This is a genomic window from Micromonospora sp. CB01531 (genome assembly GCF_001905095.1).
Lineage (GTDB): Bacteria > Actinomycetota > Actinomycetes > Mycobacteriales > Micromonosporaceae > Micromonospora.
Genome location: NZ_LWLS01000035.1, coordinates 91,423 through 147,293, shown reverse-complemented (window position 1 = coordinate 147,293; position 55,871 = coordinate 91,423). Strand labels below are relative to the sequence as shown.

General features: G+C 73.3%; 54 protein-coding genes, 1 tRNA gene, 1 other RNA gene and 1 pseudogene (1 of these 57 running past the window's edge). 36 read left to right on the top strand and 21 right to left on the bottom strand.

Annotation, left to right across the window (positions count from 1 at the left end; genetic code table 11):
• Positions 1 to 284: the 5' end (the start) of a PucR family transcriptional regulator gene (locus A6A27_RS07145; RefSeq protein WP_073833734.1), read on the bottom strand. The gene continues 982 nt to the left of window position 1, outside the view; 284 of the gene's 1,266 nt are visible here — the first part of the coding sequence; the start codon lies at positions 282 to 284; its stop codon lies off the left edge, out of view.
• A gap of 284 nt (positions 285 to 568) precedes the next feature.
• Between A6A27_RS07145 and A6A27_RS07140 the strand changes: the two genes are divergently transcribed.
• Together A6A27_RS07140 and A6A27_RS07135 are read left to right on the top strand one after the other, a co-directional pair.
• Positions 569 to 904, top strand: coding sequence for a hypothetical protein (locus A6A27_RS07140; RefSeq protein ID WP_073833778.1), 336 nt, complete (start codon positions 569 to 571; stop codon positions 902 to 904).
• A gap of 190 nt (positions 905 to 1,094) precedes the next feature.
• Complete coding sequence (locus A6A27_RS07135; protein WP_073833777.1) at positions 1,095 to 2,021, top strand: NADP-dependent oxidoreductase; 927 nt, start codon at positions 1,095 to 1,097, stop codon at positions 2,019 to 2,021.
• Between the two features lie 27 nt (positions 2,022 to 2,048).
• Here A6A27_RS07135 and A6A27_RS07130 read toward each other — a convergent pair whose 3' ends face one another.
• Positions 2,049 to 2,714, bottom strand: coding sequence for a hypothetical protein (locus A6A27_RS07130; protein ID WP_073833733.1), 666 nt, complete (start codon positions 2,712 to 2,714; stop codon positions 2,049 to 2,051).
• 225 nt (positions 2,715 to 2,939) lie between these two features.
• Here A6A27_RS07130 and A6A27_RS07125 point away from each other — a divergent pair, with 225 nt between their 5' ends.
• The gene (locus A6A27_RS07125) at positions 2,940 to 3,536 is read left to right on the top strand and encodes a copper resistance CopC family protein (protein WP_073833732.1); all 597 of its coding nucleotides are present in this window, start codon (positions 2,940 to 2,942) and stop codon (positions 3,534 to 3,536) included.
• Positions 3,537 to 3,612: 76 nt separating this feature from the next.
• On the opposite strand, the gene gltX is transcribed toward A6A27_RS07125, so the two are convergent.
• The 3 genes from gltX to A6A27_RS07110 are packed head-to-tail and all read right to left on the bottom strand — an operon-like array spanning position 3,613 to position 7,675.
• A complete protein-coding gene (gltX, locus tag A6A27_RS07120) occupies positions 3,613 to 5,022 on the bottom strand; it encodes a glutamate--tRNA ligase (RefSeq protein WP_073833731.1) in 1,410 nt (469 codons plus the stop codon).
• 47 nt (positions 5,023 to 5,069) lie between these two features.
• On the bottom strand, positions 5,070 to 6,347 hold the full coding sequence (locus A6A27_RS07115; RefSeq protein WP_073833730.1) for an MFS transporter: 1,278 nt from the start codon (positions 6,345 to 6,347) through the stop codon (positions 5,070 to 5,072).
• Positions 6,344 to 7,675 carry a GH1 family beta-glucosidase gene (locus A6A27_RS07110; RefSeq protein WP_073833729.1) on the bottom strand — a complete coding sequence of 444 codons (1,332 nt, stop codon included), beginning with the start codon at positions 7,673 to 7,675 and terminating at the stop codon, positions 6,344 to 6,346. Before A6A27_RS07110 ends, A6A27_RS07115 begins: the two co-directional genes overlap by 4 nt.
• 184 nt (positions 7,676 to 7,859) lie before the next feature.
• On the opposite strand from A6A27_RS07110, the gene A6A27_RS07105 reads away from it, so the two are divergent.
• Positions 7,860 to 8,306 carry an SRPBCC family protein gene (locus A6A27_RS07105; protein WP_073833776.1) on the top strand — a complete coding sequence of 149 codons (447 nt, stop codon included), beginning with the start codon at positions 7,860 to 7,862 and terminating at the stop codon, positions 8,304 to 8,306.
• Between the two features lie 278 nt (positions 8,307 to 8,584).
• On the opposite strand, the gene aceE is transcribed toward A6A27_RS07105, so the two are convergent.
• Entirely contained in the window at positions 8,585 to 11,329 is a 2,745-nt protein-coding gene (gene aceE / locus A6A27_RS07100) for a pyruvate dehydrogenase (acetyl-transferring), homodimeric type (protein ID WP_073833728.1), read from the bottom strand.
• Between the two features lie 208 nt (positions 11,330 to 11,537).
• Between aceE and A6A27_RS07095 the strand changes: the two genes are divergently transcribed.
• Entirely contained in the window at positions 11,538 to 11,942 is a 405-nt protein-coding gene (locus tag A6A27_RS07095; RefSeq protein ID WP_073833727.1) for a YjbQ family protein, read from the top strand.
• A gap of 120 nt (positions 11,943 to 12,062) precedes the next feature.
• Here the strand turns inward: A6A27_RS07095 and A6A27_RS47385 are convergent, their stop codons facing one another.
• Both A6A27_RS47385 and A6A27_RS07090 read right to left on the bottom strand, forming a co-directional pair.
• Entirely contained in the window at positions 12,063 to 12,281 is a 219-nt protein-coding gene (locus A6A27_RS47385) for a hypothetical protein (protein WP_443189953.1), read from the bottom strand.
• Positions 12,194 to 12,649 carry an NADPH-dependent FMN reductase gene (locus A6A27_RS07090; protein WP_198940216.1) on the bottom strand — a complete coding sequence of 152 codons (456 nt, stop codon included), beginning with the start codon at positions 12,647 to 12,649 and terminating at the stop codon, positions 12,194 to 12,196. Before A6A27_RS07090 ends, A6A27_RS47385 begins: the two co-directional genes overlap by 88 nt.
• 92 nt (positions 12,650 to 12,741) lie before the next feature.
• On the opposite strand from A6A27_RS07090, the gene A6A27_RS07085 reads away from it, so the two are divergent.
• From A6A27_RS07085 to A6A27_RS07065, 5 genes and pseudogenes are all read left to right on the top strand, one after another.
• Positions 12,742 to 13,224 (top strand): MarR family winged helix-turn-helix transcriptional regulator, encoded by a 483-nt coding sequence (locus A6A27_RS07085; RefSeq protein WP_073833726.1) that lies wholly within the window; start codon positions 12,742 to 12,744, stop codon positions 13,222 to 13,224.
• Positions 13,225 to 13,536: 312 nt separating this feature from the next.
• Positions 13,537 to 16,002 (top strand): annotated as a pseudogene (locus A6A27_RS07080) (thiamine pyrophosphate-dependent enzyme); the annotation flags it as partial.
• Positions 16,003 to 16,113: 111 nt separating this feature from the next.
• The gene (locus A6A27_RS07075; protein ID WP_073833724.1) at positions 16,114 to 16,551 is read left to right on the top strand and encodes a DUF3052 domain-containing protein; all 438 of its coding nucleotides are present in this window, start codon (positions 16,114 to 16,116) and stop codon (positions 16,549 to 16,551) included.
• Positions 16,552 to 16,629: 78 nt separating this feature from the next.
• The gene (locus A6A27_RS07070) at positions 16,630 to 17,097 is read left to right on the top strand and encodes a peroxiredoxin (protein WP_073833723.1); all 468 of its coding nucleotides are present in this window, start codon (positions 16,630 to 16,632) and stop codon (positions 17,095 to 17,097) included.
• Positions 17,098 to 17,177: 80 nt separating this feature from the next.
• Positions 17,178 to 17,252 (top strand) — tRNA-Val (locus A6A27_RS07065).
• Positions 17,253 to 17,276: 24 nt separating this feature from the next.
• On the opposite strand, the gene A6A27_RS07060 is transcribed toward A6A27_RS07065, so the two are convergent.
• Both A6A27_RS07060 and A6A27_RS07055 read right to left on the bottom strand, forming a co-directional pair.
• The gene (locus A6A27_RS07060; protein ID WP_143193925.1) at positions 17,277 to 17,915 is read right to left on the bottom strand and encodes a hypothetical protein; all 639 of its coding nucleotides are present in this window, start codon (positions 17,913 to 17,915) and stop codon (positions 17,277 to 17,279) included.
• 72 nt (positions 17,916 to 17,987) lie between these two features.
• The gene (locus A6A27_RS07055) at positions 17,988 to 18,491 is read right to left on the bottom strand and encodes a hypothetical protein (RefSeq protein ID WP_073833722.1); all 504 of its coding nucleotides are present in this window, start codon (positions 18,489 to 18,491) and stop codon (positions 17,988 to 17,990) included.
• 313 nt (positions 18,492 to 18,804) lie between these two features.
• Here A6A27_RS07055 and A6A27_RS07050 point away from each other — a divergent pair, with 313 nt between their 5' ends.
• Positions 18,805 to 20,295 carry an NCS2 family permease gene (locus A6A27_RS07050; protein ID WP_083672475.1) on the top strand — a complete coding sequence of 497 codons (1,491 nt, stop codon included), beginning with the start codon at positions 18,805 to 18,807 and terminating at the stop codon, positions 20,293 to 20,295.
• A gap of 183 nt (positions 20,296 to 20,478) precedes the next feature.
• Positions 20,479 to 21,276, top strand: coding sequence for an alpha/beta fold hydrolase (locus tag A6A27_RS07045; protein WP_073833721.1), 798 nt, complete (start codon positions 20,479 to 20,481; stop codon positions 21,274 to 21,276).
• Between the two features lie 12 nt (positions 21,277 to 21,288).
• Here A6A27_RS07045 and A6A27_RS07040 read toward each other — a convergent pair whose 3' ends face one another.
• On the bottom strand, positions 21,289 to 22,224 hold the full coding sequence (locus tag A6A27_RS07040) for a phosphotransferase family protein (RefSeq protein ID WP_073833720.1): 936 nt from the start codon (positions 22,222 to 22,224) through the stop codon (positions 21,289 to 21,291).
• Between the two features lie 40 nt (positions 22,225 to 22,264).
• The gene (locus A6A27_RS07035; protein ID WP_073833719.1) at positions 22,265 to 22,849 is read right to left on the bottom strand and encodes a dihydrofolate reductase family protein; all 585 of its coding nucleotides are present in this window, start codon (positions 22,847 to 22,849) and stop codon (positions 22,265 to 22,267) included.
• A gap of 90 nt (positions 22,850 to 22,939) precedes the next feature.
• Here A6A27_RS07035 and A6A27_RS07030 point away from each other — a divergent pair, with 90 nt between their 5' ends.
• Positions 22,940 to 23,515, top strand: coding sequence for a TetR/AcrR family transcriptional regulator (locus tag A6A27_RS07030; protein ID WP_073833718.1), 576 nt, complete (start codon positions 22,940 to 22,942; stop codon positions 23,513 to 23,515).
• Positions 23,516 to 23,585: 70 nt separating this feature from the next.
• Positions 23,586 to 24,737 (top strand): polysaccharide pyruvyl transferase family protein, encoded by a 1,152-nt coding sequence (locus A6A27_RS07025; protein WP_073833717.1) that lies wholly within the window; start codon positions 23,586 to 23,588, stop codon positions 24,735 to 24,737.
• Positions 24,738 to 24,813: 76 nt separating this feature from the next.
• Here A6A27_RS07025 and A6A27_RS07020 read toward each other — a convergent pair whose 3' ends face one another.
• On the bottom strand, positions 24,814 to 25,020 hold the full coding sequence (locus A6A27_RS07020; protein WP_073833716.1) for a hypothetical protein: 207 nt from the start codon (positions 25,018 to 25,020) through the stop codon (positions 24,814 to 24,816).
• A gap of 81 nt (positions 25,021 to 25,101) precedes the next feature.
• Between A6A27_RS07020 and A6A27_RS07015 the strand changes: the two genes are divergently transcribed.
• On the top strand, positions 25,102 to 25,623 hold the full coding sequence (locus tag A6A27_RS07015; protein ID WP_073833715.1) for a DinB family protein: 522 nt from the start codon (positions 25,102 to 25,104) through the stop codon (positions 25,621 to 25,623).
• 7 nt (positions 25,624 to 25,630) lie between these two features.
• On the opposite strand, the gene A6A27_RS07010 is transcribed toward A6A27_RS07015, so the two are convergent.
• Complete coding sequence (locus A6A27_RS07010; protein ID WP_073833714.1) at positions 25,631 to 26,500, bottom strand: carbohydrate kinase family protein; 870 nt, start codon at positions 26,498 to 26,500, stop codon at positions 25,631 to 25,633.
• 63 nt (positions 26,501 to 26,563) lie between these two features.
• Here A6A27_RS07010 and A6A27_RS07005 point away from each other — a divergent pair, with 63 nt between their 5' ends.
• Positions 26,564 to 29,722 (top strand): DEAD/DEAH box helicase, encoded by a 3,159-nt coding sequence (locus tag A6A27_RS07005; RefSeq protein WP_073833713.1) that lies wholly within the window; start codon positions 26,564 to 26,566, stop codon positions 29,720 to 29,722.
• A complete protein-coding gene (locus A6A27_RS07000) occupies positions 29,719 to 30,687 on the top strand; it encodes an SWIM zinc finger family protein (RefSeq protein ID WP_073833712.1) in 969 nt (322 codons plus the stop codon). The genes A6A27_RS07005 and A6A27_RS07000 overlap by 4 nt, the downstream gene beginning before the upstream one ends.
• 44 nt (positions 30,688 to 30,731) lie before the next feature.
• Here A6A27_RS07000 and A6A27_RS06995 read toward each other — a convergent pair whose 3' ends face one another.
• Both A6A27_RS06995 and A6A27_RS06990 read right to left on the bottom strand, forming a co-directional pair.
• The gene (locus tag A6A27_RS06995) at positions 30,732 to 30,989 is read right to left on the bottom strand and encodes a DUF3040 domain-containing protein (protein WP_073833711.1); all 258 of its coding nucleotides are present in this window, start codon (positions 30,987 to 30,989) and stop codon (positions 30,732 to 30,734) included.
• A 527-nt stretch (positions 30,990 to 31,516) separates the two neighbouring features.
• Complete coding sequence (locus A6A27_RS06990; protein WP_073833710.1) at positions 31,517 to 32,188, bottom strand: bifunctional DNA primase/polymerase; 672 nt, start codon at positions 32,186 to 32,188, stop codon at positions 31,517 to 31,519.
• A gap of 243 nt (positions 32,189 to 32,431) precedes the next feature.
• Here A6A27_RS06990 and A6A27_RS06985 point away from each other — a divergent pair, with 243 nt between their 5' ends.
• The 7 genes from A6A27_RS06985 (at position 32,432) to mctP (ending at position 39,328) form a co-directional block, all read left to right on the top strand.
• Entirely contained in the window at positions 32,432 to 33,655 is a 1,224-nt protein-coding gene (locus A6A27_RS06985; protein ID WP_073833709.1) for a helix-turn-helix domain-containing protein, read from the top strand.
• A gap of 4 nt (positions 33,656 to 33,659) precedes the next feature.
• Positions 33,660 to 34,241 carry a flavoprotein gene (locus tag A6A27_RS06980; RefSeq protein WP_073833708.1) on the top strand — a complete coding sequence of 194 codons (582 nt, stop codon included), beginning with the start codon at positions 33,660 to 33,662 and terminating at the stop codon, positions 34,239 to 34,241.
• Positions 34,242 to 34,402: 161 nt separating this feature from the next.
• On the top strand, positions 34,403 to 35,275 hold the full coding sequence (locus tag A6A27_RS06975) for a Nif3-like dinuclear metal center hexameric protein (protein WP_073833773.1): 873 nt from the start codon (positions 34,403 to 34,405) through the stop codon (positions 35,273 to 35,275).
• The gene (locus tag A6A27_RS06970; RefSeq protein ID WP_073833707.1) at positions 35,265 to 36,002 is read left to right on the top strand and encodes a zinc ribbon domain-containing protein; all 738 of its coding nucleotides are present in this window, start codon (positions 35,265 to 35,267) and stop codon (positions 36,000 to 36,002) included. The genes A6A27_RS06975 and A6A27_RS06970 overlap by 11 nt, the downstream gene beginning before the upstream one ends.
• Before the next feature lie 5 nt (positions 36,003 to 36,007).
• Entirely contained in the window at positions 36,008 to 37,228 is a 1,221-nt protein-coding gene (locus A6A27_RS06965) for a bifunctional RNase H/acid phosphatase (protein ID WP_073833772.1), read from the top strand.
• A gap of 199 nt (positions 37,229 to 37,427) precedes the next feature.
• Positions 37,428 to 37,673 carry a DUF3311 domain-containing protein gene (locus A6A27_RS06960; protein ID WP_073833706.1) on the top strand — a complete coding sequence of 82 codons (246 nt, stop codon included), beginning with the start codon at positions 37,428 to 37,430 and terminating at the stop codon, positions 37,671 to 37,673.
• Complete coding sequence (gene mctP / locus A6A27_RS06955; RefSeq protein WP_073833705.1) at positions 37,673 to 39,328, top strand: monocarboxylate uptake permease MctP; 1,656 nt, start codon at positions 37,673 to 37,675, stop codon at positions 39,326 to 39,328. Before A6A27_RS06960 ends, mctP begins: the two co-directional genes overlap by 1 nt.
• Before the next feature lie 54 nt (positions 39,329 to 39,382).
• On the opposite strand, the gene A6A27_RS06950 is transcribed toward mctP, so the two are convergent.
• Positions 39,383 to 39,862: a MarR family winged helix-turn-helix transcriptional regulator gene (locus A6A27_RS06950; protein ID WP_073833704.1), complete on the bottom strand. Its 480-nt coding sequence runs from the start codon at positions 39,860 to 39,862 to the stop codon at positions 39,383 to 39,385.
• 53 nt (positions 39,863 to 39,915) lie between these two features.
• On the opposite strand from A6A27_RS06950, the gene A6A27_RS06945 reads away from it, so the two are divergent.
• Entirely contained in the window at positions 39,916 to 41,148 is a 1,233-nt protein-coding gene (locus A6A27_RS06945; RefSeq protein WP_083672474.1) for an MFS transporter, read from the top strand.
• Between the two features lie 70 nt (positions 41,149 to 41,218).
• Here A6A27_RS06945 and A6A27_RS06940 read toward each other — a convergent pair whose 3' ends face one another.
• Positions 41,219 to 41,980: a sulfite exporter TauE/SafE family protein gene (locus A6A27_RS06940; protein WP_073833703.1), complete on the bottom strand. Its 762-nt coding sequence runs from the start codon at positions 41,978 to 41,980 to the stop codon at positions 41,219 to 41,221.
• 170 nt (positions 41,981 to 42,150) lie between these two features.
• On the opposite strand from A6A27_RS06940, the gene A6A27_RS06935 reads away from it, so the two are divergent.
• The 5 genes from A6A27_RS06935 (at position 42,151) to A6A27_RS06915 (ending at position 45,732) form a co-directional block, all read left to right on the top strand.
• Positions 42,151 to 42,537: a hypothetical protein gene (locus A6A27_RS06935; protein ID WP_083672473.1), complete on the top strand. Its 387-nt coding sequence runs from the start codon at positions 42,151 to 42,153 to the stop codon at positions 42,535 to 42,537.
• A gap of 58 nt (positions 42,538 to 42,595) precedes the next feature.
• Positions 42,596 to 43,007, top strand: an RNA gene (rnpB, locus tag A6A27_RS06930) — RNase P RNA component class A.
• A 119-nt stretch (positions 43,008 to 43,126) separates the two neighbouring features.
• Positions 43,127 to 44,341: a PP2C family protein-serine/threonine phosphatase gene (locus A6A27_RS06925; protein WP_073833770.1), complete on the top strand. Its 1,215-nt coding sequence runs from the start codon at positions 43,127 to 43,129 to the stop codon at positions 44,339 to 44,341.
• Positions 44,342 to 44,443: 102 nt separating this feature from the next.
• Positions 44,444 to 44,773 carry a PadR family transcriptional regulator gene (locus A6A27_RS06920; protein WP_073833702.1) on the top strand — a complete coding sequence of 110 codons (330 nt, stop codon included), beginning with the start codon at positions 44,444 to 44,446 and terminating at the stop codon, positions 44,771 to 44,773.
• On the top strand, positions 44,767 to 45,732 hold the full coding sequence (locus A6A27_RS06915; RefSeq protein ID WP_241825108.1) for a hypothetical protein: 966 nt from the start codon (positions 44,767 to 44,769) through the stop codon (positions 45,730 to 45,732). The genes A6A27_RS06920 and A6A27_RS06915 overlap by 7 nt, the downstream gene beginning before the upstream one ends.
• A gap of 81 nt (positions 45,733 to 45,813) precedes the next feature.
• Here the strand turns inward: A6A27_RS06915 and A6A27_RS06910 are convergent, their stop codons facing one another.
• Complete coding sequence (locus tag A6A27_RS06910; RefSeq protein WP_073833701.1) at positions 45,814 to 47,088, bottom strand: M48 family metallopeptidase; 1,275 nt, start codon at positions 47,086 to 47,088, stop codon at positions 45,814 to 45,816.
• Between the two features lie 173 nt (positions 47,089 to 47,261).
• Here A6A27_RS06910 and A6A27_RS06905 point away from each other — a divergent pair, with 173 nt between their 5' ends.
• From A6A27_RS06905 to npdG, 4 genes are all read left to right on the top strand, one after another.
• Complete coding sequence (locus tag A6A27_RS06905; RefSeq protein ID WP_073833768.1) at positions 47,262 to 47,465, top strand: hypothetical protein; 204 nt, start codon at positions 47,262 to 47,264, stop codon at positions 47,463 to 47,465.
• Positions 47,466 to 47,541: 76 nt separating this feature from the next.
• Positions 47,542 to 48,255 carry a histone gene (locus A6A27_RS06900; protein ID WP_073833700.1) on the top strand — a complete coding sequence of 238 codons (714 nt, stop codon included), beginning with the start codon at positions 47,542 to 47,544 and terminating at the stop codon, positions 48,253 to 48,255.
• 184 nt (positions 48,256 to 48,439) lie between these two features.
• Positions 48,440 to 49,897 carry an RNB domain-containing ribonuclease gene (locus A6A27_RS06895; RefSeq protein ID WP_073833699.1) on the top strand — a complete coding sequence of 486 codons (1,458 nt, stop codon included), beginning with the start codon at positions 48,440 to 48,442 and terminating at the stop codon, positions 49,895 to 49,897.
• Positions 49,898 to 49,979: 82 nt separating this feature from the next.
• Complete coding sequence (gene npdG, locus A6A27_RS06890) at positions 49,980 to 50,678, top strand: NADPH-dependent F420 reductase (RefSeq protein ID WP_073833698.1); 699 nt, start codon at positions 49,980 to 49,982, stop codon at positions 50,676 to 50,678.
• A 63-nt stretch (positions 50,679 to 50,741) separates the two neighbouring features.
• On the opposite strand, the gene panB is transcribed toward npdG, so the two are convergent.
• Complete coding sequence (gene panB, locus A6A27_RS06885; RefSeq protein ID WP_073833697.1) at positions 50,742 to 51,587, bottom strand: 3-methyl-2-oxobutanoate hydroxymethyltransferase; 846 nt, start codon at positions 51,585 to 51,587, stop codon at positions 50,742 to 50,744.
• 177 nt (positions 51,588 to 51,764) lie between these two features.
• Positions 51,765 to 53,525 (bottom strand): NAD+ synthase, encoded by a 1,761-nt coding sequence (locus tag A6A27_RS06880; protein WP_073833696.1) that lies wholly within the window; start codon positions 53,523 to 53,525, stop codon positions 51,765 to 51,767.
• A gap of 210 nt (positions 53,526 to 53,735) precedes the next feature.
• Between A6A27_RS06880 and glnA the strand changes: the two genes are divergently transcribed.
• Positions 53,736 to 55,085, top strand: a complete 1,350-nt coding sequence (glnA, locus tag A6A27_RS06875) for a type I glutamate--ammonia ligase (RefSeq protein WP_073833695.1) — start codon at positions 53,736 to 53,738, stop codon at positions 55,083 to 55,085.
• Positions 55,086 to 55,121: 36 nt separating this feature from the next.
• Positions 55,122 to 55,814, top strand: a complete 693-nt coding sequence (locus A6A27_RS06870) for a helix-turn-helix transcriptional regulator (protein ID WP_073833694.1) — start codon at positions 55,122 to 55,124, stop codon at positions 55,812 to 55,814.
• Positions 55,815 to 55,871: the final 57 nt, after the last annotated feature.

Below are 55,871 nucleotides of genomic sequence, written 5' to 3'. Positions count from 1 at the left end.
AGGCTGATCGAGCGGGCCAGGGCCTGGGGTGCGGCGGCGAAGACCTCGTCCGACACCTCCTGGGTGCTGTCGGTCGCGCCGCCGCCCTGGCGCAGCCACTGCACCAGTGACCGGACGCCGGCCTGGGCGACCAGCATGACCCAGGACCGCTGGTCCGCCGGCAGTTCCCGGAACCAGGGCAGCGCCTCGTCCATCCGGGCCACGCTGACGGTGGCCAGGGCCCCCGCCGCCCGTTCGATCCGGCGCAGCGTGGCCGGCAGTTCGGTGCCGCCCGGTTCGCTCACCGGTCCAGCCTGACATGCCCTGACCAGGGCCGGCACATCGAGGGTGGGCGGCGGCCGGGCTGGCCCGGTCGGCCCCGCCCGGCACCGAGGTGCTGGCCGGCCTGGAACTGGGCGGCATCCCGTGGCCACCGCCCCGGCCTGGACGCCGCCCGCTCCGGCCGATCCCGGTCGCAGCGGATCTCCACGGGTACGCGCTGTTCAGTCCGTCGGGCCCGGCCAGTACCGTGTCAGGGCACGCCCGGGGTGACCGCCGGGCGGGCGATGGCGAACGTGAGGAGACCGGGATGGCGCACGGGGAGGCCGAAAACGGCTGCGCCCAGGGTGAGCCCTGCCGGCCGGGGCCCCACGACCAGCCGGTGTCCGCCAAGCACCCGCGCCGGGCCGGCCTGACCCATCCGGCGGAGACGCCCGCCGGCTGGGGGCCGGAGCGCGGGGACGACGACCCGTCCGCGCCACGGCAGCGGGCCGCCGAGCCGGTGTTGCCGGCCCTGCCCGAGCCGGTGCCGAGCCAGGGCTGCTGCAGCGACCTGCCCGGCTGGGCTGGGGCGCACCAGCACGGCGCGGTGCGGCCCCGCAACCGTACGGTCCGCCGGGAGCGGCCACCGCGCCGCTGGTGCTGACCGCTTGCCGACTCGCCTTGCCGGGGCCGGCCGCCGGTTCACGGGTGACGGCATGGCGTCGTAGCGGTTCAGGAGTTACCTCTCGCGCACCGGGCTCCGGCCGGCGTGGGCCGGCAGAGCCGACGGCCACCGCTACGACAATTTCGCCGCCCGGCAAGCCCGGCGATCGTTCAGCACTAGCGTGGGCAGCGTGAAGGCGATTGCGATCGACGCGTACGGCTCGGCGGACCAGCTCACCCTGCGCGAGCTGCCCACCCCGCCGGTCGGGCCGGACACGGTCCTGGTCCGGGTGCGCGTCGCCGGGGTGAACCCGGTCGACTGGAAGGTCCGCGAGGGCCACCTGGCCGGCGGCATGCCGGCGCACTTCCCGCTGGTGCCCGGCTGGGACGCGGCCGGGGTGGTCGAGGCGGTCGGCCCGGCGGTGACCGGTTTCGCGGTGGGCGACGAGGTGATCGGGTACGTCCGCCGCGACGACGTCCAGCACGGCACGTACGCGGAGCTGGTGCCCGCCCCGGAACGGTGCCTCGCCGACAAGCCGGTCCAGGCGTCCTGGCCGGAGGCGGGTGGCCTGCCGCTGGCCGGGCTGACCGCGTACCAGGCGTTGCAGCTGGCCCGGACGGGCGCCAACGACACGGTCCTGGTGCACGGCGCGTCCGGCGGGGTGGGGCACCTGGCGGTGCAGCTGGCCCGGGCGCTCGGCGCCGGCAAGGTGATCGGCACGACCAGCGAGGCCAACCACGACTTCGTCCGGTCGTTGGGCGCCGAACCGGTCAGCTACGGCGCCGGCCTGCTGGACCGGATCCGCGCGGTCGCGCCCGACGGGGTGGACGTGGCGCTGGACCTCTTCGGCGGCGAGGCGCTGGACGTCTCGGCCGAGCTGCTCGCCCGGCCGGCCCGGCTGGTCTCCACCGCCGACCCGGAGCATGTCACCCGGCTCGGCGGCAGCTACCTCTTCGTGAAGCCGTCCACCGCGGACCTGAGTGTGCTGGCCGGGCTGGTCGACGCCGACCGGCTCACCGTGCACGTGGCCCGGACCTTCCCGCTGGCCGAGGCCGCCGAGGCGCAGCGGCTGGTGGCGGCGGGGCACGTTCGGGGCAAGGTGGTGCTGGAGGTCTGACACGCCGGCGCCGCCGGGGCGACCGGCTCAGCGGGTGCGGCGGCGGACCAGCAGCGCGATCCCGGCGAGCCCGGCGGTGATGACCACCACCACCCCGACGTTGAGCAGCAGCAGTCGCTGGAGTTCGGTCATCGCCGCGTCGATGTCCTGCACCGGGTTCAGCGTGTCCTCCGGCAGGACCCGCTCGCCGCCGCCGAGGCCGCCGCTGAGCGTGTCGAACTGCCGCTCCAGCGGCACACCGACGGAGCGCAGCGTCTCGGACATGTTCAGCCGGCCGAAGAACCAGCCGGCCCGGGCCTTGCTCAGGTCGGGCTGCTTGGCCGGCCGGTAGATCCGGGGCCCGCCCTTGGCGAGCGGGTAGAGGTCGTAGGTCTTCACCGGCACTCCGGCGGTCAGCACCACGACGGTGTACTTCGGACCGAGGTCCTGCGCGGCCGGGCCGCGCTGCTGCCCGGTCCGGGCCAGCCAGCTCACCTGGTCGATGACGGCGTTCACCTGGGCGGGTTGGGTGTCGGCGCGCAGCTGCAGCGGCTGGTCCAGTTGGTCGCCGGTGATGTCCACCCCGGCCGGTGCGAGCTTGGGCCCGGGCCCGGCCGCCCGGGCCGCCGGCGGGCCGCTCAGGAGCAGCGTGCACGTGGTCGCGAGCACCGCGCCGGTCACGGCCACCAGCAGTCGCGACACCCTCCGGATCATCGCCGCCTCCTCGCCCCGTTCGATGGCTGGCTTCCGCTGCAGGTCACGTTGTATCGGCCGACGGTGGTGGTCGCCCGGCGAGAACCGGTGCCCACCTCAAAGACTCCGCAGAACGTCATTCGGTTGCAGCTGCTGGAAGAGTATTTGGAACTATCTGCGATCTGCGGCCGACTAATGTGAGCGGCCGTTGATCAGCGGCCGGATAGTACCCGGACGGAGGGGCTCATGGGGGGCACGATTGCCCGTGCGGCGCGTACCTGGCTGGTGGTTCTCGGGGTGGCGGTGGGAGCCGTGCTGCTGCCGGCCAGCCCCGCCGCCGCGCACAACTCGTTGACCGGCAGCGATCCGAAAAACGGGGCCCAGGTGGCGACCGCGCCGAAGCGGATCGAGCTCCGCTTCCTGGCCACCCTGTCGCCAGGCACGACGAAGATCACAGTGACCGGGCCGGATGACGCCCCCGCCTCCGGCGGCGATCCGACCTTCTCCGGCAAGCGGGTGAGCGTGCCGTTCACCCCCGGGCCGGCCGGCGTCTACACGGTCGCCTACCAGGTCGGCTCGACCGACGGGCACCCGATCAAGGGGCAGGTCAGCTTCACCCTGACCACCGGCGTGGCCCCGGCCACCCCCTCGGCCAGCGCGTCGCCGACCACCCTGGCGCCCCCGACCCCGGTGGCCGAGGCGACCTCGGCGAACCCCGCCCCGGTTTCGTCGCGTTCCGACGACGGCGGCGGTACCGGCCTGTGGTGGGCGCTCGCGGCGGTGGTGGCGCTGGTCGCGCTGGGCGGCGGGCTGCTGCTGCGTCGGCGCTCCGCCCGCCGCTGAGCCGCCCGGCAGCTCTCCACCGCCGTACGACGAAGGGGCCCGCCGGACGACCGGCGGGCCCCTTCGCGATGCGAGGTCAGACCAGGCGCACCCGGGCGGCGCGCAGCCGGGTCAGGGCGCGGTCGCGGCCCAGCACCTCGAGGGACTCGAAGAGCGGCAGGCCGACCGTACGGCCGGTGATCGCCACTCGGACCGGCGCCTGCGCCTTGCCCAGCTTCAGGCCCCGCTCCGCGCCGACCGCCTCCAGCGTGGACTTCAGCGACTCGGCGTCCCAGGACTCCAGCGCCTCGAACGCGGCGATCGCCGCCTCCAGCAGCGCGGCCGCGCCCTCCTTCATCGCCTTCGCCCAGGCCGCCTCGTCGATCAGCGGGTCGGCCAGGAAGAGGAAGTCGACGTTCGGCACGATCTCGCTGAGCACCGCGATCCGGGTCTGCGCCAGCGGCGCCACCGCGGCGAACGCGGCCGGGTCGAACTCCTCCGGCTGCCATGGGGGCGGGGCGATGGTTCCGGTGCCGGTCAGCCACGGCTGGCAGGCGCCGATGAAGTCCTCCACCGGCAGCGCGCGGATGTACTCGCCGTTGAACGCGCGCAGCTTCTTCTCGTCGAAGAACGCCGGGGAGGGGTTCACCTCATCCAGCCGGAACTCCTCCTCGATCACCGACCAGGGCACGATCTCCCGGTCGCCGGAGGGAGCCCAGCCGAGCAGCATCAGGTAGTTGCGCATCGCCTCGGCGAGGTAGCCCTCGTCCCGGTACGCCTCCAGGGCGACCTTGTCCCGCCGCTTGGACAGCTTCTGCCGCTTCTCGTTCACCACCACGGGCACGTGCGCCCAGACCGGCGGCTTGACCCCGAGGGCGTCCCAGAGCAGCTGCTGCTTCGGGGTGTTGGGCAGGTGCTCCTCGGCCCGGATCACGTGGGTGATCCCCATGGTCATGTCGTCGACCACGTTGGCGAGCAGGAAGACCGGCGAGCCGTCCCCGCGGGCGATGACGAAGTCCTCGATCAGCTTGTTCTCGAAGGTCGGCTCGCCGCGGATCAGGTCGACCACCACGGTCTCGCCCTCGTCCGGGGTACGGAAGCGCAGGGCCCGCCCCGCGCCGGGCCCGAGCCCGCGGTCCCGGCAGAAGCCGTCGTACCCGGCGTACTGGGAGCCGGTGCGCGCCTGCACGTCCTCGCGGGTGCAGTCGCAGTAGTACGCCCGGCCGCTCTCGTACAGCCGCTGTGCCGCGGCGCGGTGCTCACCGGCGTACGACGACTGGAAGTACGGGCCCTCGTAGCTGCCCCGCTCGATGCCGATCCAGTCGAGCGCCGACAGGATGCCCTCGGTCCACTCGGGCTTGTTGCGGGCCGCGTCGGTGTCCTCGATGCGGAGCACGAACACCCCGCCCTGCTGCTTGGCGTAGATCCAGTTCTGCAGGGCCGAGCGGGCGCCGCCGACGTGGAACATACCGGTCGGGGAAGGGGCGAAGCGTACACGTACCGTCACGTCCCCAGCCTACGGCGGCCGGCGAGCCGATTTGAGCGAGGGGGCGGTCAGGGTACCGATCTGATCTTCAGCACCAGGGCGCTGCCGAGCAGGGTGACCGCCGCGGTGACCGCGTACAGGGTGGGGTAGCCGCCCAGGTGGACGACGATCGGGGCGGAGAGGGCCGGGCCGAGCACCTGCGGCGCGGAGTTGGCGATGTTGATCACTCCGAGGTCCTTGGCCCGGTCGGTGGCGGCCGGCAGCACCTGGGTGATCAGCGCCGCGTCCACCGCCAGGTAGACGCCGTAGCCGGCGCCGAGCAGCAGCGCGGCGGTGACCGCCATCGGCCAGACCGGCGCCACGGCCAGCAGCAGGGCCGCCACCGCCATGATCAGCCCGGAGACGATCACGAAGACCTTGCGCCGGCCGGACCGGTCCGACAGCCGCCCGGCCACCACCGCGGTCAGCATCATGCCGAGCGTGTAGAGCAGGATCAGCACCAGCAGCGCGCCCTCGGGGTCGGGCACGCGCACCCCGTCGGCGAGGAAGTACAGCAGGTAGAGCGTGCCCAGCGCGTTGCCGGTCTGGACCAGGAACCGGGTGAACCAGGCCCAGGCGAAGTCGGGGTGCCGGCGCGGGCTGATCCACATCGAGGCGAGCAGCCCGCGCAACCGCAGCGCCGGGCGGTGCTCCCGGGGCAGCGGGTCGTCCTCGGTGAGCAGCGCGAACGGCAGCGACAGCAGCAGCACGGCGAGCGCGACGGCCGCGTACCCGGCGGCGTTGCCGGTGACCACGGCGGTGACCAGCACCGCCCCGAGCACCAGGCCGAGCGCCTGCGGGATGCCCACCCAGCCGGAGACGCCGCCGCGCTGGGCGACCGGCACCCGGTCCGGGATGGCGGCGGTGAGGCTGGCCAGCATCGCGTTGAAGCACACCTGCGCGGCCACCCAGCCGATCGCCACCCCGGCGATGCTGTCCTGCCGGGCTAGCAGCACCAGGGCGAGCGCGCCGACCACCGCGCCGGACGCGGTCCACACGTGCCGCCGACCGAAGTGCCGGCCCGCCAGCCGGAGCACGGTCCGGTCGGACAGCGCCCCGGCGAGCGGGTTGGCCAGCACCGCGGCGAGCGCGCCGAGTCCGGTGACCACCGCGAGCATGGCCTCCTTGTCGCCCGGCGCGATCCGCTCCACCTGCTGCGGCAGCAGCACCTGGATCGGGGTGAAGAAGGCCATCCAGACGCCGAGATTGGCCGCGAAGATCAGCGCGATCCAGCCCCGCCGCACCGGCACGGTCGGCTCGGCCAGCGCCGCCGGCAGTGCCGCCGGCGTCGGGTCGACCGTGGTCACGGCCGCACGACCTGGTCGCGGAACCAGGCGTACGAGGACTTCGGGGTACGCCGTTGGGTGGCGTAGTCGACGTGCACCAGGCCGAACCGCTTGGTGAAGCCCTCCGCCCACTCCCAGTTGTCCAGCAGCGACCAGACGAAGTACCCGGTCACCTCGACCCCGGCGTCGATCGCCTCGCGGACCGCCCGCACGTGCCCGGCCAGGTACGCGATCCGTTCCGGGTCGTGCACCCGGCCGTCGGCGTCCGGCCCGTCGTCGTACGCGCAGCCGCTCTCGGTGACCTGGATCGGCGGCAGCCGGTCCCCGTACCGGTCGCGGAGCTGGAGCAGCAGGTCGCGGAGCCCGTCCGGGGCCACCGGCCAGTCGAACGCGGTCCGGGGGTAGCCGGTCAGCGGCACGATCTCGAACGGCAGCGGCGAGCCCTCCTCGGCGGCCCGGATGCTGGTCGGGTTGTAGTAGTTCACCCCGAGCACGTCGACCGGGGCGGCGATCACGTCGAGGTCCCCGGCGCGGATCAGCGCGGAGTCGAGGCCTGGCACCTCCGGATAACCCTGGCCGAGCAGCGGGTCGGTGAAGAGTCGGTTGTGCAGCGCGTCGTACGCCACCCCGGCGGCCCGGTCGGCGTCGGTGTCCCCGGCCAGCCGCACGGGGGAGTAGTTGTTCGCGATGGCGACCGGGCTGGTGCTGCGGGCGCGCAGCGCGGCGACCGCGAGGCCGTGCCCGAGGAGCTGGTGGTGGGCCACCGGAAAGGCGTCGAAGAGCAGCATCCGGCCGGGGGCGTGCACGCCCATGCCGTGCCCGAGGCTCATGTGGATGAACGGCTCGTTGAGGGTGATCCAGAGCTTCACCCGATCGCCGAGGCGGGCGGCGACCAGGTCGGCGTACTCGGCGAAGCGGTCGGCGGTGCCGCGGTTGAGCCAGCCGCCGGCGTCCTCCAGGGCCTGCGGCAGGTCCCAGTGGAAGAGGGTGGCCACCGGGTCCACGCCCCGGTCGAGCAGCCCGTCCACCAGCCGCTCGTAGAAGCCCAGCCCGGCCGGGTTGGCCGCGCCCGTGCCGGTGGGCTGCACCCGGGGCCAGGCGATGGAGAACCGGTAGGCGGACACCCCGAGCCCGGCGAGCAGGGCGACGTCCTCGGCGTACCGGTGGTAGTGGTCGCAGGCCTCGTCGCCGGTGCTGCCGTCGACGATCCGGCCCGGCGAGTGGGCGAAGGTGTCCCAGATGGACGGTCCCCGGCCGTCGGCGCCGGCCGCGCCCTCGATCTGGTACGCGGAGGTGGACACTCCCCATCGGAAACCGCTGGGGAAGTCGGGCATCGGCGCGGTCGTCATTCGCCCTCCCGGAAACGCGAATCGTGTTCGGGACTCTAGGACGCGGACCGGTGATGCGCCATAGGTCGGGGAGGCCGGCTGGTGCAAGGGTTTTCGGCGTGTCTTTTCCGAACCCGTCCGGGTAAGTCCGTTTTTGCGCATACAGTGCGTAATATCGCGGATGTCCTTAGTGGGGGAAGACGACATGATCCTCGTGGAACGCAGTGCGCACGTGATGGCGCCGGTGGAAGCGGTCTGGGGCGTCGTGCAGCGGGCCGAGCAGTTGCCGGCCTGGCTGGCGGGGGTCCGCGCGGCCGAGGTCCTCTCGGGGGAGGGCTTCGGCCGGCGACAACTGGTCCAGGCCGGGCGCGGCGCGGCGCACGAGGCCGAGGTGATCGCCTACCAGGAGCCGACCCTGATCGGGTGGCGCGAACGGGCCAGGGGCGCCGGCGCCCGGGCCGAGGCGCGCACCGAGATCTACGTGCAGCTGACCCCGGACGAGGAGGAGGGCGGGACGGTCGTACGGCTCATCGTCGTACGGTGGCCCGCCGGGCCGGTCAAGGCCGCCCTGCTCCGGCTCGGCCTGCGTCGGGTCGGCGCCGACCTGGAGGACTCGCTGGCCCGGCTGACCGACCTGGCCGCCGTCGGCTGACCCAGCCGGTCCCGGCGTCGCCCGCGATGGTGATGGTCCGGCGTCCCCGCCAGGGACGCCGGACCATCGGCCACTGTGCCGCCGGTCGGTCGGCGCTCGGTTCCGGCGCCGAGGCGGCGACCGCCGCCCAGGGTCGTGCTGCGTCCTGGATCCAGTGGCATCCAGGCCACGCCGAGGCCACTACATCCTCGATCGTGCACGTCACCGGCGGCCGGGAGCACCACCAGAGACGACGAAGGGCCCGGCGCGGGTGCGCCGGGCCCTTCGTACCGGATGGGTCAGCTGTCGCCGCCGGTCTCGCCGACCGGGGCGGCGTTGACGTCCTCCAGCGCGTACTTCCGGGCGGCCTCGGCCGGCACGTGGGCCGGCACCGCGCCGCGGAGGGCGAGCTGGCGCAGCGTCGCGACGGTCACCGACTCGGCGTCCACGTGGAAGTGGCGGCGCAGCGCGTGCCGGGTGTCCGACATGCCGAAGCCGTCGGTGCCGAGCGAGGTGTAGTCGCCGGGTACCCAGCGGGCGATCAGGTCCGGTACCGCGCGCATCCAGTCGCTGACCGCGACCTTCGGCCCCTCGGCGTCGGCCAGCTTCCGCTGGATGTACGGCACCCGCTGCTCGGCGCCCGGGTTGAGCAGGTTGTGCTCCTCGCACTCCACCGCGTCCCGGCGCAGTTCGGTCCAGGAGGTCACCGACCAGACGTCGGCGGCCACGCCCCAGTCCTCGGCGAGCAGCTGCTGCGCCTTGAGCGCCCACTGCATGCCGGTGCCGGAGGCGAGGACGTTCGCCTTCGGCGCGTCCGCGCCGACCTGCGGCGCGGGGGAGTAGCGGTAGATGCCCTTGAGGATGCCCTCGACGTCCACGCCCTGCGGCTCGGCCGGCTGGAAGATCGGCTCGTTGTAGATGGTGAGGTAGTAGAAGATGTTCTCCTGCGCCTCGCCGTACATCCGGTGCAGGCCGTTCTCCATGATGTGCGCGATCTCGTACGCGAACGCCGGGTCGTAGGCGACCACCGCCGGGTTGGTGGCGGCGATCAGCAGCGAGTGACCGTCCTCGTGCTGGAGGCCCTCACCGTTGAGCGTGGTCCGGCCGGCGGTCGCGCCGAGCAGGAAGCCCCGCGCCATCTGGTCGGCCGCGGCCCACAGCCCGTCGGCGGTCCGCTGGAACCCGAACATCGAGTAGAAGATGTACATCGGGATCATCGGCTCGCCGTGGGTGGCGTACGAGCTGCCGGCCGCGGTGAACGAGGCGACCGAGCCGGCCTCGTTGATCCCCTCGTGCAGGATCTGGCCGCCGATGGCCTCCTTGTAGGACAGGAACAGGTCCCGGTCCACCGAGGTGTACCGCTGGCCGTGCGGCGAGTAGATCTTCGCGGTCGGGAAGAGCGAGTCCATGCCGAAGGTGCGCGCCTCGTCCGGGATGATCGGCACCCACCGCTTGCCGAACTCCTTGTCCTTCATCACGTCCTTGAGCAGGCGGACGAAGGCCATGGTGGTGGCCACCTTCTGCTTGCCCGAGCCCCGCTTGACGTCGGAGAAGCGCTCGCTGCCCGGGATCTGGAGGACCTTGCCGGTGGTACGCCGGGTCGGTAGGTAGCCGCCGAGCTGCTTCCGGCGCTCGTGCAGGTACTCGATCTCCTCGGACTTCTCACCCGGGTGGTAGTACGGCGGGAGGTACGGGTTCTCCTCCAGCTGCTTGTCCGGGATGTCCAGGTAGAGCCGGTCGCGGAAGAGCTTCAAGTCCTCCAGCGTCAGCTTCTTCATCTGGTGGGTGGCGTTGCGGGCCTCGAAGTGCGAACCGAGCGTCCAGCCCTTGATGGTCTTGGCCAGGATCACCGTCGGCTGGCCGGTGTGCTCCATCGCCGCCTTGTAGGCCGCGTAGAGCTTGTGGTAGTCGTGGCCACCCCGCTTGAGGTTCCAGATCTCGTCGTCGCTGAGGTGCTCGACCATCTTGCGGGTGCGCGGGTCGCGGCCGAAGAAGTGCTCCCGGACGTACGCCCCGGACTCCGCCTTGTAGGTCTGGTAGTCGCCGTCGGGCGTGGTGTTCATCAGGTTGACCAGGGCGCCGTCGGTGTCCGCCGCGAGCAGCGGGTCCCACTCCCGGCCCCAGACCACCTTGATCACGTTCCAGCCGGCGCCCCGGAAGAACGCCTCCAGCTCCTGCATGACCTTGCCGTTGCCCCGGACCGGGCCGTCCAGCCGCTGCAGGTTGCAGTTGATCACGAAGGTGAGGTTGTCCAGCTCCTCGCGGGCGGCCACGCCGATCGCGCCGAGCGACTCCACCTCGTCCATCTCACCGTCGCCGAGGAACGCCCAGACGTGCTGCTGCGAGGTGTCCTTGATGCCCCGGTGGTGCAGGTAGCGGTTGAACCGCGCCTGGTAGACCGCGTTGATCGGCCCGAGGCCCATCGAGACGGTGGGGAACTCCCAGAAGTCCGGCATCAGCCGCGGGTGCGGGTACGACGGCAGCCCACCGCCCGGGTGCGACAGCTCCTGGCGGAAGCCGTCGAGCTGGTCCTCGCTGAGCCGGCCCTCCATGAAGGCCCGCGCGTACATGCCGGGGGAGGCGTGGCCCTGGTAGAAGATGTGGTCGCCGCCGCCCGGATGGTCCTTGCCCCGGAAGAAGTGGTTGAAGCCGACCTCATAGAGCGACGCCGAGCTGGCGAAGGTGGAGATGTGGCCGCCCACGCCGATCTCGGGGCGCTGCGCCCGGTGCACCAGCATGGCGGCGTTCCACCGGATGTACGCCCGGATCCGCCGCTCGATGTGCTCGTCACCCGGGAACCACGGCTCGCGCTCCGGCGGGATGGTGTTGATGTAGTCGGTGGTGGTCAGGGACGGCACTCCGACCTGGCGCTCGCGGGCCCGCTCCAGCAGGCGCAGCATGACGTAGCGGGCGCGCTTTGTCCCGCGCTCGTCGATGACACCGTCGAGCGACTCGACCCATTCGCTGGTCTCTTCAGGGTCGATGTCCGGAAGCTGGCTCGGCAGACCAGCGGTGATCACCGGGCGCTTGCGTTCCGTAGCCACAGGCGTTCCCTCGGTTCTGTGTGGGATAGGTCTCTAGCGCCATCCTGCCCCCTCGTGGCGCATGCCGTCACGTCTCCCTGCCCCAGACGCGACGCTGAACACACGTACCCGCCGGTAACTTAGCGCGATCCAGGGATGCGCTAGCACCGCGTCCGCCGCCGCGCCCGGTTCGCGGCGCGCTCTGGCCGGCTGCGGCAGAATGCGCCCTATGCGTAGTGAGGAGATCAGCGTCCAGACCGGGTCCCGGCCGGCCGTCCGGGACATCACCGCCGAGGCCGAGCAGTTCGTCTCCGGGCAGGGCGACGGCCTGCTGCACGTGTTCGTGCCGCACGCCACCGCCGGGCTCGCCCTCATCGAGACGGGCTCCGGCTCCGACGACGACCTGCTGCGCGCGCTCGATGACCTGCTCCCCACCGACGACCGCTGGCGGCACCGGCACGGCTCGCGCGGGCACGGCCGGGACCACGTGCTGCCCGCCTTCGTCCCCCCGTACGCGACGCTGCCCGTGCTGGGTGGGCGGCTGGCGCTGGGCACCTGGCAGTCCCTCTGCCTGGTCGACACCAACGGCGACAACCCCACCCGCAAGGTCCGCTTCTCCTTCCTCCCTGGCTGACCGGCCGCGCGACGCCACCGCCGCGCCCCCTCTCGGTGGGCCCCCCTTTCCCGGACGGAGTGGCCATCCCGCGCGGAACGGCCACTCCTCCCCGGAATCTGCGCCCTCGCCGAGTCGACGTCAGGCGGCGGTGGCCGCCAGGTCGGTGACGCGGATCTTGGTGGCCAGGGCGTCGAGGAGGGTGCGGAGGAGGGTTTCGGTCGTCTCGTCCTTGACCGTGCCGTCCTGGCCGAGCTTCTCGTGGGCGTTGGTCACGATGATCTCCGGCTTGGTGACCACGGCGGAGTCGGTCCAGAGGAAGAGCTGGCGGAGCTGGAGCTGCGCCCGGACGGTGCCCATCCCGGTCGGGGCGGCGCCGACGATGGCGATCGGCTTGTGGGCGAGCGGGAGACCCACGAGGTGATCGGGAAGCTCGGCCGGGAGGCCCAGTCGAGGGCGTTCTTGAGTACGCCGGGAACCCCGTAGTTGTACTCCGGAGTGGCGATGAGCAGGGCGTCCGCGGCGGCGATCCGCTCCCGCAGGTCCACCACGGCGGCCGGCGGCGCCGGCTCGACGTCCTCGTTGAAGGGCGGGACGGCGCCGAGGTCGCGGTACCGCTCGATGGTCATGCCCGCCGGCGCGAGTCGCTGCGCCGCCCGGATGAGAGCGGAGTTGAACGACGCCTCGCGCAGGCTGCCGGAGAGGGCCAGGACGGAGAATTCGGACATGGTGCGCCTCCAGTGACGATGCTCGACGCATTTGCGTGAGCTCGTCAACAGTTGAGCAGGTCAACCATTGGTTGGCAAGTACGATGTGAGGTATGGCGCAACCCTTTGTCTCCACCGCCGGCCCGGTCGCGGCCGACCGCTCCGGCCTGGCCGGGGACACCGTGCGCCGGATCTTGCACATCGCCTCGGCGATCCGGCACTACCAGGACGAGGAGATCGCCGCGCTGGGGCTCACTCCGGCCGCCGCCCGGGCCCTGCACGAGCTCGACCCCGACCGGCCGCTGCCCGGCCGGGACCTGGCCGAGCAGTTGCGCTGCGACCGGTCCAACGTCACCGCGCTGGTCGACAAGCTGGAGCAGGCCGGGCTGGTGGAGCGCCGGGTCGACCCGGCCGACCGGCGGCAGAAGACGCTGGTGGTGACCGAGGCCGGCCGGCGCGTCCGGGACCGGGTGCGTCAGGTGATGTCGGACTCCCGACTCCTCGGCGGGCTCAGCACCGAGGAGTTGGCCACCCTGCGTGAGCTGGTCTGGAAGGTGTCCGACGGCGGCTGCCCGGAGCAGTGCGGCGAGGCCTGATCCGCGGTAGGCGGAACGTGTCCGGGTGGGCGACCTGACCCTTCGTCGGTAATGCTGTCCGACGTGACCACCCCGCAAGATCTCGACGACCGGTTCCGGGCGGCCCTGGCCGCGCTCGAGGCGCCCGCCCAGCGGCGTGACCTGGGTGAACCGCTGCCCGACGGCGCGTCGTTGACCGGAGCGCAGGCGCTGGCCCTCTTCGACGCCCAGCTGACCAGCCGCCTGCTCGACCTCGCCGGGCGGTGGCTGCGCAGCTTCGGCGAGGGCTACTACACCATCGGCTCGGCCGGCCACGAGGGCAACGCCGCGGTGGCCGCCGCCCTGCGGCCGACCGATCCCGCCCTGCTGCACTACCGGTCCGGGGCCTTCTACTGCCTGCGCGCCGCCCAGGCGGCGGGCGGTTTCCCGGTCGCCCCCGCCGACGCCGAGCCGGCCGGCGACGACGACCCCGAGGACGCCGAACCCGGTGCGCGGGCCACCGCCACGGCGCGGATACCCGATCCCCGACGCGACGTCGAGAGCCTGCCCTCCGGACCGCCGGATGCGGCGCCCGGCGGGAACGCGTTCGCGACGCCGGGCGGCGACTCCGCCGAGTCCACGGCCGGCGGCGCCGAGACGTCCGCGGCGTCGACCGCGGATGGCGTGCCGGCCGAGCGGCCGGAGACCCCGCCCGTCGCCGTCCGGCCGGAGCCGGCCACCAGCCCACCCACCCGATCGGGTGACCACCCGGACCGTCACCCGGCGCTGGCCGAGGCCGGGGTGGCCGTGGCCGCCGCCCGGCCGGCGCTGCCCGCGCCGGACCCTGCGGACGCGTACGCGGAGGCTGCTCGGGACGTGCTGCGCGGGATGGTCGCCTCGGCGCAGGAACCGATCGCCGGGGGCCGGCACAAGGTGTTCGGCCGGGCGGACCTCGCGGTCATCCCGACCACCTCGACGATCGCGTCCCACCTCCCGCGGGCGGTCGGCATGGGGCTCGCCCTCGAGCGGCTGCGCCGGGTCGGCAGCCGGCGGGTGCCGGGGACGACGGCCGAGGCCGGCGGGGACGCCGCCACCGGCTCGCCGTGGCCGCCGGACGCGATCGTGGTCTGCTCGTTCGGCGACGCCTCGGTCAACCACGCCACCGCGACGGCCGCGTTCAACACCGCCGGCTGGTACGACCACACCGGACTGCGCATCCCGGTGCTCTTCGTCTGCGAGGACAACGGGCTGGGCATCAGCGTCCGCTCCCCGGAGGGCTGGGTGGCCGCCACGCTGCGCGCCAAGCCGGGGATCCGCTACTTCGCCGCCGACGGCAGCGATCCGGCCGAGGCGTACCGGGTGGCGGGGGAGGCGGCGGCCTGGGTGCGCCGGCACCGGCGGCCGGCGGTGCTGCATCTGACCACCGTACGGCTGATGGGGCACGCCGGGGCCGACGCGGAGACCGCGTACCGCAGCCCGGCCGAGATCGCCGCGGACGTCGCGCGGGACCCCCTGCTCGCCACCGCCCGGCTGCTGGTGGCGGCGGGCTACGCCACCAGCGAGGAACTGCTGGCCCGGTACGACGAGCGCGGCTGGCAGATCCGCCGGATCGCCGAGGAGGTGCTCGACGAGCCGAAGTTGGCGTCCCCGGTCGAGGTGGTGGCGGAGCTGGCCCCGCGTCGGCCGGTACGGATCTTCCGCGCGGTGGCCGACGCGGCGGACCGGGCGGCCGGGCCGAACGCGGGCGCCCGGGCCGAGGCGTTCGGCGGCAGGCCGCCGGAGTTGGCCGGACCGCTCACCCTCGCGCAGAGCATCAACGCGGCGCTCGCCGACGGGATGCTGGACCACCCGGGGATGGCCGTCTTCGGCGAGGACGTCGCCGCCAAGGGCGGGGTGTACGGGGTGACCAAGGGACTGCGGGACCGGTTCGGTGGGGCCCGGGTCTTCGACACGCTGCTCGACGAGACCTCGATCCTCGGGCTCGGGCTGGGCGCCGGCGTCGCCGGGATGCTGCCGGTGCCGGAGATCCAGTACCTGGCGTACCTGCACAACGCCGAGGACCAGCTGCGGGGCGAGGCGGCCACCATGCGGTTCTTCTCCCGGGGGGCGTTCCGCAACCCGTTGGTGGTCCGGGTGGCCGGGCTGGCCTACCAGGAGGGGTTCGGCGGGCACTTCCACAACGACAACTCGGTGGCCGTACTCCGGGACGTGCCGGGGCTGGTGGTCGCGGTGCCGGCACGGCCGGACGACGCCGCGCCCATGCTCCGGACCTGCCTGGCCGCGGCGGCGGTGGACGGCAGCGTCTGCGCCTTCCTGGAGCCGATCGCGCTCTACCACACCCGCGACCTCTACGCCGACGGCGACGGCGAATGGCTGGCCGAGTACGCCCCGCCGGGTGCCTGGGCCGCCGGGCACGTGCCGATCGGCCGGGCCCGGGTGTATGGGGTCGGCTCCGCCGAGGACATCACGATCATCACCTTCGGCAACGGCGTACGGATGTCGCTGCGGGCGGCGGCCGCCCTGGCCGACGAGGGGGTCGGGATCCGGGTGGTGGACCTGCGGTGGCTCGCCCCGCTGCCGGTGGCGGACATCGTCCGGGAGGCGTCGGCCACCGGCCGGGTGCTGGTGGTCGACGAGACGCGCCGGTCGGGCGGGGTGGGCGAGGGCGTGCTCGCCGCCCTGGTGGACGGCGGATACGTAGGTGCGGCGCGACGAGTTGCCGGACTTGACTCGTTTGTACCATTGGGTCCGGCAGCACGTCAGGTTCTGGTCTCTACGGAAGCCATTACCCAGGGTGCCCGTACGCTGCTGGCACGGTAAATTCCGTTCCACCCGGTGCGCCACTTGCGCGGCGAGCCACAACTGTGTGGACTGGGCGGAACGGCGTCGGACGACGCCGCGAGCAGGGATGAGATGAGGAGGCACGCGACAGTGAGCGCGACCGCTGGTCAGGCCGCCGACGGGGTACGCAGCCTGGCGGACCGGTTCGGGATCGAGCCGGGGATGGTCGTCATGGAGATCGGCTACGACGACGACGTCGACCAGGATCTCCGAGACGCCCTGACCGACCGCTGTGGGGATCTGGTCGACGAGGACACCGACGAGGTGGTCGACTCGGTTCTCGTCTGGTACCGCGACGGCGATGGTGACCTCTTCGAGCTCCTCGTCGACGCCCTCGGGCCGCTGGCCGACAACGGCGTGGTCTGGCTCCTGACGCCCAAGGCCGGCCGGGACGGTCACGTCGAGCCGAGCGAGGTGGCCGAGAGCGCCCAGACCGCCGGCCTCCAGCAGACCTCCACGATCAACGCGGGTCGGGACTGGAGCGGTGCCCGCCTCGTGCTCCGACGCGGGTCCAAGGGCAAGAAGTAGGCGACCGTACACACCCGGCGGCCGGCGCCGCCGGGTGTGGCAGGCTGACCATCTCCAGACTCGACCCAAGGAGCTCGCATGCCCATCGAGGTTGGCGCCGAGGCGCCGGACTTCGTGCTCAAGGACCAGAACAACCAGGAGGTCCGGCTCTCCGACTTCCGTGGCAGGCGCACAGTGCTGCTGGTCTTCTACCCGCTCGCCTTCACCGGCATCTGCCAGGGTGAGCTCTGCGAGGTGCGGGACAACCTCGACGAGTACGTCAACGACGACGTCCAGGTGCTGACCGTCAGCGTCGACTCCGTTTACAGCCACAAGATCTGGGCCGACCGGGAGGGCTACCAGTTCCCGATGCTGGCCGACTTCTGGCCGCACGGCGCGGTGGCTCAGGCGTACGGCGTCTTCAACGACGTCGCGGGCATCGCCAACCGCGGCACGTTCGTGATCGACAAGGCCGGCGTGGTCCGGTTCGCCGAGATGAACATGCCGGGGGAGGCCCGTGACCAGCAGGGCTGGCGCAAGGCCCTGGCCGAGGCCGTCGCCGCCTGATCCCACCCAGGTACGCCGTCGACCGGGTCGGAGGCCGGCAGGTAAGCTTGCCGAACTCCGGCCCGCCGTACGGGCGTTCCGGGCGCGTAGCTCAGTGGGAGAGCACTCGCCTTACAAGCGAGGGGTCGCAGGTTCGAAACCTGCCGCGCCCACCACGTACCACCAGCGCCAACGCTGCCTCACGCCGGCAGCGGCAGCGGTTCGCTGATCGCCAGGCCCGCGTCGAGCGCCGCGACGACCTGATCAGCCTGCTGCGGCGCGACCTCGTTGGCCCAGGCGCGCGTCACGTCGAGGAATCCGACTAGGTCGCGCTGTGCCGATCGCAGCAGGTCGGGCAAGGTCGCCCGGTCGACATCGACACAGGCGCGGTCCGCCGGGGGTGTTGCCTCGTCCCCGCCCTCGGCCCACACGCGTACCACGTCGCCGTGATACTCCACTTCGGGAGCCGGGCTGTGCCCGAGGTCGACCGACAGTCCGCGCAGGGTGCCCAGCCAGTCGCGCCATTCGAAGAGATCGCAGCAGCAACCGGGCTCCACCAGTACGCCGGCCGAATCCACGAGCAGCAGTCCGCCCGGAGCGTAGAGGGTGTCGAACCCGGCCAGCAGGCGGAGCGCTTCGGTGGGGGTGTCCGGAACTGCGAGTGCGTCGCCGATCGGGCCGCTGTGGAACAGGAGCGACCACACCGCCGTGCCGAGCTCTGTGGCCCGCATCGCCCCGTGCAGCCGCAGCCACCCGGCGTCACCTGCGGTGACCGGCCAGAGGTCGAACGGCGCAACGTCCGCACCCACTCGACTCACCACCGGTTCCAGGGTTGGCACCACGCCACGATAGCGGCGATGACCCGACGCCGGACGTGACGCGACGGGCGGCCCGGAGCTGAGCGGACCACGTCAGGCGAACGGGCCGTCCGGGAACAGTAACCGGTAGATCACGAGCGGCCCCATGCACAGCAGGAAGAGCAGCGCGAGCAGCGCCACGATGCCGGCCAGTACGGAGATCAGGGCAGTCACGTGGGCGCGGACGGGCCCGGGAGGAGCGGGTGCCCGGCGGCCGGTCTCGCGGACCAACCAGTCCACCGCCGACGCGGCGGCGGGGACCGGCTCGACGTGATCGAGCCGCAGCCCGTGACGGGAAGCCGAGTCGAGCAGGTCGTCCGGGGCGGCCTCACCCTCCCAGGCCGGCGCGATGGCGCTCCACCCGCCGCGGAGTCGCCGTCCGTCGTACGTCAGCACGAGGTGGGTCCCGGCCCGGTCGCCGTCGCCAGGAAGGTACGTGACCGTGACCCGGGGAGCCCCGTCAGCATCCTGCCCGAACCAGAGGTCGAACCCGTCGACCCGCTGGCACAGCTCATCGACGAAGAGGCGCTCGGCGGCGGTCGGCTCCCGGTCGGTCACGGCGTGATCATGCCAGTGGCGATCAGGCGGGCCGCAGACCGGCGAGCGGAGCAGCCGGCCGCCGGTCGGGAGTGACCTTGCCCACCCTCTCGACGGGGTCACGCGTAGGGGCAGGTCATCCGCCGTTACCCGGAAGTTAAGGTGGAGGTGCGAAGTCGCTCCCCGACCGGGTGCGGCTTCGTAGTGCTTCACGGGGATCCGTGGAGCCCAGCCGTCCCGACGTTCTCCGGGCCAACCGAATCGGGACGACTGCACCCCCACCGCCCGACCGGCGCGTCCGGCGGGCCAACCCGGAACGGAGTAAGGCCACGCCATGAGCGTGACTACGCAGGATCCTGCTGCCCCGGTCGAGTCGGCGGAACCCGCCGAGCGCGGCCGCCTCGACCGCTTCTTCGAGATCACCCGCCGTGGCTCGACTGTCAAGCGCGAGGTGCTCGCCGGGATCACCACCTTCGCGACGATGGCCTACATCGTCGTGCTCAACCCGCTGATCATCGGTACCGCCCCGGACAAGGACGGCAACCTGCTCGGCATCGCGCCGGTCGCCGGGGTCACCTGCCTCGTCGCGGCGGTCATGACGATCATGATGGGCGTCGTCGGCCGGGTGCCGTTCGCCGTGGCGACCGGCCTGGGCTTGAACGCGTTCGTCGCGTACGCCGTCGCCTCCCAGATGACCTGGGCCGAGGCGATGGGCCTGGTGGTGATCGAGGGTCTGATCATCACCGTGCTGGTGCTGACCGGCTTCCGGAAGGCCGTCTTCCGGGCCATCCCGGCCTCGCTGAAGGCGGCCATCGCCGCCGGTATCGGTCTGTTCATCGCCATGATCGGCTTCGTCGACGGCGGTCTGGTCCGGCGGGTGCCGGACGCGGCCGGCACCACCGTCCCGGTGCAGCTCGGCGGCGACGGCACGCTGCGCGGCTGGACCACGGTCGTCTTCCTGGTCGGCCTGCTGGTCACCGGCATCCTGGTGGCCCGCAAGGTGAAGGCCGGCGTCCTGATCGGCATCGTGGCGACCACCGTCGTCGCGGTGATCGTCAACGCCCTCGCCAAGCCCGGCCCGGCGTTCGTCGACGGCAAGCCCAACCCGGCGGGCTGGCGGCTCAACGTGCCGACCCTGCCCGATCCGCTGATCAAGGCACCCGACCTGCACCTGGTCGGCAACGTGTCGTTCAGCTCGTTCGCCCACGTCGGCGTGATGACCGCGCTGCTGCTGGTGTTCACCCTGGTGCTCGCCGACTTCTTCGACGTGATGGGCACGACCGTGGGCCTGGCCAAGCAGGCCGGCCTGACCACCAAGGACGGCACCGACATGCCCCGACTGGGCAAGGTGCTCTTCGTCGACGGCGTCGCCGCGGTCGCCGGTGGCGCGGGTAGCGCCTCCTCGGCCACCACGTACGTCGAGTCCTCCTCGGGCATCGCGGACGGTGGGCGTACCGGTCTGACCAGCGTGGTCACCGGCGTGCTCTTCCTCGGCGCGCTGCTGCTCACCCCGCTGGTGTCGCTGGTGCCGAGCGAGGCCGCCGGCCCGGCGCTGGTGATCGTCGGTGCGCTGATGATCCGCCAGGTCAAGGAGATCGACTTCACCGACGTGGGCGTCGCGGTCCCGGCCTTCCTCACTATGACCCTGATGCCGTTCACCTACTCGATCACCAACGGCATCGGCGCCGGCTTCGTGAGCTGGGTGGCGATCCGGGTGGCCCAGGGCAAGGCACGCCAGATCCACCCGCTGATGTGGGCGGTCTCCGCCGCGTTCGTGGTCTATTTCGGCATCAACCTGGTCAAGGCCGTCACCGGCGTCAGCTGACCGGTCCACGCCGCGCCCCCGTCGCCCCCGGCCCGAGGCGGCGGGGGCGCGGCGTATCCGGATCATGGGTTGAGTGCATCGCCGCCGGGCGGGCGTCCCAGGTTTGCCGGGGGACGCCGCCCGTCCCGACGCCGGGACGCGACGCTCGTTGTACCGGTACAGGGACGACGGGGGAGCACGGTCATGAGCTACGCGGACGTCAACGGGGTGCGGCTCTGGTACGAGGTCCACGGGACCGGCCAGCCGCTGGTGCTGCTGCACGGTGGCTACGGCGCGGTGGAGATGTTCCAGCCGATCCTGCCCGCCCTCGCCGGTCGCCGCCGGGTGATCGCCGTCGACCTGCAGGGGCACGGCCGCACCGCCGACGTGGACCGGCCGCTGCGGCACGAGTCGATGGCCGACGACATCGCCGCGCTGCTGCGGCACCTCGACCTGCCGCAGGCCGACCTGATGGGCTACTCGCTCGGCGGCGGGGTGGCCCTGCGTACCGCGATCCAGCACCCCGGCCTGGTCCGCCGCCTGGTGCTGGTCTCCACGCCGTGCCGGCGGCGCGGCTGGTACCCGGAGGTGCTAGCGGCAATGGCGGCCCAGGACGAGCGGGTCGCCGAGCAGATGCGCGGCACCCCTCCGCACGAGCTCTACCTGCGTCTGGCGCCGCGCCCGCAGGACTGGCCGACGCTCTGGGCCAAGACCGGTGACCTGCTGCGCCGCGACTACGACTGGTCCGCCGAGGTGGCCGCGCTCGCCCTGCCGGTGCTCCTGGTCTTCGCCGACGCCGACTCGGTCCCGGTCAGCCACATGGCGGAGTTCTTCGGGCTGCTCGGCGGCGGGCACCGGGACGCCGGCTGGGACGGCACCGACCGCCCGGCGTCCCGGCTGGCCGTGCTGCCCGGCCTGACCCACTACGACATCGTCGGGTCACCGGCGCTGCCCGAGGCCGCTCTGCCGTTCCTCACCCACGAGGTCCGCGCGCCCGCCTGACCGCCCAACCGGTCAGGGGAGCCGGCGGGTGAGCCAGCGCAGCAGGGCGTCGCCCTGGGCACGCTGGAACGCCCGTACCGTGGGGATGCCGGGCGGCGGCGGCAGCCGGGCCCCGTCGAGGAAGAACCCGGTGAACCCGGCCAGTACGCCGGTCAGGTCGGCCGGATCCACTCCGGCGGCGAGTGGCAGGTCGCGCAGCAACGCCTCGGGGTCGTGCCCGCCGTAGACCTGCACATTGACCAGGATCATCAGCCTGTCCAGCCACGCCGGCCCCCGGCAGGCCCACGGCCAGTCCACCACGCTGACCCTGCCGTCGGGGCCGATCAGCAGGTTGTCGGCGCGGATGTCGAGGTGGCACAGCGTCTCGCCGGCCAGCGCCGCCAGCCCCCGGTCGGCGGCGGCGCACAGTTCCGGCAGCCGGGCCCGGGCCCACGGGTCCAGGTCGGCCGGCGGGTCCGCGGCGATCCGCCGCCAGCCAGCGAAGTCCGGCGCGAGTTGCGCGGCGGCGGTGGGTGCCACCGCGACCGACGCCGGCGTGAGCGCAGCGGCCATGGCCTCCAGGGTGGACAGCACCGCGTTCAGCTCGCCGGCTGCCCAGGGCGTCACCGGGTGCCGCCCCGCCACGTCGGTGAAGACCAGCGCCACCCAGTCGCCGTCGTCGTAGCTGCCGAGCAGCCGGGGTGCGGGCGCGGTCGGCGGCAGTGCGGCGGCGATCAGCGCCTCCGTCCGGTGCAGCCCGGGACTGCGGTCGTTCTGCGCCGGGCTGACCGCCTTGACGAAGGCGCGCCGGCCGCCGGCGGTACGCACCCGGTCGGCGGTGCCGGGGGAGAAGCCGCCTGACTGGGAGAGGGCCTCCACCACCCGGTCACCGAGGATCTCCTCCACCGCGGCCCGGACCCGGTCGGGCAGGTCCGCCCAGTGGATCCGGCGGTTCGTCGCGCGTGTCACCGGTCCACCGTGCCGCCCGGCACCGGCCTGGGCAATCCGATTACCGCGCGGGCGCGGCGTAGCGGAGGATGACCACACCACTGTCGAACGGGCGTGCCTCGACCAGGGTGAACCGGTGCGGCTCGAAGCCCCGGTCGGCCAGCGGGATCCCGCTGCCCGCCACGATCGGGTTCTGCTTGACCACCAGCTCGTCCACCTCGCCGAGGAGTTGGCCGGCGAGCTGCCCGCCGCCGCAGAGCCAGATGTCCCGGCCGGGCTGCCGCTTCAGCTCGCGGGCGAAGGTCACCGGATCACTGTCGACGATCTTCACCTGCGGGTCGTCGGACGGGGGCAGCGAGCGGGAGAAGACGTACTGCTTCAGGTGGGCGTACGGGCTGGTGACGCCCATCTTCAGCCCGGGGTCGTAGGTGCCCCGCCCCATCACCAGCGCGTCGAAGCGGCCCGTGGGCGGCGACTCGATGCCGAGCTGGGCGTGGGTGAACGTGGGGAAGGTCTGGGGCCATTCGGCGGCCAGGTGGGCCAGCAAGTCCGGCTCCGGCATCAGCGGAAAGAAGTCGAACGACCCGTCGGGGCCGGCGATGAAGCCGTCGAGGGTGCTGGCGATGTAGTACACGAGCTTGCGCAAACCTGCTCCGATGTCCGGCTCAACCACGACGGCTGTCGTGGTTGACGCAGAATCTACTACACCTGTCGTGGTTGTTGCTAGGGTGTCGTCGTGGCCAGGAATCCGGAACGCCGTGTCCTCCTCGCCGACGCCGGGCTGCGCGTGCTCGCCGCGGCCGGCGCCCGCGGGCTGACCCACCGCGCGGTCGATGCCGAGGCGGGTGTGCCGACCGGCACCGCCTCCAACTACTTCCCGTCCCGTGGCGCGCTGCTCGCCGGGCTCGCCGAGCGGATCTTCGAACGGATGGCACCCGACCCGGCGGTGCTGGCCGACCTCGGCCGGCGCGAACCGTCCCTCGCCCTGGCGACCGACTACCTGCGGTACATCGTCGAGCGCACCACCCGCGAGCCCGACCTCACCCGAGCCCTGTTCGAGCTGCGGCTGGAGGCGTCGCGCCGCCCGGAGTTGCGGCACGCGCTCGGCGACGTGCTCCGCCGGGGGTACGCCGACGACGTGGCCTTCCACGTCGCGGCCGGCCTGCCCGGCGGGGCCTTCGAGGTGGCCCTGCTGCACTACGCGGTGGACGGGCTCCTGCTCGACCTGCTCACGACGTCGATCGACGCCGGTTTCGACGTCGACCAGGTGGTGTCCGCCCTGGTCTTCCGTCTGGTGGGCGCCGCCGGCTGACCGCCGTCCCAGGTGTGTCCACCGGCCCAGCGGGAAACCCCGGCAGGACGCCCCTGGGGAGGAGCGACGGATGACGGATGCCCCGGCACTGACCATCGGCGTGCTCGGCTCGTACGGCGGCCGCAACCTCGGCGACGAGGCGATTCTCACCGGCCTCCTGTCCGACCTGCGGCAGCTTGAGCCGGACGCCCGAATCATCGTGTTCTCCCGGAACCCGGCGCACACCGCGCTGGCCCATCCCGACGTGGAGGCGGTGCCCTGGGAGGGGGTCAGCCGGGCCGACTCGTCCATGCTGCTGGCCGAGCTCGACCTGCTCATCCTCGGCGGTGGCGGGATCCTCTACAACCGCGAGGCCCGCCGCTACCTCCGGGTGGTCCGGGTGGCCCAGGAGCGGGGCCTGCCGCTGCTCACCTACGCGGTGGGGGTCGGTCCGCTCAGCGACGGCATCGACACCGGGATGGTGCGCGAGACCCTGGCCGGGGCCGCCGAGGTGACCGTGCGGGACCAGGAGTCCCGGATGGTGCTGGAGGAGGCCGGGCTGCTCAACCCGATCACGGTCACCGCCGACCCGGCGTTCCTGCTGGAGCCGGAGGACTTCCCGGAGAGCTGGTTGCGCGAGGAGGGCGTCCCCGGCGGCAAGCGGCTGGTCGGGCTGAGCGTTCGCGAGCCGGGCCGGGCCGCCGAACGCCTCGACGTCGACGGCTACCACCGGCTGCTCGCCCAGATCGCCGACTTCCTGGTGCACCGGATCGACGCGTACGTGCTCTTCGTACCGATGGAACGCGACGACATCCGGCACTCGCACGGGGTGATGTCGCACATGACCGCGTCGGAGCGGGGCCGGATCCTGCACGGTGACTACTCGCCGAGGCAGATCCTGGGCATGATGCGCCACCTGGACCTCGCGGTCGGCATGCGGCTGCACTTCCTGATCTTCGCCGCCATGATCGGCACGCCGTTCCTGCCCCTGCCGTACGCCGGAAAGGTCTTCGACCTGGCCCAGCGGCTCGGGGTGCCGGCGCTGCGCGGCGTGGAACGCGAGGTGGAGGGCCCGCTGCTGGCGGAGGTGGACCAGCTGTGGGACGAGCGGGAGGCGCGGGCCGACGAGACCGCCCGCCGGGTGGCCGAGGTGTGCGAGCAGGCCCGCGGCACCTCCCAGGTCACCCGGGGGGTGCTGGAGAGCATCCGGTCGCGCACCCTGAGCCGGACCGGTGCCCGCTGAGCCGGCTCGTCGGGCCGGCGGACCTCGCCCACCCCGGTGCTGGCCGCCGGCCGTCGGGAGATCGACCGGAGCGGGGTCAGAGCGCCGGGCCGCGCCAGGCGTAGACCCACGGGCGGCCGCGGTGGTCGTCCGACTCCAGCTCGTAGATCTCCGCCTCGGCCAGTCCCTCGGGGCCGAGGCGGTGGTGGGTCAGCGGCGGCCGGCCGTTGTCGTCCAGCTCGACGGTGACGGTCTCGCCGTCGGCCACGCCACCCACCAGGGGGATCTGCACCGTTCCTGCCATGCGCCCATCCTGCCCCGGAGGCCGCCGCGCCGCAGCGATAGCGGGCAGCGGGCCGGGCCGCTCCAGGACTAGGGTCCGAGGATGGCGGACACGACGATCGACCCCACGCTCGGTCCGGTCCTCGCCCGTACGGGCGACGAGCGAGCCGTGCTCGAATCGTTCCTCGACTTCCACCGGGCCATCGTGCTGCGCAAGGCGCGGGGCCTCTCCGACGCCGATGCGAGCCAACGCCTGGTGCCGTCCCTCACCACCCTCGCCGGCCTGCTCAAACACCTGGCCCTGGTGGAGCGGAACTGGCTCCCCTGCCTGTTCGCGCCTGAGCCGGGGGACGTCTACCTCACCACGGAGGAGGAAGCGGCGGCGAGCTTCACCCTCGAGCCCGGCGAGACCGTCGAGACCCTCGCGGCGGGGTACGAGGCGGCCTGCGCCCGGTCCCGGGCGATCGCCGCCCGGTTCGACCTGGACCACGTGGTGCCGCACCCGCAGCTCGGTGAGGTCTCGTTGCGCTGGGTGCTGGTTCACCTGATCGAGGAGACCGCCCGGCACGCCGGGCACGCCGACATCCTGCGCGAGCTGACCGACGGCGAGACCGGGGCGATCTAGGGACGGTTCAGTCCCGGGGCAGCAGGCCGGGCGGATATTCCATCCCGTCGTGGGTGCAGGCGGCGGCGGCCACCCGGGCGGCGTACCGGGCCGCGTCGAGCGGGGACGCGCCGCCCAGCCGGGCGGCGACAAGTCCGGCCGCGAAGGCGTCTCCGGCGCCGTTGGTGTCCACCACCGCGGCGGGCGGGGTCGCCGCGGGCACCCGCACCGGCGTGTCCGGGCCGTGCAGGGTCGCGCCGGCTGCGCCGCCGGTCACCAGCACGGTCCGGGGCGCCAGCCCCGCCGCCACTTTTCCGGCCCGCTCGCCGAGCCGTACGTCGCTCAGGAAGACCAGGTCGGCGACCTCGGCGAAGGGGCGGTGGTAGTCGTTCTCGCCGTCCCAGTCGTGCAGGTCGGTGGAGAGCGTCACGCCGGCCCCCAGGCTCGCGCGCAACCCCGGCAGAGCGTCCCGCGCCCAGTCCATGATCGACACGTGCACGTGCCGCGCCTCGCCGGCCAGCGCGGCGAGCTCCGCCGGGGCGAACGGTGCCGGGCCGGACCACGGGCGCGGGTCGTAGAGGGACATCCGGCGGCCGGCCGGGTCGACCAGGTTGACCGATCGGCGGGTGCCGGCGGGCGCCTCGGCCAGCACGGCCCGTACCGAGGTGCGGGCCAGCGCGGCCCGGACCACGTCGCCGGCCGGGTCGGCGCCCAGCACGTCCACCAGCGTCACCCGCAGGCCCAGGGCGTGCGCGGCGAGCGCCACCCCGGCCCCGGTGTTGCCGATCCGCAGCTCGATCGGGGGTACCGTCAGCGAGTCGGCGGCCGGCAGCGGGAGCGCGGGCACCTGGGCACGGATGTCGACTCCCAGGCCACCGATCACGAGCAGATCGACCATGGCGGCGAGAGTAGTCGGTCCCGGCCGCCTATCCTGGCCTCGGGCGTCGTCGAGGGGGAGTGCGTGCTGGTCATCCACGGGCTGTGGCTGTCCGGCGTCGGGCTCGCCGTCTGGGGCGAGGACAGCACCCGCCCGGCCCGGGCCCCGCGCCGGCCCGGCCGGGCGCCGCGGGAGCGTCCGCACCCCTTCGCCGTCGACCACGCCACCCTCGCCGCCGCGCTCAGCGACCCGCCGGGCGAACCGGCGTCGGTGCTGCTCACCCTGCCCACCCGGGCCGGCTCGCCGATGGACTCCCCGGAGCTGGTCCGGACCACCGCCGGGGAACCGGTCCGTGGTCCGGTCACCCTCGCCGGGTGGCGGGTTCCCGCCCTGGCGTACGCCCCGGACGCCGCGCTCGCCCTGCTCCGCGCCCTCGAGGTGGGGGACGTGGTGCCGGGGGCGACCCTTCGCCACCTGGCCGAGCTGGCCGACTTCGCCGCCGACCTCGTCAGCCGCGGCCGGCTGCTGCCCGGTGTGGCCGACGTCGTCGCCGTGCCACCCGCCGACTCCGCGACGCGGACCCGGACCGGGCGGGGCGCGGTGGAGGACGCACGGCCCCGGCGGCACCTGCGTCCGGTGGACCACTCCGACGTGGTCACCGCCCGGGCGGTCTGGCGGCCGCTGCTCACCGGCACGGACGCGGCCTGGGCGCGCTCGCTGGCCCTCGCGCTGCCCCCGGCCGCCCGCGCCGCCGTCGAATGGGAGTACACGCGGCCCGGCGCCGCGGCCGGCGCCGTCGGACCAGGGGAGCTGGTCGCCGAGGCGCTGGACGCGTTGACCGACGCCGCCGCCCGGGCAGCCCTGACCGACACCCTGCTGCACCGGGGCATGCGCCCGGTCGGGCCGGTGCCCCGCTGGCTGGCCGCGCTCACCGGGCCGGAGCGCGCGTTCCACGCCGAGCCGGCCGCCCTGGACACCCTGCGGACCGAGCTGGACGCCTGGCAGCGCGACGCCGCCGGCGGCCGGGTACGGGCCGCCTTCCGGCTGGTCGAGCCGCCCGTCGACCCGGTGGCCGAGCTGGTCGAAGGGGGATCCTGGCGACTCGAGTTCGGCCTGCACCCCACCGACGAGCCGGGCCTGGTGGTCGACGCGGCGCAGATCTGGCGCGGGTCCGCGCCCGCTCTCGTTGACCACCGGATCGAGCCGCAGGAAACCCTCCTCGCCGAGCTGGGCCGGGCCAGCCGGCTCTGGCCGGACCTGGACGACGCGCTGCGGACCGCCGCGCCGGAGGGGATGGAGCTGGACGCGGACGGCGCGCACCGGTTCCTCCGGGAGGGTGCGCCGGTGCTGCACGCGGCCGGCTTCGGGGTGCTGCTGCCGTCCTGGTGGCGGCGGCCCTCGTCCCGCCTCGGCGCCCGACTGCGGGCGCGCAGCCGCAGCGCCCCCGCCACGGTCGCCGCCGCCGCGGCGGGCCTCGGGCTGGACGCCCTGGTCGACTACCGCTGGGAGGTGGCCCTCGGCGACCAGCCGCTGACCGCCGAGGAACTGGCCGCCCTGGCCGAGCTGAAGTCCCCGCTGGTCCGGCTGCGGGGCCGCTGGGTCGAACTGGACCCGGACCGGCTCGCCGCCGGGCTGCGGCTGCTCCGCTCGGCCGGCGAGCTGACCGTGGCCGACCTGCTGCGGATGGGTCTGGCCGGCGCCGACCGCCCCGACGCGCTGCCGGTGCTGGAGGTGACCGCGGACGGGCCGTTGGGTGAGCTGCTGGCCGGGGAGGCGGAGCGGCGGCTCACCCCGGCCGACCCGCCACCGGGGTTCGCCGGGACGCTGCGGCCGTACCAGCGGCGCGGGCTGGCCTGGCTGGCGTTCCTCCAGTCGCTCGGGTTGGGCGGGATCCTCGCCGACGACATGGGGCTGGGCAAGACCGTGCAGCTGCTCGCGCTGCTCGCCGGGGACCCGCCGGAGGTCGGGCCCACGCTGCTGGTCTGTCCGATGTCGCTGGTCGGCAACTGGCAGCGGGAGGCGGCCCGGTTCACGCCCGGGTTGCGGGTCCACGTGCACCACGGGGCCGAGCGCGCCCGGGGTGAGGCGTTCGCCGCGGCGGTGCACGCCGCCGACCTGGTCCTCACCACCTACTCGGTGGCAGCCCGCGACGCGTACGACCTGGCCGGGATCGACTGGCACCGGGTCGTGGTGGACGAGGCGCAGGCGATCAAGAACGCCGCGACCCGCCAGGCCGAGGCGGTTCGGTCGCTGCCCGCGCGGCACCGGGTCGCGGTCACCGGTACGCCGGTGGAGAACCGACTCGCCGATCTCTGGTCGATCATGCAGTTCGCCAACCCCGGCCTGCTCGGCCCGGCCGCCACCTTCCGGAAGAAGTTCGCCGAGCCGATCGAGCGGCACGGCGACGCCGAGGTGGCCGGGCGGCTGCGCCGGATCACCGGACCGTTCGTGCTGCGCCGGCTCAAGACCGACGCGTCGATCATCTCCGACCTGCCCGAGAAGCTGGAGATGGAGGTGCTCTGCAACCTCACCGCCGAGCAGGCCGCCCTGTACCGGGCGGTGGTCGACGACATGATGGCGAAGATCGAGTCCAGCGACGGGATGGAACGCCGCGGCCTGGTGCTGGCCACCATGACCCGGCTCAAGCAGGTCTGCAACCACCCCGCCCAGCTGCTGCACGACGGCTCGGCCCTGCCCGGCCGCTCCGGCAAGCTGGAACGGCTCGAGGAGATCGTCGACGAGGTGCTCGCGGCGGGGGAGAAGGCCCTGCTCTTCACCCAGTACGCCGAGTTCGGCGGGATGCTGCGCGGGCACCTGTCCGCCCGTACCGGCCGGGAGGTGCTGTACCTGCACGGCGGCGTCGGCAAGGCCGAGCGGGACGGCATGGTGACCCGGTTCCAGTCCTCGGACGGTCCGCCGCTGTTCGTCCTGTCGCTCAAGGCCGGCGGCACCGGGCTGACCCTGACCGCGGCGAACCACGTGGTGCACGTGGACCGCTGGTGGAACCCGGCCGTCGAGGACCAGGCCACCGACCGGGCGTTCCGCATCGGCCAACGCCGCCGGGTGCAGGTGCGCAAGTTCGTGTGCGCCGGCACGGTCGAGGAGAAGGTGGCCGCGATGATCGCGGACAAGCGCAGCCTGGCCCAGCGGGTGGTGGGCAGTGGCGAGCAGTGGGTCACCGAGCTGTCCACCGACACCCTGCGTGAGCTGTTCGCGCTGGACGCCGGGGCGGTGGTGGAGTGACCACTCCGGACCGAGGTTCGCGGTTCGCCGAGTTCGGGCCGCCGCGCCGGGTCGAGGGCGGCCTGAAGGCGCGCAGCACCCGGGGCGCGATCGGCCGCTCCTGGTGGTCCCGGCGCTTCCTGGAGGTGCTGGAGTCCTTCGCGCTCGGCACCCGGCTCACCCGGGGCCGGGCGTACGCGCGCCGGGGCCAGGTGCTCCGGCTCGACGTCGCCCCCGGGCTGGTGACCGCCAGCGTGCAGGGGTCGCGGCCCAAGCCGTACCCGGTGCGGATCGGGTTGGCGGCGTACCCGGACGAGGTCTGGGAGCGGGTCGAGGCGGACCTGGCCGGGCAGGCGTTCTTCAGCGCCCGGCTACTCGCCGGTGACCTGCCGTCCGAGTTGGAGGAGCTGTTCTCCGAGGCGGAGGCGCCCCTCTTCCCAGCCGGCGTGGCCGAGCTGGAGCAGCACTGCGGCTGCCCTGACTTCGCCGTCCCGTGCAAGCACCTGGCGGCCACCTTCTACCTGCTGGCCGAGGCGTTCGACGCCGACCCGTTCCGGCTCCTGCACTGGCGCGGCCGGAGCCGGGCCGAGCTGCTCGACCGGCTGCGTACCCTGCGGGGCGTCGCCGCGAGCGCGGACGGCGCACCGGCCGAGCAGGCGGCGGTGCCGGGCGCACCGGCCGGCCCGGCGGACGCCGGTGCCGGGCCCGCGGCGGCGGCGGAACGAGCCGTGGCCGGCGCGGGGCGGGTGCTCGGCGGCCTGCCGGCGGCCGAGCTGGCCGACGCGCTGGACCGGTTCTGGCTGCCTCCGGCGCCGTTGCCCGACCGGCCACCCACCCTGGCGACCGGACCGGAGCTGCTGCTGCGCCAGCTTGCCCCGCCGGGGGCCGCGATCGGCGGCCCCGGCCTGGTCGAGCGGCTACGGCGGGCCTACCGGGAGTTCGGCCGGCCGCGACCGGCGACGGACCCGGACACCTCGGCGCGCTGATCCCCGGCGTCCGGTCTCCCGGCCGCAGGGTGCGATCGGCGCGGTCATAGCCAGCGTCGCCGGAAGTGCCACATGAGCCCGGCGTTGGCCAGCAGCACCACGGCGCAGATCGCGCCGGCCAGCCGCCCGGCCAGTACGGTCATCGCCGGCAGCGAGGCCCACAGCACGATCGTCAACAGCATCAGATAGCGGCCTCGGCGGCCCCGGGCCCGGTGGTCGAGCCGGGCGAAGAACTGCGGGTCGCTCTCCCGCAGCTGGCGGGTGATCTGTTCGAACCTGCGCTGATCCTCTTTGCTGAGCATGGCGGTGCCTTCCCCTCACGGCTTCAGCGGTCCCGCGGCATACCCGCAACGGAGGCGGGTCACGCGCTGCTCCTGCCGCCACTTCGATCAAAGTCGGGCGGGTGGGCATCTTCCGGTCGGACGGCCTCAGCGCAGGCCTGTCCCGCGGGGTTTCGCGGTGCCTTCGAACGGCCCCAACAGCGTCGCCGCGGGCGAAAACGTGAGGTCCCGGCCGCCGCGGCGACAACATTCGTGAGCAACGGGCGGCGGGGCACGGCGGGCGGCCGGGTCGGCCGGGCGGGGGTAGGTCAGCGGAGGGGGCGGTGGGTGGTGTTGGGGCGGGAGCCGGTGGGGCGGGGTCGGCCGGGGCGGGAGCCCCAGGGCCGGGTGCCGGCCCAGCGGCGCGGGCGGCGGTGGTGTGGTGCTGGTTCGGTGCCGCCGGTGTGGCGGGCCGCGTCATCACTGGACATGGTCAACCCCCGCTCTGGCGCGAGCGCGCCGTCATCCGGGTCCAACGAGTCCGGCACCGGGGAGGACGCTGCCCGCCGTCAGCAGCCGCGGCGGGGAAGGGGGAGTTGGCCCGGGAGCAGATCGGAGGTGAGCGTGACGCCGGCCGCCCGTAACGCCTCGATCAGCGCGTTCTGCACCAGATAGGAGTCGGGAAGCTGCCAGCGCGCCTGCTCGGGGGCGACCGCCCAGCGCACCGTCCCCTCGGGCAGCCGGGTCGGCGGTGCCGGGATCCAAGAGCCGCCACCGTGCCGGATCACGTGGAAGCAGTGCTCGAGTTCCGGCCGGAGCGGGTCGCCGCAGCGGACCAGGAACATCCAGCGGCCGGTGGGGGTGACCAGGACCGGCCCGCGTACGCCGAAGCCGGCCGGGTGGGTCGCGAGCGTGTCCAGGACCCGCCGGCCGAGGTGGGCCGCGACCTCGAGTACGTCGAACGCGCGGCCGGTGGGCAGCAGCACCCCGTGCGGGCGGCTGCGCCACCAGGTGGCCACCCGCGCCGGGTCGGCGCTCGCCGCGTGCTCCCAGTTCTCCAGGGCCGGGTGGCAGCCGCTGGTGGGGCAGCCGGCCCGGCCGCAGACGAAGCGGCTGTTGGCCAGGCAGGCGCCGGGCGTCACCTCCCAGCCGTGGACGGCGTAGCGGACGGCGACCCGGCGCAGCCGGACCCGTTCCAGGGGCGACAGGTGAGCCACGCGTGGTCCGACATTCCCCCACATGTGTGCCACATCCCCTCTCGTCCGCACTGGATGGTCCACATCGCACGTCGAACGCCGTCACTGCCGTAACCCGCGGTCGTTGAGTTGACGAACGGCTGATGCAACTTGCACGGAAATTACGAGGACTGGCCGTATGGCTGACGTACAGACTGTGCGACCAGCGAAAACCTAGAGACCGACGGATCGTCGCGACCGTCGACCGGGGTGGCTCAGCCGGACGTGAGTAGGGGGAGGAATGGCGATATGGACGAACTTCCCATAGGCCGCCGGGTGGCGTACTGGCGGGGGCGGCGCAAGATGTCCCAACAGGTCTTCGCCGACCGGCTCGGCAAGTCCAAGAGTTGGGTGGACAAGGTGGAGCGCGGAGTCCGGCGGCTGGACAAGTTCTCCGTCCTCTACGAGATCGCCGACATTCTCCAGGTCGACGTCCAACTGCTCCTCGGCAAGGACCCGGAGCGGCGCACCGACACCCTCAACTGCATCGACCAGGTCGAGGTCGAGGAGATCCGGGCCGCGCTGGAGCGGTACGACTCGATGACCGCCTACTTCGACGCGGCGCCGTACCCGCCCCCGCTGACGGACATACGCAAGGCGGTCAACCACGCCTGGCTCACCTACCAGTACGGCCGCTACGGGATGCTCACCCGCGCCCTGCCGAAGCTGCTGCGCGACGCCCAGGCCGCCGACGCCGGCTACGCCGACGAGCAGGCCCGGGACGCCGCCCACCTGCTCGGACAGGTCTACCAGATCGCCTCCTCGGTGCTCCGCAAGCTCGGCGAGTGCGACCTGGCCTGGCTGGCCGCCGACCGCTCGATGGCGGTCGCCCAGCGTGCCGACGACCAGTTGCTGGCCGGTATCGCCACCACCCGGGTCTGCAACGCGCTGGCGGCCATGGGCCGGTCCCGGCCGGCCCTGGAACTCAACGTCAACATCGCCAACCGGCTGGCCCCCGGCACCGGCGACGCCAGCCCGGAGCAGCTCTCCGTCTACGGCATGCTGCTGCTCCAGGGCGCGATGGCCGCCGCCCGCATCGGCGACTCCGCGACGGTGGACGACCTGCTCAACGGGGCCCAGGAAGCGGCCACCCTGCTGGGCAGCGACCAGAACCACTACTGGACCTCGTTCGGCCCGACCAACCTCGAACTGCACCGGGCCGCCGCCGCCGTCGAACTCGGCGACGGGGGCCGGGCGGTGGAGATCCATCAGCGGATCCCGGAGCCGGCGTTCAACGCGCTGCTGCCCGAGCGGCGCGCGCACCACCTGCTCGACATCGCCCGCGGCTACGCCCAGATCGGTGACGTCGCCAACGCGGGTGAGATGCTGCTGCTCGGTGACCGGCTCGCCCCGTCCGAGATCCGCTGCCGGCCGATCGCCCACGAGGTGATGTCCGACGTGCTCCGTCGCACACGGGGTACGCCGCCTCCGCCGATCGGGGAGTTGGCTGAGCACATGGGAGTCGGAGTATGAGCGGATGAACAGTCCGCATCTCAGCCACCGGCGCCGTCGAGTGCTCTACGTGATCGCCTGCGGCTCGCCGCTGGCCCGCAACGTCGGCCGGTTGGTCGACCTCGCCCAGCAGGACAGCTGGGACGTCTGCGTGGTCACCACCCCGGACGGTGCCAAGTTCGTCGACCGCGCGTCGCTGGCCCGGCAGACCGGGCACCCGGTACGCACCCACTACAAGAACCCGGGCGACCCGGACGTGCTCCCTCCGGCGGACGCGATGCTGGTCTGCCCGGCGACGGTCAACACCGTCAACAAGTGGGCGGCCGGCATCGCCGACACGCTCGCCCTGGGGCTGCTGATCGAGGCGCAGGGGCTCGCGGTGCCGATCGCGGCCGTCCCGTACACCAACTCGGCGATGGCCGCGCACCCGGCGTTCCGGGCCAGCCTGGACCGGCTGCGTGAGTGGGGGGTGCGGATGGTCTTCGGCGACCACGTCGTACCGCTGCATCCGCCGGGTACCGGTGAGCGGCACGTGGACGCTTTCCCCTGGGAGGTCGGCCTCGCGGCGCTGCGCGGCACGCCACGCCCGGCCGCCCCGGTCGGCTGAGCCGGCCCCGACATGCCGAGGGGTCAGCGCGCGCTGGCCCGTCCGGCCGCACCGACCCCGGGTGGCGCCCGGCCACCGGCGACCGGATGAGGGGCGACCCGTGGGGCCGCTGGTTCCGTCTGCCGCCGGACCGGGCCCGGACGCCGGTAAGCTGGCCGGCCGTGAGCACAACCGGATCTCCGCCCACCGTCGCCGACGTGGTGGCCGTGCTGGACCGCCGCTACCCGCCCGCGTGGGCCGAGGAGTGGGACCGGGTCGGCCTGGTGCTCGGCGAGCCCGGCACCCCGGTACGCCGGATCGCCTGCGTGGTCGACGTGGTCCCGGAGACGGTGGAGCAGGCGCTCGCCGCCGGGGCCGACCTGATCGTCGCGCACCACCCGTTGCTGCTGCGCGGGGTGTCCTCGGTCGCCGCCACCACGTACAAGGGGCGCATCGTCCACCGGATGATCAAGGCGGACGTGGCGCTGTACGTGGCGCACACCAACGCCGACGTGGCCGACCCGGGCGTCTCCGACGCGCTCGCCGCCCGGTTCGGGCTGACCGGGCTGCGCCCGCTGCACCGGCCCCGGCCGGGGTCACCCGCCGACGGCCCGGGGCGGGGCATCGGCCGGATCGGCGAGATGCCCGCCCCGATGACCCTGGCCGAGCTGACCCGGCACGCGGCCGCCGTGCTCCCTGCCACCGCCTGGGGAGTTCGCGCCGCCGGGGATCCCGGGCGTATGGTTCGTACCCTTGCCGTCAGCGGAGGCTCGGGGGACAGCTTCCTCGCCGAGGCGACCGCCGCCGGGGCGGACGCGTTCCTCACCGCGGACCTGCGCCACCACCCCGCTGGCGAGCACCTCGCCGCCGGCGGCCCGGCCCTGCTGGACGCCGCCCATTGGGCGACCGAACGACCCTGGCTGGACGACCTGGCCGCCCACCTGCGGGACGAGCTGGGCGTCGAGACCGTGGTGTCCGACCTGGACACCGACCCGTGGACCGTGCACGCCGCCGCACCCGACCGGACGACAAGGAGTCCCGACCGTGAAGGCTGATCCGAAGGTGCAGCGCCGGCTGCTCGACCTGCAGGCGATCGACACCGCCCTCGCCCAGCTCGCCCACCGCCGCCGGTCGCTGCCCGAGCGGGCCGAGCTGGAGGCCCTCGCCCGGGAGCTCTCCGCGCTGGAGGACGAGCGGGTCCGGGCGCAGGTTGCCGTCGACGACCTGGACCGGGACATCGCCCGGCTGGAGAAGGACGTCGACCAGGTACGCGCCCGCAAGAGCAAGGACGAGGCGCGGCTCGCGTCCGGCAGCGGGCCGGCCCGGGAGTTGGAGGCGATCCAGCACGAACTGGCCTCGCTGAACCGCCGGCAGAGCGACCTGGAGGACGCCGAGCTGGAGCTGATGGAGCAGCGGGAGACCGCGCAGGGGGTGCTCGACGGCGTCGAGCGGCGGATCGCCGAGGCCCGGGACCGGCGGGCCGCCGCCGAGCAGCGGCGCGACGAGAGCCTGGCCGAGATCGCCAAGGAGGAGGAGTTCAAGCGCGGCGCCCGCCAGCCGCTCGCCGGCGACCTCCCGGCCGACCTGGTCGCCCTCTACGACCGGATCCGCGAGGACACCGGGCTCGGGGCCGCGTTGCTCACCGCCGGCCGCTGCGGCGGCTGCCGGCTGGAGCTCTCCGGCGCCGACCTGGCCCGGATCCGCAAGGCCGACCCGGACGAGGTGGTGCGCTGCGAGGAGTGCCGGCGGATCATGGTCCGGACCGCCGAGTCGGGTCTCTGACCGCCGTGGCGGTGCGTGCGGTCGTCGTCGAGGCCGATGGCGGGTCCCGGGGCAACCCGGGGCCGGCCGGCTACGGCGCGGTGGTCCGGGACCCGGCGACCGGCGAGGTGCTGGCCGAGCGGTCCGAGGCGATCGGCACCGCCACCAACAACGTCGCCGAGTACCGGGGCCTGATCGCCGGGCTGGAGGCCGCCGCCGAACTGGGCGCGGCCGAGGTCGAGGCCCGGATGGACTCGAAGCTCGTGGTCGAGCAGATGTGCGGCCGCTGGCAGATCAAGAACCCGGGGTTGCGGCCGCTCGCCGCGCAGGCCGCCGGCTTGGTCGCCCGGTTCGCCGCCGTCCGGTTCACCTGGGTGCCCCGGGAGCGTAACCAGCACGCCGACGCGCTGGCCAACGCGGCGATGGACGCCGCCGCCGGGATGGCGCGGGCCCGGCCGGTCGTCGCCACGCCCCGCATCGTGGAGCCGCCGCGCGAGGTCGCCGGCCCCGATGCGGCCGCCCGGGCCGCGGCCCGCGAGGTCGCCGCCCGCGCCGCCATCGGCCGGGCCACTGGCACCGACCCGGCCACCACGCCGGCCTCCTGGGAACCGCGCCCGACCGAGAGCGCCACCCGGCTGATCCTGGTCAGGCACGGCGAGACCGAGCGCACCGTGCAGAAGCAGTACTCCGGTCGCGGTGACGTCCCGCTGACCGATCGGGGTCGGGCCCAGGCCGGGGCCACCGCCGCTCGGGTCGCCGCCCTTGCGCCGTCCGTCGCGGCCGTGGTCAGCTCGCCCCTGTCCCGCTGTACGGCCACCGCCGAGGCGATCGCCGCCGTGGTCGGGAACCCACCGGTACGTATCGACGACGACCTCGTCGAGTGCGACTTCGGGGTCTGGGAGGGGCGGACCTTCGCCGAGGTGCGCGCTGACTGGTCGGGGGAGCTGGACGCCTGGCTCGCCTCCACCCGGGTCGCCCCGCCCGAGGGCGAGTCGTTCGCCGCGGTCGCCGAGCGGACCGGCCGGGCGGTCGAGCGGCTGCGTACGGCGTACCCCGGGGAGACGGTCGTGGTGGTCTCCCACGTCTCGCCGATCAAGCTGGTGCTGCGCGACGCCCTCGCGGCCGGCGACGCCTTCCTGCACCGGCTCTACCTGGACACCGCGGGCGTCTCGGTGCTCGACCTGTACCCGGACGGCGGCGTCGCGGTCCGGTCGGTCAACGACACCGCCCACCTGACCGCCCACTGACCACGGCGGCTCCGGTTCGGCGCGTCGGGCGCCGGTGGCTGGAGCCGCCGCCGGCCGTCCGTCCGATCGGCTCCGCCGTTCGGCGCATCCGGGTGTCCGCTCGGCGCATCGCCCGTGTCCGGCTGAACGTGACCGGGCTCACAGGGTCGTAGCCTCCGGCCGTCACATGGCGAGTTACGACTTCCCGGAGGTGTGTCACATGGCTGCACCCGAGCCGGAGGCGCCGACGACGGCGCGATCCAGGGCGAAGGACCACAGTCCCTGGAACTGGTTGCTCTTCGTACCGATCGTGGTGCCGCTCATCCCGGCCTTCTTCAACGCCGACTCACCCCGGATCTTCGGGTTCCCGCGCTTCTACTGGCTGCAGCTGGCCTGGATCCTGCTCGGCGTCGGCACCACCACGCTCGTCTACCAGATGACGAAGAAGCGGGGAGGTGAACGGTGATGTGGCGGGACCACCTGACCGAGATCATCGTCTTCACCGTCCTCTTCCTGCTGGTCAGCGCGATGGGCTTCGTGGCGGCCCGGTGGCGGGCGCCGCGCGACATGGCGCACCTGGACGAGTGGGGGCTGGGCGGGCGCAGCTTCGGCGGCTGGATCACCTGGTTCCTGGTCGGCGGTGACCTCTACACCGCGTACACCTTCGTGGCGGTGCCGGCGCTGATCTTCGGGGCCGGCGCGGCCGGGTTCTTCGCGGTGCCGTACACGATCGTCATCTACCCGATGGTGTTCCTGGTGCTCTGCCGGCTCTGGTCGGTGTCGCACCGGCACGGCTTCGTCACCCCGGCCGACTTCGTCCGCAGCCGGTTCGACTCGCCGGTCCTGGCGCTGCTGGTCGCGATCACCGGCATCGTGGCGACCATGCCGTACATCGCGCTGCAGCTGGTCGGCATCGAGGCGGTGCTGAAGACGATGGGGGTCACCGGGGAGAGCGCACTGGCCCGGCACCTGCCGATCATCATCGCGTTCGCCATCCTGGCGGCCTACACCTACCAGTCGGGGCTGCGCGCGCCGGCGCTGATCGCCTTCGTCAAGGACTCGCTGATCTACATCGTGATCCTGGTGGCGGTCTTCTACCTGCCGTACAAGCTCGGCGGCTGGGGCAGCATCTTCGACGCGGCGGACGCGAAGTTCCAGGCTTCCCCGGCACCGGGTGACGGCATTCTGCTCAACGCCAACAACCAGCTCCAGTACGTCACCCTGGCGTTCGGCTCGGCGCTGGCGCTCTTCCTCTATCCACACAGCATCACCGGCGTGCTGGCCAGCCGGAACCGGGACGTGATCAAGCGGAACATGTCCGCGCTGCCGGCGTACAGCCTGCTGCTCGGGCTGATCGCGCTGCTCGGCTACATGGCCATCGCGGCGAAGGTGACGCCGCTGGCGGGGACCAAGGAGGGCAGCTTCGACACCAACACCATCGTGCCGCGGCTCTTCGACGCGCAGTTCCCGGACTGGTTCGCCGGGGTGGCGTACGCGGCCATCGGCATCGGCGCGCTGGTGCCGGCGGCGATCATGTCGATCGCGGCGGCGAACCTGTTCACCCGCAACATCTACAAGGAGTACTTCAAGCGGGACGCGACCCCGGCGCAGGAGGCGAACGTCTCGAAGATCACCTCGCTGGTGGTGAAGGTCGGCGCGGTCGCCTGCATCGTCTTCCTCGACCCGCAGTTCTCCATCGACCTGCAGCTCATCGGCGGCGTGATCATCCTCCAGACGCTGCCGGCGGTGGCGCTGGGCCTCTACACCCGCTGGTTCCACCGTGGGGCGCTGATCGCCGGCTGGGCGGCCGGCATGGCGCTCGGCATGTGGATGCTCTACCAGATCGGGAACCCGGCGACCGGGAAGAAGCACTTCGCCGGTTCGGCCTTCCCGCTCTCCGAGTTCGGCTTCGACACCAAGAAGACGATCTACGTCGGGATCGTCGCGGTGCTGGTCAACCTGGTCGTCGCCGCGCTGCTAACGCTGGTGCTGCGGGCCGGCAAGGTGGCCGACGGGGTGGACGGCACCACCCCGGACGACTACTTCGCCGACGAGGGCGACGCCCGGGTCACCCCCGGCGCCACCCGCGACGCCGACTCCGCCCCGGAGCCGGTCGCCTGAGGTCCCCGAGGACCCCGGTCGCCCCTGCCGGCGGCCGGGGGCCTCGCCGTGTGGTCAGCGGCGTCGGTTGCGCGACTCCAACGCCTCGTTGAGGCGGTGCAGCATCTCCGCGAGGGTGTCCCGGTCGCCGGCGGCCCAACCGGCGAGGATGTCGCCGTAGAGCCGGGTGCGGGCCGCTTGGACAGCGGCCATCCGCTGCAGCCCGGCCTGGGTGGGGGAGATCACCGTGCCCCGCCCGTCGGCCGGGTCCGGCGTACGGACGATCAGGCCGTCCCGCTGCATGGCGGAGACCTGCCGGGTGACCGTGGAGCCGTCCAGGTTGAGCCGCGCGGCCAGCGCCGAGACGTTCTGCGGGCCGGCGCTGTCCAGGTGCCGCAGGATCACGTACGCCGCCCGGTCCAGCACCCGGTGCTCGGCCGTGCCGGTGGCCCGGCGGGTCGCCTCGCCCAACCGCATCAGCAGCGCGATCTCGGTCTCGATCCGGCCGAGGGTGGCCTCGTCCTGAGCCGGTCCGGTCGTGTGGTCGTCCCTCATAGCTGTATGATACAACCGAATTACCTGTACGATACAGCTATCTGGGAGGCGGAGTGGATCGGCGATCCGAGCCCAACCGCAGTGCCATCTACGCCACCACGCTGGTGGCCTTCCTCGCCATCGCCGGCATCGCCGTGGTGGACCCGATCCTGCCGGCCATCGGCGAGGCGATCGGGGTCACCGCCTGGCAGGTCGAACTGCTGTTCACCGCGTACATCGCGGTGATGGCCGTCGGCATGATCCCGGCGACCCTGGCCAGCGGGAAGTTCGGTTTCAAACCGGTGCTCATCACCGGCGTCTCGGTGGTCGGCCTGGCCGCGATCCTCGCGTCGTTCAGCAACGACATCGTGCAGCTCTCCGCGCTGCGCGGCGTGTGGGGCCTGGGCAACGCCATGTTCTTCGCCACCGCGATGGTGGTGCTGGTCAACCTCGCCAACGACCGGGAATGGGTGGTGGGCCTCTTCGAGACCGCGCTCGGCCTCGGCTTCGCCGTCGGCCCGCTGATCGGCGGCCTGCTCGGCGAGGTGAGCTGGCGGCTGCCGTTCTTCGTCTGCGGCGTGTTCATGGTGCTCGCGCTGGGCGTGGCGGCGCGCAAGCTCCGCGAGCCGGCCCGCCGGCAGGCCCCGGTACGCCTCGGCCAGATCTTCTCGACCTACCGCAAGCCGGCGTTCATCACCCTCTGCGTGGTCACCGCCGCGTACAACTTCGTCTTCTTCGTGGTGCTCGGCTACACGCCGCTCTTCCTGCACCTCGACGTCATCCCGCTGGGGCTGGCCTTCACCGGCTGGGGCCTCGGCCTGGCCGCCGGCATCCTGCTGATCGGCCACCGGCTGGCGCACCGGATCGGCGCGGTGCAGACCGTCGGCGTGGCCATCGCCGGCCTGCTGATCTGCATGGTCCTCTTCGCCACCTCGTCGGGCACCACCGAGTCGCTGGTGGTGCTGGTGCTGTCCGGCCTGTTCATGGGCCTGGCCAACGCCAACCTCACCGACCTGGCGCTCGGCCTCGGCTCCGCCGACCGGCGGGTCGCCACCGGCGCGTTCAACCTGGTCCGCTGGGGCGCCGCCGCGCCGGCCCCGATCATCTCCGGCAAGCTCGCCGAGCACGGGCTGGCCCTGCCGTTCTGGGTCGGCTTCGGGGTGCTCGCCGTCGGCGTGCTGGTCTACCTCGCCTTCGCGCACGTGATGGCCGCCGGCTACGGCGAGCGCGTGCTCTGGTCCCGGTGGAACCGGGCCGCGCGCGGCGCCGAGCACTCGCCGGAGGAGCCGGTCGGCGAGGCGTACTGAGCCACTGTCCCTCCTGGTCGAACCGCCCCGGCGCAGCCTTACGTCCGGGGCGGTTCGGTGTCCAGGGGGGTCAGCGCAGCGCGCGCCAGAGCAGGTCGAGGCCGATCACCGTGCCGAACACCACGATGACGGTCTTCAGCACCACCGGCGGGAGTCGGCGGACCAACCGGGCGCCCACGTACCCGCCGACCAGGGTGGCCGGCGCGACCACCGCGACCGCCGCCCAGTTGACCGGGCCGAAGAGCGCGAAGACCACCAGCGTGGTCAGCCCCACCACGGCCGAGAGCAGGTTCTTGACGGCGGTGACCCGGGCCAGGGTGGCGTCCAGCACCAGGGCCAGGCCGGCCACCAGCATCACCCCGAGCGCCGCGCCGAAGTAGCCGCCGTACACCGAGCCGAGCGCGACCATGGCCTGCACGGTGACGGTACGGCGGCGCGGGCTGAGGTCGGCCGGATGGCCGACCAGCCGGCGCAGCGGGTCCTGAAAGGCCAGGACGGCGGTCGCGCCCAGCACCAGGAACGGCACCACCAGCTCGAACGCCCGCGCCGGGGTGGCCAGCAGCAGCAGGCAGCCGACGCCCGTGCCGAGCACCGTGGTGGGCAGCAGGCGCCACAGCTGCGGCCCGCGCGGCAGGTCCATCCGGCTGCCGGCGACGCTGGCCACGTACCCGGGGAAGACCGACACCGAGTTGGTGACGTTGGCCGGCACCGGCGGCAGGCCGGTCGCGATCAGGGCCGGGAAAGTGATCAGGGAGCCGCCCCCGGCCACCGCGTTCACCGTGCCCGCGGCGAGACCGGCGGCGAGCAGGAGCGCGGCGTCGGAGAGGTCCATGGTTACCGGAGGCTAGTACGGCCGGGACGGATCTCAACTTTTCGCTGCCCTGCCGCGCGAATCGCGCCCGACCTGAGCGATGAGGATCTTGTCCGAGGCGAGAGTGTGTGGTCGGCGATCGAAGCCGGCGAGGCTCCCGAGAGCCTGGCCGAGCCTCGACCACGAGCCGCGTGACCATGAACGGAGTGGTTTTCGACCACACCGCGCTGCTCGCCTTCGGTGCGGGACACCAGTTGCTTTCCGGTCTCGTTGTCCAGGCGCACCGGGAGCACGGAAGGCACCTGTTCGTACCGGCGCTCTGTCTGGCTGGCGCCGCCGCCCAGCGGCCGGCCCTTGACGAGCACGTCGGAGCCCTACCGGTGCTGGACGTCGTGGAGCTGCGCTACTCCGGGGCTCTCGCCGTGGGCCGGCTGGTGAAGCAGGGCGTGGACTGGAAGCTGGCGCACGCGGTGGTGCTGGGGCGACCCGACCCGGAGTGGCCCCAGGGCCGCCCCGCGCTGACGGAGACGCCCAAGGCGTACGCCGGATTGGGTGTTCTGACGCTCGAGGTGCGGTGACCGCACGGCCGGGAAATGGCGGCGGCGCGGGCGTCGTTAGGATGATGGACGCGACGGACGAGTCGACCGGGCGGTCGCGTCGACGGGCTTTGCGGCCCGTCGCCGAGGAACGTCCGGACTCCACAGGGCAGGGTGGTTGCTAACGGCAACCCGGGGTGACCCGCGGGACAGTGCCACAGAAAACAAACCGCCGGCCCGAAACGGGACGGTAAGGGTGAAACGGTGGGGTAAGAGCCCACCAGCATCCCGGGTGACCGGGATGGCTCGGTAAACCCCACCCGGAGCAAGGCCAAGAAAGGATCCTCGCCGCGAGGCGATGGTCCGCGCAGACGCTTGAGGGCTGCCCGTCCGATGTCTGCGGGTAGGCCGCTGGAGCCTGCCGGCGACGGTAGGCCGAGATGGATGGCCGCCGCCGACGCGCCTTCGGGCCGCGTCGGTCACAGAATCCGGCGTACAGGTCGACTCGTCCGTCGCCCTCCGGCTCATGGTGCCGGGCAGCTCAGGCTTCATCCGGGTCGGCCACACCGACCTCGACACCCGGGCGGGGTCGGACGGGCGGAAGTTGCGGGAATGCAACTACGATCCTGAGGTGGTTCGCGCGGAGCACCTGAGGGACGAGCAGCGGTTGCACCGCATCGAGGCGGTGACCGATGCCACGCTCTCCCGTCTCGACGTCGCCGACCTCTTCGACGAGATGCTCGACCGGGTCCGCGACCTACTGCAGGTCGACACGGCGGCCATCCTCCTGCTCGACGTACGCGCCCAGCAGTTGGTCGCCACCGCAGCCAAGGGGCTGGAGGAGGAGGTACGACAACGGTTCCGGGTGTCGGTCGGGCGTGGCTTCGCCGGCCGGATCGCCCAAACCCGGCAGCCGGTGATCATCGAGCAGGTCACCCCGGACAAGGTGGTCAACCCGATCCTGCTGGACACCGGTGTCCGGTCCCTGCTGGGCGTACCGATCATCGCGCGGGGTGACCTCGTCGGCGTCCTGCACGTCGGCACCCTCACGCCGCGGCGGTTCACCCCCGACGACGTCCGCCTGCTGGAACTCGTGGCCGACCGGCTCAGCCTGGCCAGCCGGGCCCGCGCGAACACCCTGGACCAGGCCGCCGCGCTGGCGCTGCAGCGCAGCCTGATCCCTACCGAACTGCCCGAGGTGCCCGGTATCGAGATGGCCGCCCGGTACGTGCCGGGTCACGCCTCCGGCGTCGGCGGCGACTGGTACGACGTCTTCACCCTCCCGTCCGGCTGGACGGGTGTGGTGGTCGGCGACGTGTCGGGTCACGGGCTGCAGTCGGCCGTGGTGATGGGCCGGGTCCGCAGTGCCCTGCGCGCGTACGCGCTGGTCTGCGACGATCCGGCCGAGGCGCTGACGCTGCTCGACCGGAAGGTGGTCCACTTCGAGGCCGGCAGCCTGACCACCGCGCTGTACGCGATGATCTCCCCGGACGGCACCACTGTGCGCGTCGCCCTGGCCGGGCACCCCCGCCCGGTGCTGGCCGTCCCCGGCCAATCGAACGACCTGCTCCCCGCCCGCGTCGACCCACCGCTCGGCACCGGCCGCCGGCCGCCCGAGCGGCACGCCACCACGGTTGACTTTCCGCCCGGTGCGGTCCTGGTCTCCTACACCGACGGCCTCGTCGAACGCCGCGGCGAAGTGCTCGACGTCGGCATCGCCCGGCTGAAGGCCGCCGTGCCGCTGGCACCCGTCGAGGCGGTCTGCGCCACCGTCATGGCGATGCTCGACACCGAGCACCCGGTTGACGACATCGCCCTGCTGGCCATCCGCCGCCTGCCCGACTAGGGGAGCAGGCGACGCCGCGGTGGGGAGGGCGGCCGGCGTCCATCCACTTTGGTGCCCCTGATGCACTCGCACCCTATGTAGAAATCCGATACAGCGCCGAGCATGCGGATGACTATTCCGGTGGCGAAGGTGCTCGCCGCACTCCTCGCCGACCCGGAGGCCCCCCGCTACGGCCTCGACCTGATGAAGCTCACCGGCCTGCCCAGCGGCACCCTCTATCCCGTCCTGCACCGGCTCCAGGCGGCCGGCTGGCTCGCCGCCGACTGGGAGGAGGTCGATCCGGTCGCGGCCGGTCGACCCGCGCGCCGCTACTACCTGCTCACCCCAGAGGGGGTACGCGCCGCCCGGCAGGCGCTCGCCGAGCTGCGGGCCCTCGCCCCGGACGGCCGGGCGTGGGGTGGCGCCGAGCCGACGGGAGCCCCGGCGTGGTGAGCCGGCGGCTGGCCGAGTTCCTGCTGCGGTCGGCGGTGCGCCGCTGGCCGGCGGAACTCCACGACGAACTGTCCCGGGAGTGGCGGGCCGAGCTGCACGTGCTGGCCGAGCGCGGCCAGCGGTGGCGGATGCTGCGCTTCGCCGCCAGCCTGGCCGCCAGCCGGCCCGGCACGCCGGTGGTCGACCGGACCCGGTTCGACTCCCGGGCCCGCCGGACGGCCGCCACGCTGCTGCTGGCCCCGCCGGCCTGCCTGGCGATCCTGATGATCGCGGTGGTCGGGTCCGCGGCGCTGGTCGGCTCGCTCTTCGGGGTGGTGGACGCGAACCTGTCGCAGGTGCCCGTGCTGAGCGCCCTCACCGCCGGGCTCGCGGTGCTGCTGGCCCGTCGGGTCGGCCGGACCGCCGCGCGGGCGGCCCTGCGTGGACCGCTGCGACGGGCGCTCGGCGTGATGCTGCCCCTGGGCCTCACCGTCGTCGCCGTCGAGTACGCGGTGAACAGCACCACTGACGACCTGGTCCGCGCCGGCCCCGGTCTGGTGGTGTGGCTGGCCGGCCTGGCGCTGGTGCTCTGGGGTGCCGGGGCGCTCGCCGGGCGGGGACGGCTCCGGGCCGCCTGGTGGCTGGGCGTGCTCGGGGCGCTGGCCGTCGCCGACGCGGCGGTGGTGCTCTCCGTGGTCAACCACATCCCCGGCGGCCTGGGACCAGTGGTCGACGGGGTGACGCAGTACGACGGCGTCGACCGGGTCTCCGCGCCGCTGTGGCTCTTCACCTGCTGGACCGACTGGTCGTTCGGGCTGCCCCGCCCGACGCAGTGGGAGATCTTTCAGATCGGCGATCTGGTCGAGCTGCAACCCTTCTTCTACCTGGCGTGCACCCCGTACGCGCTGGCGTATGTCATCGGCGCGGCCCGGCCGGCCGACCCGGTGGTCGTGCCGGCGCCGGTGTCGTCGCCCGCCTGAGCGGACCCGGTCGGGCCATCCCCTGCGCCGGCGGCCGGCCCGGCCGGGTGCGCTGCGGCGGGTGAGCCCGGCCGGCGAATCTCAAGCGGACCAGCTGATGGTCCGGCTTACCCGCTTGTAGTGCCGGGCCAGCTCCGCGTCGATCCGCTCGGCGCGCGACTCGGTGAGCACCACCCTGGGCTCCTGCCAGGGCCGGCCCGACAGCATCCGGTGGCGCAGGCCCGTCGGCGGGTGGGACGAGAACAGCGAGGTCTCCTCGCGGATGGAGAGCTGACGCACCAGCGGCAGCCGCTCGGCGGCGGCGTCCAGCGACCGTGCCACGCCTGCCCGCCACGTCGCCGGGCCGTGTCCGCCCCGGGCACCCTGGCGGACCACGAGCGTCACCGAGTCCTGGCTGAGCAGGACGTCGAGGGCGCGGCTCGCCCCGGCCGTGCCGGCCACCCGCGCGGACATCTCGTCGGCCAGGTACTCCGCCCGCTGGCTGTCCCGCAGCGCCGTCACCACGAGCAGCAGGTGACCGGCGAAGAGCAGCCGCGACAGCACCCAGGACAGCATCCGGCCCAGCGCCTCACCGACCATTTCCAGCAGGCCGCCACCGCGGGTGCCGGGCGCGGAGCGGAACAGGTCGGCGGCGTTGCCCAGCATGGTCAGCGCGGGTTGGGTGACGAGCGACCGGCGGACGTCACCGTTGACGAAGTGGCCCAACTCGTGACCGAGCAGGGCGACCCGCTCCTGGCCGCCCAGCGCGCCCCACAGCGGCAGCCCGAGGGCCAGCACCCGCCGCCGGCGCAGTCCCACCGAGGTCGCGTACGCGTTGAGGGTGTCATCCACCCCGATGACGTGCGGCACGGGCGCGCCGATCGCCGTCGCCACCTCCTCGACCAGCGCGTGCAGCTCCGGCGCCTGTTCCCGGGAGAGCACCTCCAGGTCCGGGTCCACCCGGCCGAACCGGGGTCGCAGTGCCACCGCCAGGCCGATGAACGCCAACCCGAACACGACGGCGAAGTTCGGGAAGGGGTACGCGAAGAGCAGCCAGCCGCCGACGACCGCGAGCGCCAGCACGCCGACGGTCAGCAGCAGCGACGCCACGGCGGTCAGCACGGCGGCCGGCCCGAGGCCGGGCGGCTCCAGCGGGCGGTCACGCAGCGCCGCGAACTGCTGGCGGGTCAGCCGGGCGGCGAGCCGGTGGGTGCGCCGGTCGACCCAGGCCCAGCCGAACTCGGGCGCCTGGCGGGCGCGGTCGTATCCGTCGAGGTTCCATTCGCACCTGGTGCACCACGGCAGCGCCTCGTGGATCGACACCGTCTCCGCGCCGCACGCCGGGCAGGCCCCCGTACCGGCCTTCGTGATGATCACGAGCGCCGATCCTGCCGGGAGCCGGCCGTCGGTGGTACCGGCCGTTCGGTGGACCGCGTCCGACTTCGCCCGTTCCGCCCCGCGACGGCCCGAGCACGTCTACTGTGGAGGTCATCAGGACTATTTGCGGCGTTCCGGTGGCGGCCGGGCACTTCGCGGTGCACAGTGATCGCATGAGCGACGACGGAAGTGGTGGGCACTACTACTGGTGCACACGACACCACCGGGTCGAGACCGATGCCGACGTGTGCCCCGCGAAGCACGTTCTCGGACCGTACGCCTCAGCCGCCGACGCGGAGAACGCCCTGCAGACGGTGCGGGAGCGGAACGAAGCGTGGGACGCCGAGGACGCCCGTTGGGCCGGGGAGGGCAGCTAGACGGCGCGGGACGGCCCGCGTCGAGGTGATCCGTGCTCCGCGAGGGCGAGAGCACGTCCCCAAGGAGGGAACCGAGATGGCCGAAGCACAGCAGGCCACCACCCGCCCGGCCGCCAGACGTACGAGCGCGAAGAAGACCACCGCAGCCAGGCGTACCGTGGGCACGGCCACGGCCAGGACGGCCACGGTCACCAAAGCGTCCGCCAACGCCTCGGGTGCGGGCGCCGGCCGGGTGCCGGCGAAGAAGGCGGTGGCGAAGAAGGCGGCCGCCAGGAAGGCCGTGTCGGCGGCGCGGACGGCACCCGCGAAGAAGGCGCCGGCCACCAGGACCACCGCCAAGAAGGCGCCCGCGAAGAAGGCCACCACGGCGAAGAAGACGGTGGCCGCGAAGAAGGCCACCGCGGCGAAGCGGGCTCCGGCGAAGAAGGCGCCCGCGAAGAAGGCACCGGCGAAGACGGCCGTGGCGGCGAAGCGGGCGCCGGCGAAGAAGACCACGGCCGCGAAGAAGACCACGGCCCGCAAGGTCACCGCGACCACGGCCCGGAAGGCCGGCGCCGCGCCGAAGAAGACGGCGGCCGCCAAGAAGGCCACCGCGGCGAAGAAGGCGCCGGCGAAGAAGACCACGGCCACCCGTCCCGCCGCACGCAAGACCGCGGCGAAGAAGGCGCCCGCGAAGAAGGCCACCACGGCGAAGAAGACCGCGGCGGCCAAGAAGGTGCCGGCCAAGAAGACCACGGCCGCCCGGAAGACCACCGCCCGCAAGGCGCCCGCGCGGACGGCTACCGCCTGACGTCGCGGCAATTGTGGCCGTCAACCGAATGGAGTTGCCGGAGACCGGCGGATTCGGGCTCCGCGCCGCCAGGCGGCGCTCGTGACCGGATGAAGGCCGGCCTGGCGCCGCGCCGGGACCCGAAGCCGTCGCTGGCGCTTCGGTCGGTGGGCGGATCACCCGCCGTACTGTCAGGATTGACCGCGTGGTGATCCGACGCGTACTCGCGCCCCGCATCGACTTCGGCGCGCTGCGTCGTGAGCTGGGACTGCCCGAGGGCTTCCCGGCCGCGGCGCAGCGCGAGGCCGACGAGGCGGCCGTTGCGCCGCTGCCGGCCGTCGCCGACCGGACCGACGTCCCGTTCGTCACGGTCGACCCGGCGACCTCGCGCGACCTCGACCAGGCGATGCACCTCGCCCGCCGCCCCGGTGGCGGTTTCCGGGTCCGGTACGCCATCGCCGACGTGGCCACCCACGTACGCCCCGGCGGCGCGCTGGAGGCGGAGACCTGGCGCCGCGGGCAGACCGTCTACCTGCCCGACGGCAATGTGCCGCTGCACCCGCACACCCTCAGCGAGGGGGCGGCCAGCCTGCTGCCCGACGCCGACCGGGCGGCGGTGCTCTGGACCATTGACCTCGACGCCGACGGCGGCACGGTCGGCGTGGTGGTGGAACGCGCCCGGGTCCGCAGCCGGGCCAAGCTCGATTACGTCGGCGTGCAGCTCGCCGCCGACGCCGGCCGGCTGCCCGAGCCGATCGCCCTGCTGCCCGAGATCGGTGCCCTGCTCACCGCCCGTGGGCTGCGCCGGGGCGCGGTCAACCTGCCCCTGCCGGAGCAGGACGTCGAGCCGGACGGCGACGGCTGGCGGCTGGTGCTGCGCGGACCCGGCCCGATGGAGGACCACAACGCGCAGATCTCGCTGCTGACCGGGATGGCCGCCGCCGACATTATGCTTGCCGGCCGGATCGGACTGCTGCGGACGATGCCCGCGCCGAAGCCGGAGGCGGTCGACCGGCTGCGGCTGGCCGCCGGCCCGCTGGGCGTCCGCTGGCCGGCGGGGATGTCGGTGGGCGAGGTGCTCGCCGGACTGGACGCCTCCCAACCCCGGGCGGCCGCCTTCATCGACCAGGCGGCCGAGCTGATGCGCGGGGCCGCGTACACCGCCTTCGACGGGGAGTTGCCCGAGCAGCCGGCGCACGGCGGGGTGGCCGCCGCGTACGCCCACGTCACGGCGCCGCTGCGCCGGCTCGCCGACCGGTACGCGACCGAGGTCTGCCTGGCCCTGTACGAGGGCCGGGAGGTGCCCGACTGGGCCCGCGCCGCGCTGCCGAAGCTGCCCGAGGTGATGGCGACCACCGACCGGGTGGCGTCGGCGGCCACCCGGGGCGCGATCGAGCTGGCCGAGGCGGTGCTGCTGGAGCACCGGGTCGGGGAGACCTTCGAAGCGGCGGTGCTGGACGTGGACGAGCCCCGGCCGGCCACCGACCCGCCCCGGCAGGCCGGCAACGGCCGGCCCGGTCGACCGCCCGGCGGCACGGTGGCGCTGGACGAGCCGGCGGTCCGCGCCCGCTGCGTCGGCCAACTGCCGCTGGGCGAGCGCGTCCCGGTCCGCCTGGTCAGCGCCGACCCGACCCACCGCAAGGTCCTCTTCGAACGCGCCTGACCCACCGATCCGGCCGGGCCAGCGGGGATTGTCACAGCCGCGTACGGTGCTGCCCGGTGGCACGGTTTGCGAGGATGATCGCATGGCTTACGACGCGACCACGCTGCCCGATGTCTCCGGGCTGACCGTCGGCATCATCGGTGGCACCGGCGACCAGGGGCGGGGTCTCGCCTACCGGTTCGCCCGGGCCGGGCAGACCGTCCTGATCGGGTCCCGCTCCGCCGACCGGGCGGCGCAGGCCGCCGCCGAGATCGCCGCCCTGCCCGGCGTACCGGCCGACGGCGTGGTGTCCGGCGCGGACAACGACGAGGTGGCCCGCCGCAGCGACGTGGTGATCATCGCGGTGCCGTGGGACGGGCACGCCGCCATCGTCGCCGCTCTGGCCGGCGCCCTCGTCGGCAAGATCGTGATCGACTGTGTCAACCCGCTCGGCTTCGACAAGCAGGGCCCGTACGCCCTCGCCGTCGAGGAGGGCAGCGCCGTGCAGCAGGCCGCCCGGCTGCTGCCCGAGTCCCGGGTCTGCGCCGCGTTCAACCATGTCAGCGCGCCGCTGCTGGCCGACCCGGAGATCGACCGGATCGACCTGGACGTGCTGATCTGCACCGAGGACCGGGAGCTGGTCGGGGTGGTCGCCGCGCTCGCCGCCCGGATCCCCGGCATGCGGGGCATCTACGCCGGCCGGCTGCGCAACGCCCACCAGATCGAGGCGTTCACCGCGAACCTGATCGCGATCAACAAGCGCTACAAGGCGCACGCCGGCATCCGGGTCACCGACCTCTGAACCGCGGCCGCCGTACCGGCCAGTGCGGGCGGTGCGGCCCGGAAGCCGCACCGCCCGACCTGCTCAGAAGGTGTGCTCGGCGGCGGGGAACTGTCCGTCGCGTACCTCGTCGGCGTACCGCCGGGTGGCGTCGGTCAGCGCGCCGGCCAGGTCGGCGTAGCGCTTGACGAAACGCGGCGCCTTTCCGGTACGCAGCCCGGCCATGTCCTGCCAGACCAGCACCTGTGCGTCGGTGTCCGGGCCGGCACCGATGCCCACGGTCGGGATCCGCAGCTCGGCGGTGATCCGCTTGGCCACCTCACCCGGCACCATCTCCAGCACCACCGCGAACGCGCCCGCCTCGGCGACCGCCCGGGCGTCGGCGATCACCTCCTCGGCGGTGTCGCCGCGGCCCTGCACCCGGTAGCCGCCCAGCGTGTGCTCGCTCTGTGGGGTGAAGCCGATGTGCGCCATCACCGGGATGCCGGCGCCGACGATCGCCTCGATCTGCGCGGCGCAGCGCCGGCCGCCCTCCAGCTTCACCGCGTGGCAGCCGCCCTCCTTCATGAACCGCACCGCGGTCCGCAGCGCCTGCGTCGGCCCCTCCTCGTACGAGCCGAAGGGCAGGTCGCCGACGATGAGCGAGTGCTTCGTCGCCCGGACCACCGCCCGGACCAGGGGCAGCAGCTCCTCGGCGGTCACCGGCAGGGTGGTCTCGTAGCCGAAGACGTTGTTCGCCGCCGAGTCGCCGACCAGCAGCACCGGAATCCCCGCCTGGTCGAAGATCGAGGCGGTGTACTGGTCGTACGAGGTGAGCATCGCCCACCGCTCGCCGCGCTCCTTGGCGGCGATCAGGTCGCGGGTACGGACCCGCCGGGTGGCCGGCCCGCCGTAGAGGGCGGTCACCTCGGCCGGGGTGGACTCCACCATGACTCTCTCCTTCCTCGAGGCCGCGTTCGCGGTCCCCGGGCTCTGCCGCGATCGTCGCACCGGACGACCGGGCGGCGGCAGGGCGGAGTGGAGGATGTCACTTCCCGGCCCGGCGTACACGGGCAGGCTCAGCCCGGCGGGCGGGAAGCCGGCAGCCGGTTGCCCGGCAGGGCCCGCTCAGCCGTGCTCGCGCCAACGGTTCGTGATCGGCAGCCGGCGGTCCCGCCCGAACGCCTTGTGCGAGATCTTCGTGCCGGGCGCGGACTGTCGGCGCTTGTACTCGGCGGTATCCACCATCCGCAGCACCTTGTCCACCACCGCGGGATTGTGGCCCGACGCGATCAGCCCGTCCCGGCCCAGGTCGCCGTCGACGTAGCCGATCAGGATCGGGTCGAGCACGTCGTAGTCGGGCAGGGTGTCGCTGTCCAGTTGGCCGGGGCTCAGCTCGGCCGACGGGGGCTTGCCGATCGAGCTCTCCGGGATCGGCGGGGTCTCGCCCCGGCGCTCGGCGTCCGTGTTGCGCCACCTCGCCAGCCGCCAGATCAGCGTCTTCCAGACGTCCTTGACCGGGTTGTAGCCGCCCACCGAGTCGCCGTAGAGGGTGGAGTAGCCGACCGCCAGCTCGCTCTTGTTGCCGGTGGTGAGGACCAGATGGCCCTCCTGGTTCGACAGCGCCATGAGGATCACCCCGCGGACCCGGGCCTGGAGGTTCTCCACGGTCACCCCGGAGAGCGACATGTTGGCGAGGAAAGCGTCCACCATGGGCTGGATCGGCTCGATCCGGTAGTCCAGGCCGGTCCGCTTGGCCAGGTCCTCCGCGTCGGCCCGGGAGTGCTCGGAGGAGTGCTGGCTGGGCAGCGAGACGCCGACCACCCGGTCCGGCCCGAGCGCGTCCACCGCGATGGCGGCCGACACCGCCGAGTCGATCCCGCCGGAGAGGCCCAGCACCACCGACGGGAACCGGTTCTTGTTGACGTAGTCGCGCAGGCCCAGCACCAGCGCCTGCCACACCTCGGCCTCGTCGGCGACCGGCTCGATGATCCCGCCGGCCGCGATCTCACCGGTGGCGGCCGGCGGGAGGATGTCGCTGACCTTGGTGTGGACCACCCGCATCCCACCGAGTTGCTGGTCGCCGCCGACCGGCTCCTTCGCCGGGGGCAGCTCCACGTCGTGCACCAGCAGGTGCTCGACGAACTGCGGCGCCCGGGCGAGCAGCGCGCCGTCGGCGCCGACGATCATCGAGTCGCCGTCGTAGACCAGCTCGTCCTGGCCGCCGACCATGTTCACGTACGCGACGGTGGCGCCGGCCTCGGCGGCCCGGCGGCGGACCAGCGGCAGCCGGACGTCGTCCTTGTTCAGCTCGTACGGCGAGCCGTTGATGTTGACCACCAGCCCGACGCCGGCCTGCCGGGCCACCGCGAACGGGCCACCGGCCTGCCAGAGGTCCTCGCAGATGGTCAGCCCGACGTCCACCCCGCCGATCCGCACCACCTCGAGGGTGTTGCCCGGGACGAAGTACCGGTCCTCGTCGAAGACGCCGTAGTTGGGCAGGTGGTGCTTGAAGTAGGTGGCCACGATCGCGCCCCGGTGCAGCAGCGCGGAGGCGTTGCGGGCACCCCGGCCCGGCTGGGCGTCGCCGCTGACCTGGGGCGGGCCGTCCGCGTCGAGGTAGCCGACCACGACCGGCAGGTCGCCGAGCCCGTCGGCGGTCAGGTCGGCGGCGAGCTGCCGCAGCGCGGCCTGGGAAGCGGCGACGAAGGAGCGGCGGAAGACGAGGTCCTCGACCGGGTAGCCGGTCAGCATCAGCTCCGGGAAGAGCGTGAGCTGGGCGCCGGCGTCGGCGGCCTTGCGGGTCCAGACGCGGATCAGGTCGGCGTTGCCGGCGAGGTCGCCGACGGTCGGATTGACCTGACACAGGGCGAGACGCAAGGTGGGCATGTCCCTCATCTTGCCCCAGCGGGGCGGGCCCAACCCGGCCGGACGCGGGAGACGCCGGCCACGCTCCCACCCCCGCCGACGGGGGCGGGACACGGCGGGACAGCCTCGGGGTGGTCGCGTAACGTCGGCGTAACCAGGCCGGTGGAGACTGGGCGGTCAGGGTCGGGCCGGCCGGACCGGCGCCGGACGTACGTGTCACGAGGGGTGGAAGTGGACCGTCAGCAGGAGTTCGTCCTCCGTACGCTGGAAGAGCGGGACATCCGGTTCGTCCGGCTGTGGTTCACCGACGTGCTCGGCACGCTCAAGAGCGTGTCGGTGGCCCCGGCGGAGCTGGAGGCGGCCTTCGACGAAGGCATCGGGTTCGACGGCTCGGCCATCGAGGGCTTCGCCCGGGTCTTCGAGTCCGACATGGTCGCCATGCCCGACCCGACCACCTTCCAGGTCTTCCCCTTCGAGGGCGGGGTGAGCGGCGAGAGCGCCCGGATGTTCTGCGACATCCTGCTCCCCGACGGCAGCCCGTCCTGGGCCGACCCGCGGCACGTGCTGCGCCGGGCGCTCTCCCGGGCGGCCGAGAAGGGCTTCACCTTCTACACCCACCCGGAGATCGAGTTCTTCCTGCTGGAGGACGGCGCCAACGACGGCTCGGTGCCGACCCCGGTGGACACCGGTGGCTACTTCGAGCACACCACCCACGCGGTGGCCCGGGACTTCCGCCGGCAGGCCGTGCTGGCGCTGGAGCGGATCGGCATCTCGGTGGAGTTCAGCCACCACGAGGTGGCCCCTGGCCAGCAGGAGATCGACCTGCGCTACGCCGACGCGCTGACCACCGCCGACAACATCATGACCTTCCGGCACGTGGTGAAGGAGGTGGCGCTCTCCACCGGCGTGCAGGCCAGCTTCATGCCGAAGCCGTTCACCGACCAGCCGGGCAGCGGCATGCACACCCACCTGTCGCTGTTCGAGGGGGAGCGCAACGCGTTCCACGACGCCGGCGACCCGATGAAGCTCTCCAAGGTGGCCAAGTCGTTCATCGCCGGGCTGCTCACCCACGCCCGGGAATACACCGCGGTCACCAACCAGTGGGTCAACTCCTACAAGCGGCTCTTCCCGCTGGCGCTGCCAGACCGGATCACCGAGAGCCCGGCGTACGTCTGCTGGGGCCACCTGAACCGGTCCGCACTGGTCCGGGTGCCCGCGTACGGCAAGCCGAACTCGGCCCGGGTGGAGGTGCGCTCGCTGGACTCGGCGACCAACCCGTACCTGGCCTTCGCGGTGATGCTCGGCGCCGGTCTCAAGGGGATCGAGGAGGGCTACGAGCTGCCCCCGGGTGCGGAGGACGATGTCTGGTCGCTGAGCAGCGCCGAGCGCCGCGCCATGGGCTACAAGGCGCTGCCGGAGAACCTCGCCGAGGCGATCGACGTGATGTCCGATTCGGAGTTGGTCGCCGAGGTGCTCGGCGAGCACGTCTTCGACTTCTTCCTGCGCAACAAGCGGGCCGAGTGGGAGCAGTACCGCCGCGAGGTCACCCCGTACGAGCGCCAGCGCTACCTCTCGCTCTGAGCCCTGCTGTCACACCCCGGGCATAGCGTCCGGAGGGTGAACCGGACCGACCGTCTGTACGCGCTGGTGGAGGAGTTGCGGGCGGTGGCGCCACGCCCGCGCAGCGCCAGCTGGCTGGCCCGCCGCTTCGAGGTCAGCGTCCGGACCATCGAGCGGGACATCGCCGCGCTGCAGGGTGCCGGGGTGCCGATCTGGGCCGAGTCCGGCCGCACCGGCGGCTACGTGGTCGACCGGGCGCGCACCCTGCCGCCGGTCAACCTGACCCCGGGCGAGGCGGTCGCGATGGCCGTCGCGCTGCATCGGCTGGCCGGCACGCCGTTCGCCCCGGCCGCCGGCGCGGCGCTGCGCAAGCTGGTCGCGGTGATGCCGGCCACCGACGCCGCCGAGGCGCACCGCCTGGCCGGCCGGGTGCACCTGATCGGCGACGGGCCGGCCACCTCCGTCCCGGCCTCCGTCGCCGACGCGGTCACCGCGCGCCGCGTGCTCCGCCTCCGGTACGCGGACCGCGCCGGCGCGGACTCGATGCGCGACGTGGAGCCGCTGGGCTACCTCGGCAGCCCCCGGCACTGGTACCTGGTCGCCTGGTGCCGGCTGCGCGACGGGCTGCGCTGCTTCCGCACCGACCGGATCGTCTCGGTGCACCCGCTGGCGGAGCCGGTGACCCGGGAGCTGCACCCCGGCGACCTCGACATCCCCCACGAGCGGGTCCGCCCGCTCAGTCTGGTGTGAGACCGGAAAACACCGACAGGACGCTGTCGCGGACGGGGGTGAGGCTGCTTGCTGACG

Coding starts and splice junctions, on each gene's coding strand:
- A6A27_RS07140 (WP_073833778.1), top strand. CDS start 569: ATGGCGCACGGGGAGGCCGAAAACGGCTGCGCCCAGGGTGAGCCCTGC.
- A6A27_RS07130 (WP_073833733.1), bottom strand. CDS start 2,714: ATGATCCGGAGGGTGTCGCGACTGCTGGTGGCCGTGACCGGCGCGGTG.
- A6A27_RS07125 (WP_073833732.1), top strand. CDS start 2,940: ATGGGGGGCACGATTGCCCGTGCGGCGCGTACCTGGCTGGTGGTTCTC.
- A6A27_RS07110 (WP_073833729.1), bottom strand. CDS start 7,675: ATGACGACCGCGCCGATGCCCGACTTCCCCAGCGGTTTCCGATGGGGA.
- A6A27_RS07105 (WP_073833776.1), top strand. CDS start 7,860: ATGATCCTCGTGGAACGCAGTGCGCACGTGATGGCGCCGGTGGAAGCG.
- A6A27_RS07095 (WP_073833727.1), top strand. CDS start 11,538: ATGCGTAGTGAGGAGATCAGCGTCCAGACCGGGTCCCGGCCGGCCGTC.
- A6A27_RS47385 (WP_443189953.1), bottom strand. CDS start 12,281: ATGGGCACCGTCCGGGCGCAGCTCCAGCTCCGCCAGCTCTTCCTCTGG.
- A6A27_RS07090 (WP_198940216.1), bottom strand. CDS start 12,649: ATGTCCGAATTCTCCGTCCTGGCCCTCTCCGGCAGCCTGCGCGAGGCG.
- A6A27_RS07085 (WP_073833726.1), top strand. CDS start 12,742: ATGGCGCAACCCTTTGTCTCCACCGCCGGCCCGGTCGCGGCCGACCGC.
- A6A27_RS07070 (WP_073833723.1), top strand. CDS start 16,630: ATGCCCATCGAGGTTGGCGCCGAGGCGCCGGACTTCGTGCTCAAGGAC.
- A6A27_RS07050 (WP_083672475.1), top strand. CDS start 18,805: ATGAGCGTGACTACGCAGGATCCTGCTGCCCCGGTCGAGTCGGCGGAA.
- A6A27_RS07045 (WP_073833721.1), top strand. CDS start 20,479: ATGAGCTACGCGGACGTCAACGGGGTGCGGCTCTGGTACGAGGTCCAC.
- A6A27_RS07025 (WP_073833717.1), top strand. CDS start 23,586: ATGACGGATGCCCCGGCACTGACCATCGGCGTGCTCGGCTCGTACGGC.
- A6A27_RS07020 (WP_073833716.1), bottom strand. CDS start 25,020: ATGGCAGGAACGGTGCAGATCCCCCTGGTGGGTGGCGTGGCCGACGGC.
- A6A27_RS07015 (WP_073833715.1), top strand. CDS start 25,102: ATGGCGGACACGACGATCGACCCCACGCTCGGTCCGGTCCTCGCCCGT.
- A6A27_RS07010 (WP_073833714.1), bottom strand. CDS start 26,500: ATGGTCGATCTGCTCGTGATCGGTGGCCTGGGAGTCGACATCCGTGCC.
- A6A27_RS06995 (WP_073833711.1), bottom strand. CDS start 30,989: ATGCTCAGCAAAGAGGATCAGCGCAGGTTCGAACAGATCACCCGCCAG.
- A6A27_RS06990 (WP_073833710.1), bottom strand. CDS start 32,188: ATGTGGGGGAATGTCGGACCACGCGTGGCTCACCTGTCGCCCCTGGAA.
- A6A27_RS06985 (WP_073833709.1), top strand. CDS start 32,432: ATGGACGAACTTCCCATAGGCCGCCGGGTGGCGTACTGGCGGGGGCGG.
- A6A27_RS06980 (WP_073833708.1), top strand. CDS start 33,660: ATGAACAGTCCGCATCTCAGCCACCGGCGCCGTCGAGTGCTCTACGTG.
- A6A27_RS06960 (WP_073833706.1), top strand. CDS start 37,428: ATGGCTGCACCCGAGCCGGAGGCGCCGACGACGGCGCGATCCAGGGCG.
- mctP (WP_073833705.1), top strand. CDS start 37,673: ATGTGGCGGGACCACCTGACCGAGATCATCGTCTTCACCGTCCTCTTC.
- A6A27_RS06950 (WP_073833704.1), bottom strand. CDS start 39,862: ATGAGGGACGACCACACGACCGGACCGGCTCAGGACGAGGCCACCCTC.
- A6A27_RS06940 (WP_073833703.1), bottom strand. CDS start 41,980: ATGGACCTCTCCGACGCCGCGCTCCTGCTCGCCGCCGGTCTCGCCGCG.
- A6A27_RS06920 (WP_073833702.1), top strand. CDS start 44,444: ATGCGGATGACTATTCCGGTGGCGAAGGTGCTCGCCGCACTCCTCGCC.
- A6A27_RS06905 (WP_073833768.1), top strand. CDS start 47,262: ATGAGCGACGACGGAAGTGGTGGGCACTACTACTGGTGCACACGACAC.
- A6A27_RS06900 (WP_073833700.1), top strand. CDS start 47,542: ATGGCCGAAGCACAGCAGGCCACCACCCGCCCGGCCGCCAGACGTACG.
- npdG (WP_073833698.1), top strand. CDS start 49,980: ATGGCTTACGACGCGACCACGCTGCCCGATGTCTCCGGGCTGACCGTC.
- panB (WP_073833697.1), bottom strand. CDS start 51,587: ATGGTGGAGTCCACCCCGGCCGAGGTGACCGCCCTCTACGGCGGGCCG.
- A6A27_RS06880 (WP_073833696.1), bottom strand. CDS start 53,525: ATGCCCACCTTGCGTCTCGCCCTGTGTCAGGTCAATCCGACCGTCGGC.